The sequence below is a fragment of the Roseateles sp. P5_E8 genome (assembly GCF_054177665.1).
Window position 1 is genome coordinate 1 of sequence record NZ_JBGCUM010000037.1, and the last position, 54967, is coordinate 54967.

General features: G+C 68.6%; 45 protein-coding genes and 1 pseudogene. 17 read left to right on the forward strand and 29 right to left on the reverse strand.

The genetic code is table 11. The annotated features are described in order from the left end of the window. The 4 genes and pseudogenes from ACXRVZ_RS19120 to ACXRVZ_RS19135 form a co-directional block, all read right to left on the reverse strand. Nucleotides 1-215, reverse strand: a pseudogene (locus ACXRVZ_RS19120) (hypothetical protein); the annotation flags it as partial. Next, nucleotides 208-429 (reverse strand): DUF350 domain-containing protein, encoded by a 222-nt coding sequence (locus ACXRVZ_RS19125; RefSeq protein ID WP_457421948.1) that lies wholly within the window; start codon nucleotides 427-429, stop codon nucleotides 208-210. The gene ACXRVZ_RS19125 and the pseudogene ACXRVZ_RS19120, both read right to left, overlap by 8 nt. 22 nt (nucleotides 430-451) lie before the next feature. Further along, a complete protein-coding gene (locus tag ACXRVZ_RS19130; RefSeq protein ID WP_457421950.1) occupies nucleotides 452-2041 on the reverse strand; it encodes a DUF4178 domain-containing protein in 1590 nt (529 codons plus the stop codon). Next, nucleotides 2034-3062, reverse strand: coding sequence for an SPFH domain-containing protein (locus ACXRVZ_RS19135; protein WP_457421952.1), 1029 nt, complete (start codon nucleotides 3060-3062; stop codon nucleotides 2034-2036). The genes ACXRVZ_RS19130 and ACXRVZ_RS19135 overlap by 8 nt, the downstream gene beginning before the upstream one ends. Nucleotides 3063-3175: 113 nt before the next feature. Here ACXRVZ_RS19135 and ACXRVZ_RS19140 point away from each other — a divergent pair, with 113 nt between their 5' ends. The 3 genes from ACXRVZ_RS19140 (at nucleotide 3176) to clpB (ending at nucleotide 6670) form a co-directional block, all read left to right on the forward strand. Beyond that, nucleotides 3176-3649, forward strand: coding sequence for a molybdenum cofactor biosynthesis protein MoaE (locus ACXRVZ_RS19140; RefSeq protein WP_457421954.1), 474 nt, complete (start codon nucleotides 3176-3178; stop codon nucleotides 3647-3649). 5 nt (nucleotides 3650-3654) lie between these two features. Next, nucleotides 3655-4011 carry a fluoride efflux transporter CrcB gene (gene crcB / locus ACXRVZ_RS19145; RefSeq protein ID WP_458232697.1) on the forward strand — a complete coding sequence of 119 codons (357 nt, stop codon included), beginning with the start codon at nucleotides 3655-3657 and terminating at the stop codon, nucleotides 4009-4011. A 61-nt stretch (nucleotides 4012-4072) separates the two neighbouring features. After that, nucleotides 4073-6670 (forward strand): ATP-dependent chaperone ClpB, encoded by a 2598-nt coding sequence (gene clpB, locus ACXRVZ_RS19150; protein WP_458232698.1) that lies wholly within the window; start codon nucleotides 4073-4075, stop codon nucleotides 6668-6670. Here clpB and ACXRVZ_RS19155 read toward each other — a convergent pair. The 3 genes from ACXRVZ_RS19155 to ACXRVZ_RS19165 form a co-directional block, all read right to left on the reverse strand. Continuing rightward, nucleotides 6667-7995 carry a GGDEF domain-containing protein gene (locus ACXRVZ_RS19155; RefSeq protein ID WP_457421960.1) on the reverse strand — a complete coding sequence of 443 codons (1329 nt, stop codon included), beginning with the start codon at nucleotides 7993-7995 and terminating at the stop codon, nucleotides 6667-6669. The two genes, clpB and ACXRVZ_RS19155, sit on opposite strands and share 4 nt — an antisense overlap. Nucleotides 7996-8006: 11 nt before the next feature. Continuing rightward, nucleotides 8007-9299, reverse strand: a complete 1293-nt coding sequence (locus ACXRVZ_RS19160; RefSeq protein ID WP_457421963.1) for a GGDEF domain-containing protein — start codon at nucleotides 9297-9299, stop codon at nucleotides 8007-8009. A gap of 121 nt (nucleotides 9300-9420) precedes the next feature. Then, nucleotides 9421-10398, reverse strand: coding sequence for a DUF2804 domain-containing protein (locus tag ACXRVZ_RS19165; RefSeq protein WP_457421965.1), 978 nt, complete (start codon nucleotides 10396-10398; stop codon nucleotides 9421-9423). A gap of 50 nt (nucleotides 10399-10448) precedes the next feature. Here ACXRVZ_RS19165 and ACXRVZ_RS19170 point away from each other — a divergent pair, with 50 nt between their 5' ends. Further along, a complete protein-coding gene (locus ACXRVZ_RS19170; RefSeq protein ID WP_458232699.1) occupies nucleotides 10449-11336 on the forward strand; it encodes a sterol desaturase family protein in 888 nt (295 codons plus the stop codon). Between the two features lie 12 nt (nucleotides 11337-11348). On the opposite strand, the gene ACXRVZ_RS19175 is transcribed toward ACXRVZ_RS19170, so the two are convergent. The 7 genes from ACXRVZ_RS19175 to ACXRVZ_RS19205 all read right to left on the reverse strand — a co-directional run bounded on the left by ACXRVZ_RS19175 (nucleotide 11349) and on the right by ACXRVZ_RS19205 (nucleotide 23680). Beyond that, nucleotides 11349-13367 carry a prolyl oligopeptidase family serine peptidase gene (locus ACXRVZ_RS19175; protein ID WP_457421969.1) on the reverse strand — a complete coding sequence of 673 codons (2019 nt, stop codon included), beginning with the start codon at nucleotides 13365-13367 and terminating at the stop codon, nucleotides 11349-11351. Between the two features lie 66 nt (nucleotides 13368-13433). After that, nucleotides 13434-15347: a prolyl oligopeptidase family serine peptidase gene (locus ACXRVZ_RS19180; RefSeq protein WP_458232700.1), complete on the reverse strand. Its 1914-nt coding sequence runs from the start codon at nucleotides 15345-15347 to the stop codon at nucleotides 13434-13436. 107 nt (nucleotides 15348-15454) lie between these two features. After that, on the reverse strand, nucleotides 15455-17464 hold the full coding sequence (locus tag ACXRVZ_RS19185) for a S9 family peptidase (RefSeq protein WP_457421974.1): 2010 nt from the start codon (nucleotides 17462-17464) through the stop codon (nucleotides 15455-15457). An 81-nt stretch (nucleotides 17465-17545) separates the two neighbouring features. Continuing rightward, nucleotides 17546-19579 carry a prolyl oligopeptidase family serine peptidase gene (locus ACXRVZ_RS19190; protein WP_458232701.1) on the reverse strand — a complete coding sequence of 678 codons (2034 nt, stop codon included), beginning with the start codon at nucleotides 19577-19579 and terminating at the stop codon, nucleotides 17546-17548. Between the two features lie 74 nt (nucleotides 19580-19653). Further along, complete coding sequence (locus ACXRVZ_RS19195) at nucleotides 19654-21375, reverse strand: alpha/beta hydrolase family protein (RefSeq protein ID WP_458232702.1); 1722 nt, start codon at nucleotides 21373-21375, stop codon at nucleotides 19654-19656. Beyond that, nucleotides 21372-21659, reverse strand: a complete 288-nt coding sequence (locus ACXRVZ_RS19200) for a hypothetical protein (protein WP_457421980.1) — start codon at nucleotides 21657-21659, stop codon at nucleotides 21372-21374. Before ACXRVZ_RS19200 ends, ACXRVZ_RS19195 begins: the two co-directional genes overlap by 4 nt. 8 nt (nucleotides 21660-21667) lie before the next feature. Then, the gene (locus ACXRVZ_RS19205; RefSeq protein ID WP_457421982.1) at nucleotides 21668-23680 is read right to left on the reverse strand and encodes a prolyl oligopeptidase family serine peptidase; all 2013 of its coding nucleotides are present in this window, start codon (nucleotides 23678-23680) and stop codon (nucleotides 21668-21670) included. 136 nt (nucleotides 23681-23816) lie between these two features. Between ACXRVZ_RS19205 and nadB the strand changes: the two genes are divergently transcribed. Beyond that, entirely contained in the window at nucleotides 23817-25421 is a 1605-nt protein-coding gene (nadB, locus tag ACXRVZ_RS19210; protein ID WP_458232703.1) for an L-aspartate oxidase, read from the forward strand. A gap of 4 nt (nucleotides 25422-25425) precedes the next feature. Here the strand turns inward: nadB and ACXRVZ_RS19215 are convergent, their stop codons facing one another. From ACXRVZ_RS19215 to ACXRVZ_RS19250, 8 genes are all read right to left on the reverse strand, one after another. Then, nucleotides 25426-25839 carry a hypothetical protein gene (locus ACXRVZ_RS19215; RefSeq protein ID WP_457421986.1) on the reverse strand — a complete coding sequence of 138 codons (414 nt, stop codon included), beginning with the start codon at nucleotides 25837-25839 and terminating at the stop codon, nucleotides 25426-25428. A 21-nt stretch (nucleotides 25840-25860) separates the two neighbouring features. Further along, entirely contained in the window at nucleotides 25861-26151 is a 291-nt protein-coding gene (locus ACXRVZ_RS19220; protein ID WP_457421988.1) for a late competence development ComFB family protein, read from the reverse strand. Nucleotides 26152-26345: 194 nt separating this feature from the next. Further along, the gene (nadA, locus tag ACXRVZ_RS19225) at nucleotides 26346-27446 is read right to left on the reverse strand and encodes a quinolinate synthase NadA (protein ID WP_458232704.1); all 1101 of its coding nucleotides are present in this window, start codon (nucleotides 27444-27446) and stop codon (nucleotides 26346-26348) included. A gap of 91 nt (nucleotides 27447-27537) precedes the next feature. Next, on the reverse strand, nucleotides 27538-28509 hold the full coding sequence (locus ACXRVZ_RS19230; protein ID WP_457421992.1) for a hypothetical protein: 972 nt from the start codon (nucleotides 28507-28509) through the stop codon (nucleotides 27538-27540). A gap of 97 nt (nucleotides 28510-28606) precedes the next feature. Further along, nucleotides 28607-29314, reverse strand: a complete 708-nt coding sequence (locus ACXRVZ_RS19235) for a hypothetical protein (protein WP_457421994.1) — start codon at nucleotides 29312-29314, stop codon at nucleotides 28607-28609. Nucleotides 29315-29395: 81 nt separating this feature from the next. After that, nucleotides 29396-29932, reverse strand: coding sequence for an RNA polymerase sigma factor (locus tag ACXRVZ_RS19240; RefSeq protein ID WP_457421996.1), 537 nt, complete (start codon nucleotides 29930-29932; stop codon nucleotides 29396-29398). Nucleotides 29933-29934: 2 nt separating this feature from the next. Continuing rightward, nucleotides 29935-30132 (reverse strand): YgaP family membrane protein, encoded by a 198-nt coding sequence (locus ACXRVZ_RS19245; protein WP_457421998.1) that lies wholly within the window; start codon nucleotides 30130-30132, stop codon nucleotides 29935-29937. Between the two features lie 86 nt (nucleotides 30133-30218). Continuing rightward, a complete protein-coding gene (locus tag ACXRVZ_RS19250) occupies nucleotides 30219-31028 on the reverse strand; it encodes an AraC family transcriptional regulator (RefSeq protein ID WP_457422000.1) in 810 nt (269 codons plus the stop codon). Nucleotides 31029-31098: 70 nt separating this feature from the next. Between ACXRVZ_RS19250 and ACXRVZ_RS19255 the strand changes: the two genes are divergently transcribed. The 10 genes from ACXRVZ_RS19255 (at nucleotide 31099) to ACXRVZ_RS19300 (ending at nucleotide 41594) form a co-directional block, all read left to right on the forward strand. Continuing rightward, nucleotides 31099-32352 (forward strand): MFS transporter, encoded by a 1254-nt coding sequence (locus tag ACXRVZ_RS19255; RefSeq protein WP_458232705.1) that lies wholly within the window; start codon nucleotides 31099-31101, stop codon nucleotides 32350-32352. 96 nt (nucleotides 32353-32448) lie between these two features. Next, nucleotides 32449-32904: a group II truncated hemoglobin gene (locus ACXRVZ_RS19260; protein ID WP_457422005.1), complete on the forward strand. Its 456-nt coding sequence runs from the start codon at nucleotides 32449-32451 to the stop codon at nucleotides 32902-32904. A 207-nt stretch (nucleotides 32905-33111) separates the two neighbouring features. Further along, complete coding sequence (locus tag ACXRVZ_RS19265) at nucleotides 33112-34200, forward strand: AI-2E family transporter (RefSeq protein WP_458232711.1); 1089 nt, start codon at nucleotides 33112-33114, stop codon at nucleotides 34198-34200. An 8-nt stretch (nucleotides 34201-34208) separates the two neighbouring features. After that, the gene (locus ACXRVZ_RS19270) at nucleotides 34209-34571 is read left to right on the forward strand and encodes a hypothetical protein (RefSeq protein ID WP_458232706.1); all 363 of its coding nucleotides are present in this window, start codon (nucleotides 34209-34211) and stop codon (nucleotides 34569-34571) included. Between the two features lie 32 nt (nucleotides 34572-34603). Next, nucleotides 34604-35212 carry a DUF4304 domain-containing protein gene (locus tag ACXRVZ_RS19275; RefSeq protein WP_457422009.1) on the forward strand — a complete coding sequence of 203 codons (609 nt, stop codon included), beginning with the start codon at nucleotides 34604-34606 and terminating at the stop codon, nucleotides 35210-35212. Nucleotides 35213-35257: 45 nt separating this feature from the next. Then, nucleotides 35258-36970, forward strand: a complete 1713-nt coding sequence (locus ACXRVZ_RS19280) for a thiamine pyrophosphate-binding protein (RefSeq protein ID WP_458232707.1) — start codon at nucleotides 35258-35260, stop codon at nucleotides 36968-36970. Beyond that, a complete protein-coding gene (locus ACXRVZ_RS19285) occupies nucleotides 36963-37181 on the forward strand; it encodes an RNA-binding S4 domain-containing protein (RefSeq protein WP_457422013.1) in 219 nt (72 codons plus the stop codon). The genes ACXRVZ_RS19280 and ACXRVZ_RS19285 overlap by 8 nt, the downstream gene beginning before the upstream one ends. A 405-nt stretch (nucleotides 37182-37586) precedes the next feature. Further along, the gene (locus ACXRVZ_RS19290) at nucleotides 37587-39974 is read left to right on the forward strand and encodes a pectate lyase family protein (RefSeq protein WP_457422015.1); all 2388 of its coding nucleotides are present in this window, start codon (nucleotides 37587-37589) and stop codon (nucleotides 39972-39974) included. A 14-nt stretch (nucleotides 39975-39988) separates the two neighbouring features. Beyond that, a complete protein-coding gene (locus tag ACXRVZ_RS19295) occupies nucleotides 39989-40747 on the forward strand; it encodes a PEP-CTERM sorting domain-containing protein (protein WP_457422017.1) in 759 nt (252 codons plus the stop codon). Between the two features lie 28 nt (nucleotides 40748-40775). Beyond that, nucleotides 40776-41594, forward strand: a complete 819-nt coding sequence (locus ACXRVZ_RS19300) for a PEP-CTERM sorting domain-containing protein (protein ID WP_457422019.1) — start codon at nucleotides 40776-40778, stop codon at nucleotides 41592-41594. Between the two features lie 68 nt (nucleotides 41595-41662). On the opposite strand, the gene ACXRVZ_RS19305 is transcribed toward ACXRVZ_RS19300, so the two are convergent. From ACXRVZ_RS19305 to mfd, 4 genes are all read right to left on the reverse strand, one after another. Next, nucleotides 41663-42379, reverse strand: coding sequence for a substrate-binding periplasmic protein (locus ACXRVZ_RS19305; RefSeq protein ID WP_457422021.1), 717 nt, complete (start codon nucleotides 42377-42379; stop codon nucleotides 41663-41665). Between the two features lie 2 nt (nucleotides 42380-42381). Continuing rightward, complete coding sequence (serB, locus tag ACXRVZ_RS19310; protein ID WP_457422023.1) at nucleotides 42382-43086, reverse strand: phosphoserine phosphatase SerB; 705 nt, start codon at nucleotides 43084-43086, stop codon at nucleotides 42382-42384. A 49-nt stretch (nucleotides 43087-43135) separates the two neighbouring features. Further along, nucleotides 43136-43687, reverse strand: coding sequence for a PEP-CTERM sorting domain-containing protein (locus tag ACXRVZ_RS19315; RefSeq protein ID WP_457422025.1), 552 nt, complete (start codon nucleotides 43685-43687; stop codon nucleotides 43136-43138). A gap of 65 nt (nucleotides 43688-43752) precedes the next feature. Next, entirely contained in the window at nucleotides 43753-47211 is a 3459-nt protein-coding gene (gene mfd / locus ACXRVZ_RS19320; RefSeq protein WP_458232708.1) for a transcription-repair coupling factor, read from the reverse strand. Between the two features lie 118 nt (nucleotides 47212-47329). On the opposite strand from mfd, the gene ACXRVZ_RS19325 reads away from it, so the two are divergent. Continuing rightward, on the forward strand, nucleotides 47330-49117 hold the full coding sequence (locus tag ACXRVZ_RS19325) for a DUF885 domain-containing protein (RefSeq protein WP_457422029.1): 1788 nt from the start codon (nucleotides 47330-47332) through the stop codon (nucleotides 49115-49117). 103 nt (nucleotides 49118-49220) lie between these two features. Continuing rightward, entirely contained in the window at nucleotides 49221-49742 is a 522-nt protein-coding gene (locus ACXRVZ_RS19330) for a hypothetical protein (RefSeq protein ID WP_457422031.1), read from the forward strand. Between the two features lie 4 nt (nucleotides 49743-49746). Here ACXRVZ_RS19330 and ACXRVZ_RS19335 read toward each other — a convergent pair whose 3' ends face one another. The 3 genes from ACXRVZ_RS19335 to ACXRVZ_RS19345 form a co-directional block, all read right to left on the reverse strand. Further along, nucleotides 49747-52842, reverse strand: coding sequence for an efflux RND transporter permease subunit (locus ACXRVZ_RS19335; protein ID WP_457422033.1), 3096 nt, complete (start codon nucleotides 52840-52842; stop codon nucleotides 49747-49749). A 2-nt stretch (nucleotides 52843-52844) separates the two neighbouring features. Continuing rightward, complete coding sequence (locus ACXRVZ_RS19340; protein WP_458232709.1) at nucleotides 52845-54341, reverse strand: efflux RND transporter periplasmic adaptor subunit; 1497 nt, start codon at nucleotides 54339-54341, stop codon at nucleotides 52845-52847. Between the two features lie 3 nt (nucleotides 54342-54344). Then, on the reverse strand, nucleotides 54345-54967 hold a 623-nt coding region (locus ACXRVZ_RS19345; protein WP_458232710.1), incomplete at its 5' end, for a TolC family protein.

Sequence of the window (54967 nt, forward strand, 5' to 3'; positions counted from 1 at the left end):
ACCCACAGCCCACCCGCCGGTGTCGCCTCGGGCGACTCGCGCAGCGAGCCGGCGGCACGGAGCGTGTCGGCCTGCGCCGCCACCCATTCGAGATGGGCCTGTAGCAGCTCTCGGCGCAGCTCACCGGCATCGGGCTTGTCGTGAAACCGCACGGCGAACAGCGTCCAGTCTTCGTGGGCGTTGCTCGTCAGCGCGGCGAAGTCATGTTCAGCCATGGATCGCCGCAGCGACGATGTTGCCGATGGAGATGCACATCGCGCCGACGACGATGGCCAGCGCGAGGTTCTTGCGCTCGACCAGTTCCTCCCACAGCTTGTAGGGCGTGATGAGGTCGACGATGACGAAGGCGACCCAGAAGATGACGACGCCGATGACGGCGTACATCGTCGAGCCGAGGATGACTTCGGGTTTGAGCCAGTCAAGGGTCATGGGGTTCTCCTGAGGTATCGGTTCACTTGTGGCCACCGCCACCGCTGCTGTAGCCGCCGTAGCTGCCACCGGAACTGCCGCCGTAGTAGCCACCGCCACTGCGCGCGCTGGTGCGGCATTGCTGATATTCGTTGCTGGTAGCGCCGAAGCTGTCCTTGTAGCGCTGGCAGCTGTCGCTGGAGCAGGCGCGCAGCAGGGCGAACAGCAGCACGATCAGCACAAGGCCGATGACGATGTTGCGCAGCAGCGTACCGCCGCTCTTGAAGGCCGAAGCGTCGCGCGCGAACTGGGCGGCTGGGGCCGACAGGCCGAAGGCCTTCTGAACTGTGTCGGCGGGCAGCGTCTGGCCGGCGCTCCAGGTGACTTCCGGGCCCTGCTGCTCGCGGCTCAGCAGGTACTGGCCGTCCTTGCTGGCGTAGTCGGTGACCTTGACGCGGTCGTCCAGGCGCACGGGCCAGTAGAACTCGCCCAGCACATGGGTGGTTTTGGCCTGGTAGGTCCAGCGTTCGTCGTAGGCGCGGCTCTGCCATTGGGCGCCGCCGCGTTGGGCGGTGGGCGCGCCGGTGAGCGTGCGCACCAGGCTCCAGCCTTCGCGCGTGTCGACGAGGAAGGCGAAGCCGGCCAGGCGGTTGTAGAGCAGGTACTCGTGCCAGAAGCTTTGTTCGTCCTCGGCGTCATCGGGCAGGTCACAGCGCTCCTGGTAGCCGACGACGGTCCAGCCTTGCGGCTTCTCGCCGGCCAGTGCCAGCGTGCCGGTGCGGCCCAGCGGGATCAGCGGGGGCAGGCTTGGCGACTGAGGCGTGAAGCCCAACGCCTTGGCGTCACCTTCAGGCAAGTCGACGACGGCCTGGCATTGGCCGCAGGCCATGCTCTTGGTCTGCGCAAGCTTCGGAAGCAGCGGCGCGCCGCAGCTGGGACAGGCGATGCTGCGGCCGGCGAAACGGCTTTCAGCGACGGACTCGCCTTCGGCCGTCGTGCGCAGGCCTTGCAGGGCCAGGTCGGCCAGCTGCACGCCGCGGCCGACGGACCAGACCGGCGGGCCGTCCTCGCGGAATTCCAGCGTGCCGACCTCGTCCTGTGCGTTGCGCAGCTCGACGATGCGGCCGGTGCGCGGCACGCGCGGCAGCTCGCCCTCGGCGGCGCGCACGGCGGCCTGCACGACGGCGGCGACCTGCCAGCGCTGGCCGGCCAGCGTCAGCGGCGCACCGACCTGAGGATCTGTGGGCGGCGACTCCGTGAGCGGCGCTTCCAGGCTGAGGACGAACTGGCCGTTGTCCTCGCTGAGCCAAGCCACGCGGGGGGTGTCACCGCTGGCGTCGAACAGCAGATGCCATTCGTTCCAGTTGCCCAGCTCAGAGCCACGCTGCACGCGGCCGACGGCGGTGAAGCCGCTGCCCATCCAACTGCCGCTGGCACCGAGCTGCAGCGGCGAATAGTCTTCAAAGATCTCGGCGCTCTTGCCGATCTGGCTCAGCGTCTCGCCATCGCGCAGCAGCGTGCTGCGGCAGAAGCCGCAGACGGCGCTGGCGGAGGCCGCGCTCGCGAACTCGACCGGCGCGCCGCAGTTCGGGCAGGCCGCGCGCCAGCGGCGCTGGGCCGCCTGCTCAGCCAAGCTTCTTCAGGAGGTCCGCTTTTTTGGCGGCGAATTCCTCGTCGGTCAGGATGCCCTTGGCCTTGAGGTCGCCGAGCTTTTCCAGCAGCGAGACGATGTCCTCGGGCTTGCTGGCGGCCGGGGCGGGTGCTGCGGCGCCGACGCCCGCCAGGCCCTGGCCCAGCGTCTGCGCCAGCGTCTGGCCCAACGCCACGCCGGCGCCCAGGCCGATGGCCTCGCCGGCAATGCCGCTGCCGCCGGAGCCACCTTTGGCCAGCTCAGGCAGCGCCTGGGCGGTCTGGTACTGGATGAACTGGCCCATGTTCTGGCCAATGATGCCCATGCCGATGCGCTGGTCGAGGATCTTCTGCAGCTCCTCGGGCAGGGAGACGTTCTGCATCGTCACCGACAGCAGCTCCAGGCCGATGGCATCGAAGGACGGCGAGGTGGCGTTCTTGAGCGCGGCGGCGAACTCGATCTGGTTGGCCGCCAGGTCCAGGAAGGCCGTGCCGCTGCTGGCGACGGCATCGCTGATGTGCTGCAGCATCAGGCCGCGCAGCTGCCCGTCGAGCTCGGCCGTCGTGTAGCGCTCGCGCGTGCCGGAGATCTGGCTGTGGAAGACCTTGGCGTCCTTGACGCGATAGGCGTAGTTGCCGAAGGCGCGCAGGCGCACGGCGCCGAAGTCCTTGTCGCGGATGGTGACCGGCTGGCTGGTGCCCCAGCGCTGGTCGATCTGCTGGCGGGTGCTGAAAAAGTAGACATCGCTCTTGAAGGGCGACTCGAAGAGCTTGTCCCAGTTCTTGAGATAGGTCAGCACGGGCAGCGTCTGTGTCGTCAGGCGGTGCGTGCCGGGGCCGAAGACATCGGCGACCTGGCCCTCGTTGACGAAGACGGCGACCTGGGATTCGCGCACGACGAGCTGGCCGCCGTTCTGGATTTCCATGCCGGACATCGGGAAGCGCCAGGCCAGTGTGCCGTCGCTGTCCTCGGTCCACTGGATGACGTCTATGAACTGTTTCTTGATGAAATCCATCAGGGCCATGTCGGTTCCCGCATGCGGTGAAGAGAAATTTGGAGGCGAGTATCGGCCGGAGGTAGAGGCCCTCGTGACCCAAACAGGTGAATCTCACCCAGTCGGCGACGAGAATCTACGCCATGCCCCGAGTTTGCATCCAGACCGACGACTTCGACCTTAGCGCCGAAACGGCCGCCCTGCGCCTTGAGGATGGCGGCGTCGGCGCCGTGGTCACCTTCGTCGGCACCGTGCGTGAGCACAGCAGCGGCCAGGCGGTCAGCGCCATGGAGCTGGAGCACTACCCCGGCATGACCGAGGCGGCCATCGAAGGCATGGTGGACGAGGCCTTGGCCCGCTTCGATATCCGTGCCGCCAAGGTCATCCACCGTGTCGGCATGCTTCAGGCACGCGACCAGATCGTGCTGGTGCTGGTCACCAGCGCCCACCGAGGGCAGGCCTTCCAGGCTTGCGAATTCCTGATGGATTACCTGAAGACCCAGGCGCCGTTCTGGAAGAAGGAGCACACGCCGGACGGCGCGCACTGGGTGGACGCCCGGGTGGCGGACGACCAGGCGCTGGCGCGCTGGGGCATTGCCGGAGGGAATGCGGTTTGAATGCCTTGGCGGTTTCACTCGGCGCGGCTTTGGGCGCGCTGGCGCGCTGGCAGGCGGGGGTGCTGTTCAACACGCGCTGGGTCGGCTTCCCGCTCGGCACGCTGCTGGTCAATCTTGTTGGCGGCTTTCTGATCGGCATGGCGCTGGAGTGGTTTGGCCGGCAGCCGAATGATTTGCTGAAACTTTTTCTGGTCACCGGCTTCCTGGGCGGGCTGACAACCTTCTCGGCGTTCTCGGGCGAGTCGCTGGCGCTGCTGAAGCACGGCGAGCTGGGCATGGCGCTTGCGCACACGCTCGCCCACGTCGTGGGATCGCTGTTTGCCGCCTGGGTGGGCATGAAGCTTGTGCAGGCCTTGATTTAGCGCAACTTGAAAAGCGCCGATGGGCGCCCACTTGGCTTCGCAACCGGAGGATTGACTCACCATGCGTGCCGACAAGTTCACCACCCGCTTCCAGGAGGCGCTCAGCGACGCCCAGAGCCTGGCCCTGTCTCGCGACAACCCCTACATCGAGCCCAGCCATGTCCTGGCCGCCATGCTGGCCCAGGACGACGGCCCGCGCGCCTTGCTGCAGCGCGGCGGCGTCAACGTCCAGGGGCTGAAGACGGCGCTGGAGGGCCTGATGGCCGGCCTGCCGCAGGTCAGCGGCTCGGGCCAGACGGTGCAGGCCGGGCGCGACCTCGTCAGCCTGCTGCAGGCGGCCGAGAAGGAGGCCGGCAAGCGCGGCGACCAGTTCATCGCCAGCGAGATGTTCCTGCTGGCGCTGGCCGACGCCAAGACCGACCTGGCCGGCGTCGTGCGCGGCCACGGCCTGACGCGCAAGGCGCTGGACACCGCCATCGAGGCCGTGCGCGGCGGGCAGAACGTCGATTCGGCCGAGGCCGAGGGCCAGCGCGAGGCGCTGAAGAAGTACACGCTGGACCTGACCGAGCGCGCCCGCCTGGGCAAGCTGGACCCGGTCATCGGCCGCGACGAGGAGATCCGCCGAACCATCCAGGTGCTGCAGCGCCGCAGCAAGAACAACCCGGTGCTGATCGGCGAGCCGGGCGTGGGCAAGACGGCCATCGTCGAGGGCCTGGCCCAGCGCATCATCAACGGCGAGGTGCCGGAGAGCCTCAAGGGCAAGCGCGTGCTGGTGCTGGACATGGCCCTGCTGCTGGCCGGCGCCAAGTACCGCGGCGACTTCGAGGAGAGGCTCAAGGGCGTGCTGAAGGAGGTGAGCCAGGACGCCGGCCAGACCATCCTCTTCATCGACGAGATCCACACCATGGTGGGCGCCGGCAAGTCCGAGGGCTCCATCGATGCCGGCAACATGCTCAAGCCGGCGCTGGCGCGCGGCGAGCTGCACTGCATCGGCGCGACGACGCTCAACGAGTACCGCAAGTACGTCGAGAAGGATGCGGCACTGGAGCGGCGTTTCCAGAAGGTGCTGGTCGACGAGCCCAGCGTGGAGGCGACCATCGCCATCCTGCGTGGCCTGCAGGAGAAGTACGAGGTGCACCATGGCGTGGAGATCACCGACCCGGCCATCATTGCCGCGGCCGAGCTGAGCCACCGCTACATCACCGACCGCTTCCTGCCCGACAAGGCCATCGACCTCATCGACGAGGCGGCGGCCAAGATCAAGATCGAGATCGACTCCAAGCCCGAGGCCATGGACCGGCTGGACCGCCGCATGATCCAGCTCAAGATCGAGCGCGAGGCGGTGCGCAAGGAGAAGGACGAGGGCTCGGTGAAGCGCTTCGGCCTCATCGAGGACGAGCTGCTCAAGCTGCAGCGCGAGTACGAGGATCTGGAAGAGATCTGGACGGCCGAGAAGGCTCAGGCTCAGGGCTCGGCCCATGTCAAGGAAGAGATCGACCGCATCAAGCAGCAGATCGAGGAACTCAAGCGCAAGGGCGACTTCAACAAGCTGGCCGAGCTGCAATACGACCGTCTGCCCAAGCTGGAAAAGCAGCTGAACGAGGCGCAGGACAAGGAAGCCGGCGCCAAGGGCAAGGGCGCCACCCGGCCGCGCCTGCTGCGCACGCTGGTGGGTGCGGAGGAGATCGCCGAGGTCGTGGCGCGCTCCACCGGCATCCCGGTCGCCAAGCTGATGCAGGGCGAGCGCGAGAAGCTGCTGCAGATGGAAGGCAAGTTGCACGAGCGCGTGGTGGGCCAGGCCGAAGCCATCCAGGCCGTGTCCGACGCCATCCGCCGCTCGCGCGCCGGGTTGTCAGACCCGAATCGGCCGCTGGGCAGCTTCCTCTTCCTGGGCCCCACGGGCGTGGGAAAGACCGAGCTGTGCAAGGCGCTGGCCGGCTTCCTGTTCGACAGCGACGACCACATGGTGCGCATCGACATGAGCGAGTTCATGGAGAAGCATTCGGTGAGCCGCCTGATCGGCGCGCCGCCCGGCTATGTGGGCTACGAGGAAGGCGGCACGCTGACCGAAGCGGTGCGCCGCAAGCCCTACTCGGTGCTGCTGCTCGACGAGGTCGAGAAGGCCCACCCGGACGTGTTCAACGTGCTGCTGCAGGTGCTGGACGACGGCCGCCTGACCGACGGCCAGGGCCGCACGGTGGACTTCAAGAACACCGTCATCGTCATGACGTCCAACCTCGGGTCGCAGCACATCATGGCGCTGTCGGGAGAGAGCGACGAGGTCATCCGCGAGGCCGTGTGGGGCGAGGTCAAGGCCCACTTCCGGCCCGAGTTCCTGAACCGCATCGACGAGACCGTCATCTTCCACGCGCTGGGCGCCGACCACATCAAGTCCATCGCCCGCATCCAGCTGCGCCTGCTCGAAAGGCGGCTGGAGAAGCTGGAGATGAAGCTGGACATCAGCGAGGCGGCGCTGGACGAACTGGCCAAGGTCGGCTTCGACCCGGTGTTCGGCGCCCGGCCGCTGAAGCGTGCCATCCAGCAGCGGGTGGAGAACCCGCTGTCACGGCTCATCCTGGAGGGCAAGTTCGGGCCCAAGGACGTGATCCCGGTGGACGTGGACGGCGGTGAGTTCAGCTTCGCGCGGGTTGTGCACTAAACCGTGGTTGGCGCGTCGCTCTGTAGAGCCTTGTCGATCTCGACGCGGTTGCGACCGGCTTCCTTGGCGCGGTAGAGGGCCTCGTCGGCGCGTTTGAGTGCGCCGGCCGCCGGAGCGCCCGGTGGCGCCAGGGCCACGCCGAAGCTGGCGGTGACCGTGATGCGGCCAGCGCCGGCGCTGATTTCGGATTGCTCGACACGTTCGCGCAACTTCTCGGCCAGGCGGGCGGCGTCACGCACGCGCGTGCCCTGGCAGGCGATGAGGAACTCCTCGCCGCCCCAGCGGCCGAAGACGTCGCTGGCGCGCAGGTTGGCCGCGACGACGGCGGCCACGCGCTTCAGCACTTCGTCGCCGCAGTCGTGGCCGTGGCGGTCGTTGACCCGTTTGAAGTGGTCGATGTCGAACATCACCAGCGTCATGCCCTGTGCGGCCTCTTCGTAGTCGTCCAGCGACTGCTCCAGGCCGCGGCGGTTCAGCACGCCGGTGAGGTCGTCGATGGTGGCCAGGCGTCGCAGCTTCTCCTGCTCGATGCGCAGCAGCCGGGTACGCGCCGTCAGCGCGTCGATCTCGCGTTGCTGTTGGCTGTAGCCCTGGCGCAGCCGCGTCCAGCCGCGCAGGGCCAGCAGGCTGGCGGCCAGCAGCCAGCTGACCACGATGCCCAGGTAGACCTGATCCCGGCTGACCCATTGGCCCTTCAGCACCAGGCGGCGCACCTGCAGCTCGTGGGTCTGGCCCGGCTTGACCATCGGCACGTCAAGCGACACGCCCACCGCGTTCTCCAACCCGGGGCGGTTGTATTCGCGGGCCAGGTCGAACTGGAGAATCCACCACTCGGGCACGGTCAACTCGTTGAGATCCACGCGTGCGGGCTTGCCGATGTCGCGCAGCCTCAGGTTGACCGAATGAAAGCGTGCGGTGTTGAGGTCCTCCACCTTGGAGAAGCGTGAGTCGAAGTTGCGGATGGCCAGGCGCACGAAGGGCGACGGGCCTTGGTAGGCGACGTCGATCTCGACGGTGTCGAAGAGGCTGAGATCTCGACCGCTTTTGGGATCTTCGCCGCTGAGCACGTAGGTGAGGCCGCAACCCATGTAGCTCTTGGGCTCGGCGTACTGGCAGCGCAGGTGACGTTGCTTGTCGGCGTCCAGCCATCGCACCGAGGATTCGTCCTGGGTGCCATCCGCGTTGATCAGGTAGGGGCCGCCAGCGACGCCCGGCACCATCAGGTCAAGCGTGCGCGCGGGCAGCAGTTCGATGCCGGCCAGGACCGCCAGCGTCAGCGCGACACCAGCCGTCAGGAGTTTGGGGTTGCTGAGGTCGTATTGCATTCAGCCCGGCTTCAGACGGTGGTCGGTGCGTCGCTCTGCAGCGCCTGGTCGACCTCGACGCGGTTGCGGCCGGCAGCCTTGGCGCGGTAGAGGGCTTCGTCGGCGCGCTTGAGGGCGCCTGCCGCCGGTGCGCCTGGCGGCGCGAGCGCCACGCCGAAGCTCGACGTCACGGCGATGCGGCCACCCGAGCTGTTGATCTCGCTCTGCGCCACACGCTCGCGCAGCTTCTCGGCCAGGCGGGCGGCGTCGCGCACGCGGGTGCCCTGGCAGGCGATCAGGAACTCCTCGCCGCCCCAGCGGCCGAAGACGTCGCTGGCGCGCAAGTTGGCGGCGACGACGGCGGCCACGCGCTTGAGCACCTCGTCGCCGCAGTCATGGCCGAGTCGGTCGTTGACGCGCTTGAAGTGGTCAATGTCCAGCATGACCAGCGTCATGCCCTGGGAGGCCTCCTCGAAGTCGTCCAGCGACTGCTCCAGGCCGCGGCGGTTGAGCACGCCGGTGAGCTCGTCGATGGTGGCCAGGCGGCGCAGCTTCTCCTGCTCGATGCGCAGCTGGCGTGTGCGCACGGTCAGCGCGTCGATCTCGCGCTGTTGTAGGCGGTGGCTCTGGCGCAACTGCGTCCAGCCGCGCAGCACCATCAGGCTGGCGCCCAGCAGCCAGGCGCAGACGATGCCGAAGTAGACACGGTCGCGGCTGACCCACTCGCCTTTGAACGTCAGGCGGCGCAGCTGCATCTCATGCTCCTGGCCGGCCAGGTCGCCGGGCAGGTCGATGGCCAGGGCGATGGCGTTCTCCAGACCGGGGCGGTTGTATTCGCGGGCCAGGTCGAACTGGTGGATCCACCATTCCGGCACCGTCAGCTCGCTCAGCTCGATGTGCACGGGCTTGGCGATGTCGCGCGGCCGCAGATTGACGTTGTGCATGCGCGCGCTGTTGCCGTCGTCCAGCTTGGAGAAGCGTGGGTCAAAGTTGCGGATGGCCACGCGCACGAAGGGCGCCGGGCCCTTGTAGGCCAGGTCCATCTCCACGGTGTCGAAACGGCTGAGGTCCCGGCCGCGCGCGGGGTCGTCCCCGGCGAGGCTGAAGGTCAGGCCGCAGGGCTGGTATTTTTCGAAGGCGGTGTAGTGGCAGCGCCAGCGCAGGTGCTCGGCGTCCAGCCATTGCACGGGCGGCTCGCCTTGTGTCTCACCGGGCGTCATCAGGTAGAGGTTGTTGACCGCGCCGGGCGCGGTCAGCTCCAGCGTGCGCGCGGGCAGCAGCTCCAGGCCGACGAGCGCGGCCAGTGTCAGGACGATGCCGCTCACTAGGAGATTGGGTTTGCTCAGGTCGTATCGCACGCAGGTCGGGTCACCGGTCGCAGAGCGGTCACTGTAGGGCCTGAAGGCCCTGGCGTCAGCTCCTCGCTGCCCCGGCCTGTGGCATAGGTCACCACAGTGAGCGATGGTCCTCGGTCACGCCGGTCAGGGCGGTGACGGCCCTGCCTTTGGCGGTGCCGTCGAAGCGGCCGATGGGCTGCACGTAGCGGCTGGCGGCAAAGCCGAGGTGCTTGTCCGCCTCGCGGGCGCCCTCGGGCGTGAAGACAAGGTCCAGCAGGCCGTCGTCGGTGCGTATGCGCCAGGGCGACAGTGGCCGCGCAGCGTCTAAGTCGAACTGCGCGGCACCCAGTGCCGTGGGCTGGCCGTCCAGCCACAGCACGTTCTCCTGGCCGCCGAAATAGCCCTGCTGCAGGTTGAAGCCGATGTCGGGCCGGTGCGCGCTGGCCCAGCGCCAGGCGGTGTCGCGGGCGAGCAGACCGTTGGAGGCGTCGACGGCGGCCCAGGCCGTGTCCAGCTCGAAACGCCGGCCACCCGCCTCGGCCCAGCCGCGCACGGGCAGGGCGGTGGTCTTCTGCGTCGCGTGGGCCAGGCCACCGTCGACGGGGCCGATGGCCAGCAGCGGCGGGGCCATGTCGGCCAGGTCCAGTTCGGCCTCAATGTGCAGGGAGCGGGTGGTGACATCCAGGCGCAGGCGGTCGCCGGCTTCATGGCGCAGCGACAGCCTCGCGCCCGGGCCGCGAAACCAGGCGCTGGCGCCAGCCAGCGGCGAGTCGCCCACGCTGGCCTGCAAGCCCGGCAGCCCGTCCTGGCTCCAGTCGGCCAGCAGCGTGCGGCTCTGCCGGTCAAAGAGATAGGCGAAGGCGCTGCTCGCCCAGCCGAGGTCGACGATGGCGACGCCGATGAAGACGGCCTCGTCGCCCAGGCCGACGTAGTGCCAGCGCTTGTGATGCAGGCGCCGCCACAGCCAGCCCGGGCTTGGGTTCAGTGCCGCCCAGTCGAGGCGCGCGATGCGCCCGGCGTAGCGGCCGTGGGCGGGCTGGCCGGCGAGCACGACGGCAGCAGGAGCGGTTTTCAGGGCGATGACCATGCGGGTTTTGCCGTCGGCAGGCGGCGCTGGTTTGGCGGCAATATCTCACCATGGACTGGTTGCCTGCCCCTTTGCTTGACTTGTACCAACGCCACTTCGACTGGCGCGACCTGACCCTCGTGCTGTTGTCGCCGGTCTTCGGCGTCTTCATCGCGATGGAGGCCTGGCGCTTTCGCAAGACCGGCGTGTTCGACTTCCGCGACACCTTCGACAGCATGAACAGCGGCGGCAGCTATCTGGTGGCCGATCTCTTCCTGCTCGCCGTGTTGGTGCTGCCGGCCATGGGCTGGGTCTACGACCATCGCCTCTTCACCATCGACGTGACCGTCTGGCGTTTCGTCGGCCTCTTCCTGCTCGTCGAGTTCCTGTATTACTGGTTTCACCGCGGCAGCCACCGCATCCGCTGGTTCTGGTGCGCCCACGTCGTGCACCATGGCTCGGAGAAGATGAACTTCGGCACCGCATTGCGGCAGAGCTGGTTCTACCCTATCGCCGGCAACTGGTTGTTCTACCTGCCGGCCGTGTGGCTGGGCTTCGAGCCGCGCTGGGTGCTGTTCGCGCTGTCGCTGAACCTCGGCTACCAGTTCTTCGTGCACACGTCGTGGGTGGGCAGGATGCCGGCCTGGTTCGAGTACATCTTCAACACGCCTTCGCACCACCGCGCCCACCACGGCCGCAACCCGCAGTACATCGACAAGAACTTCGGCGGCACGCTGATCGTCTTCGACCGCCTGTTCGGCAGCTTCGTGCCCGAGGAGGCGCCGGTGGACTACGGCCTGGAGCACCCGTTCCCGACGCACAACCTGTTCTGGCTGAACGCCCACGAGTGGCGGGCGATGTTCCATGACATGGCCCGGGAGAAAACCTGGGGCATGCGCCTGGCCCACCTATGGAAGCCGCCCGAGTGGCGGCGGCATTACAACGGCTTCAAGGACTGACGGCAGCCGCTGTCACTGCTTGAGGTGCTTGGCCAGGAAGGCTTCCATGCGCCCGGCGAAGTCCACGCGGTTCTTCACGACGGCGAAGCCGTGACCCTCGCCGGGGTAGGTCACCCACTCGGGCTCGTTGCCGGCGGCGCGCATCGCCTTGCGCAGCCGCTCGCCGTGGGCCAGCGGCACGCGCCGGTCCTCCTCGCCGAAGGCCAGCAGCAGCGGCGCCTTGATGCGCGCGGCCTGCTGCACCGGTGAGTTGGCGGCGATCATGTCGGCGTCGGCCTTGCCGTCGGCCACCAGTTCGGCCATGCGGTACTTGCGCATGATCTCGCTGATGTCGTCATCGACCCAGATCGAGCCGTTGACCAGCAGCTCCAGGTCGGTCACGGCCACCCAGGCCACGCCGCAGCGGTAGAGGCCGGGGTCCTTGATCAGGCCCATCAGCGTGCTGTAGCCGCCATAGCTGCCGCCGGCGATGCAGGCCTTGTCGCTGGCGATGCCTTCCTTCTGCGCCCAGCGCAGCGCATCGGCCACGTCGTCCTGCATGGCCTGGCCCCATTGCCGAAAGCCCGCCTTCAGGTGGGCTTCGCCATAGCCGGTGCTGCCGCGGAACTCCGGCTTGATGACCACATAGCCGCGAGACGCCAGGAACTGTGAATTGGCGTCCCACTGCCATTGAGCGCCGCGCGACCAGGGGCCGCCGTGCACCAGCACGACGGCGGGCAGCGGGCCCTTGGCGGCCGGGTTCTTCGTGACCCACACGGGCAGGTCGCGGCCATCGCGGGCGCTGATGCGGTGCAGGGCCATCGTCGCCATGTCATCGGCCTTGACCTCCACCTTGACGCGCCCGACCTGCTGCCAGGCCTTGCCGTCGCTGGCGGCGCCGCGGTGCAGCCACCATTCGCCCGGCTCGCGGTCGCTGTAGGAGCGCACCAGCAGCACCATGTCGGGCTTGCCGCAGTGGCGGCAGCTGATGCGGTTGACGCGGCCCGGCAATGCGCCGTCCACGTCGGCCTGGATGGCCGTCATGCCGTCGGTCAGCCAGGCGGTGGATTCGACGTCGGTCAGCACGCGCACGCCGCGCAGCTTGCCGTCGTTCTCCACCCGCAGCGCGCCGCTGAAGTCGAAGCCGGGCGTGACGACCAGCGCCTGCTCGTCGGGCGCGCGGCGGGCGAAGTCGTAACGTGCGAGCACCGCGTAGCCCTGCGCGCCGCGGGGTTGCGTGATGTACAGGTTGCCGTCGCTGTCCACCGTGTGCGGGCGGAACGGCGCGTGGCCCAGCGCGCTGTCGTACAGCGGCTGCCAGTCTTCGCTGCCCGGCGCGCGCCAGAAGGCGGCTTCGCGGTCCTCGCGCAGCGTGAGCGCCACGCGGGCCTCGCCGTGCGGGTCGGTCAGCAGGTGCACCGTGTCGGTGGGCAGCTTGAAGTCGGTGCCGCGGGTGCGGCCGGTCAGCGTGTCCAGCCACAGCGGCGTCAACGTGCGACGCTCGTTGATGGTGAAGCGCCCGACCAGTACCTCGTCGCTGGTCGAGCCTTCGCGCCGCAGTGGCGTGCTGAGCAGCACATGGTTCCACTCCAGCAGCCCGCCCGAGGCGGGGTCCCTGACCGTCCTTGTGCCGAGGCGGCGCACGAGCTGGATGCGCTTGCTGCCGTCCGCATTGACGGCGAACAGCCCCTTGGCGCCACGGCCGCGGCCGCTGCCTTCGGCGAAGTCCAGCGCGCTGAACACCAGGCGGTCGTCGTTGACCCACTGCACATTGGTGACGTCACCGTCCGCGAACTGCACGATGCGGCGCGGCTGGCCGCCGTTCTTCACGTCGAAGATCACCAGGCCCGCGCGCTCCGCACCCATCGCGCCGGTGATGGCCAGCCAGCGGCCGGACGGCGACAGGTGGGCTTCCGCGAGATCGGTATCGCGGTAGAACACTTCGGGCGGCAGCGGCGCTGCCGGCGCCGCGTGCGCGCCCAGGCCGGTGACGAAGGCGGCCGTGCAGGCCAGCAGGCGGAAGACGTCCAGAGCGCGGTGCAATGGTTTCAACGGAGCCTCTCCAGTTTTTTGAAGCCGCGCAGCATAGGGCCGCAACGCTGCCGCAAGATGTCTGGCTCAGGGGTTGGCCGGGCCGAGGTGCTTGGCCAGGAAGGCCTCGACCCGGTGGGCCAAGTCCAACCGGTTCTCGAGCACGCCATGGTCTTCGTCGTAGCTCAGCCATTGCGGCGGGTGGCCGGCGGCTGTCAGCGCATCGCGCATGCGCTCGCCTTCCTTGCCATAGGCCAGCAGCACAGGTGCCTTGATGCGCGCAGCCAGGTTGATGGGTGAGTTGGCGGCGAGCATGGCAGTGTCACGCCTGGCGTCGCCAACCATCTCGGGAAAGGTGAGCCGCCGGGCCAGGTTGAGGCCGTCCGGCCAAAACAAGGCGCCTCCCGCCACTCGTTCCAGGTCAGCCACGGCCTCCCTGGCAACGCCGCAGCGGTAGACCTCAGGGTCCTTGGCCAGCCCCATGAGCGCGCTATAGCCGCCGTAGTCATCGACGCCCATGATGCAGGCCTTGTCGCTGGCCAGGCCCTGCTTCTGCGCCCAGCGCAGAGCGTCGGTCACGTCGTTCTGCATGGACTGGCCCCACTGCTTGAAGCCGGCGCGGAAATGGTCATCCCCGTACCCCGTGCTGCCGCGGAACTCCGGCTCGATGACGACGTAGCCCCGCGAGGCCAGGAACTGGGGCCACGCGTTCCACTGCCAGTGGACGCCGCGCATCCAGGGGCCGCCGTGCACCAGCACGACAGCAGGCAGCGGTCCCTGTGTGTTGTCAGGCCGCGAGACCCAGACGGGCAGCGCTCGGCCGTCACGGGCGGTGATGGTCTGCAGATCCAGCCCAGCCATCCGCTCGGGGTCGACGGTTTCGTCGACGCGGCCGACGGCCCGCCACTTCGACTCGCCCGCCGGCGGCTGCGCCTGATAGAGCCAGTACTTGCCGGGGTCGTGGTCGTTGTGGGAGTGCACGAGAGCCACCATGTCAGGCTTGCCACATTGGCGACAGCTGATGTGGTTGAGATGCCCGGCGATCAGTTGGTCGACCTGGGCCTGGAACTTCTTCATGCGCTCGTCCAGCCAGACGGTGACCTCGCTGTCGGCCGTGGCGCGCACGCCGAGCACGGCGCCGGCCTCCTGGATGAAATTGCCGTTGAAGTCGAAGCCTGGCGTGCGCACTAGGGGAGGCTCCGCCGGGGCCTTGGTGGCGGTGTCGTAGCGGGCCAGCACACGCAGTTGGCTACCCTTGGGCACGTGGCTCACGTAGAGCGTGCCTTTGTCGTCAACGCTTTCGAGCCGGAAGGGTTGGTCGATCACCGACGTGTCGAAAAGCTGCTGCCACTCGGATTGGCCTGGCGGCAGCCAGTAGGCCTGCACGCGGTCGCGGCCAAGCGTCAGCGTGGCGCGCGCGACGCCTTGTGCGTCGGTCAGCCACTGCACGTTGTGGGTTGGAGCCAATGATGAAAAATCTCGCCGCTGGCCTGTGCGCGTGTTGACCCACTGCGGAACCTCCACCCACAGGTCGTGGGCCAGGGTGCTTTGGTCGTAGCTGAGCAGCACCTCTTCATTGGCCTGGCCCGCGCGCGGCTCCGGCACTCTCAACAAACGGCGGCCGCCACCCGAGACAATGCGCAGCTTGTTGCCGTCCGCGTTGACGGCGTACATCGGCGACGCACCCAGGCGTCCCTCGGTCGTGTCCGCCATGCCGACCAGCAGTTGCTCCTCGCTGATCCAGCGGGCCCAGGCCACGTCGAGCTTGGCCGACTGCATCACCCGCATCAGTTTGCCGTCCGCCAGGTTCATGACGACGAGGCCGACGCGGCTGGCGCCCTTGGCGGACGTGAAGGCCAATTGCTTCCCGGACGGCGACAGCAGCGCCTGGGCGATGTCGGGGTCCCTGAAGAACACCTCGGCGGGCGGCGGTGCGGCCTGAACGAACTGGACGCCCAGGCAGGCGAGCGCGAGCGCGGCGGCGCGAAGACATGAGGCCATCGGATCCCCCTGATTGCGGTTGTTCTTTTCGGCGCAAAGGATATTGGCTAGCCTCTTGGCAGGTGCCTGGGAGATGCCCTGCAGACTCGTGAGCCGCCAACCGCTGTTCAGGGTGGCGCTGGCTTCAGATGCTTGGCCAGGAAGGCCTCCATGCGCTCCGCGAAATCGATGCGGTTCTTGAGGATGCTGAAACCGTGGCCTTCGCCGGGGTAGCTGATCCACACCGGCTCGTTGCCCGCCTCCTTCAGCGCGTCACGCATGCGCTTGCCGTGGGCCAGCGGCACGCGCAGGTCGTCCTCGCCGAAGGCCAGCAGCACCGGCGCCTTGATGCGGGCGGCCTGCTTGACGGGCGAGTTGGCGGCGATCAGGGCGGCGTCCTTCACCGCGTCGCCCACCATGTCGGGCAGGCGGTATTGGCGGCCGGCGTCGGGGATGTCGTCGCGCACCCACCAGGAGCCGCTGACGTAGAGGTCCAGGTCGGTCACGGCCACCCAGGCGACGCCGCAGCGGTAGAGGTCGGGGTCCTTGATGAGGCCCATCAGCGTGCTGTAGCCGCCATAGCTGCCGCCGACGATGCAGGCCTTGTCGCTGGCCAGCCCCGTGGCCTGCGCCCATTTCAGCGCGTCGGCCACGTCGTCCTGCATGGCCAGCCCCCATTGCTTGAAGCCGGCCTTGTAGTGCGCGTGGCCGTAGCCGGTGCTGCCGCGGAACTCGGGCTCGATGACGACATAGCCGCGCGACGCCAGGAACTGGGCACGCGCGTTCCAGCCCCAGACATTGCCGCGCACCCACGGGCCGCCATGCACCATGACGACGGCCGGCAGCGGCCCTTTGGCGTCGGCGCTGCGGGTGACCCACACCGGCAGGTCGCGGCCGTCGCGGGCGGTGATGCGGTGGAAGTCCATCTGCGCCATCTCGGCGGGCTTGACGTCGTTGCGCACGCGGCCGACCGGGCGCCAGTTCTTTTCGCCCTCGGGGGGCTGGGCCTGGTAGACCCAGACCTGGCCGGGGTCGCGGTCGCTGAAGGAGCGCACCAGGGCCGCCATGTCCGCCTCGCCGCAGCGCCGGCAGCTGATGCTGTTGATGCGGCCGGGCAGGCGGGCGTCGGCCTGCTCCTGCAAGGCCTTCAGCGCGGGATGGAACCAGACCGTGGTCTCGCCGTCGGTGACCAGGCGCACGCCCAGGGCCGGGCCACCGCCTTCGTTGAGCAACTGGCCCCGGAAGTCGAAGCCCGGCGCGGTCACGAGAGGCTTGGTGTCGGGTGCACCGCGCTCGAAGTCGTAACGGCTCAGCACGACCTGCTGGTCCCGGCCCGGCGTGCGCAGCACGTAGAGCTGGCCGGCATCGTCGACCGAATGGGGCGTGAACGGCGCCTTGAGCAAGCCGGCCTCGAACAGCTGTCGCCAGTCCTGCTGGCCCGGCCCTCGCCAGTAGGCGCCCTGGCGGCCTTCGTGCTCCGTCATGGCGACGCGCAGCTCGCCGCGGCTGTCGGTCAGCCAGCCGACGGTATGGGGCGGCGCCTTGGTTTCCACGGCGCGGGTGCGGCCGTTGCGGGTGTTCAGCCACAGCGGCGTCTGGATGCGCTGCTCGTCCGGCGTGATCTCGGCCACCAGCACCTCGTCGCCGACCTCGTCGCCGCGCGGCGTGGGCACGCGCAGCAGCTGGTGGTTCCAGTCCAGCAGGCGGTCGTTGCGGTTGCTGCCATCGCTGACGATGGGCCGGCCCTGGCGGCGCACGAGCTGGCGCATCTGGCCGCCGTCCGGGTTGACGGCGAACAGGCCGGCCAGGCCATTGGGCCGGCCGCTGCCGTCGGACAGATCGACGACGCCGAAGACCAGCCGCTGGTCGTTGACCCAGCGCACGTCGGAGACATCGCCGTCGATGAACTGGGCTGTCCGCACGGCCTTGCCGGTGCCGAGGTCGACAACCGCCAGGCTAATGCGCTTGGCGCCGCGTGCCGACGTGAGGGCCAGTTGGCGGCCGGACGGCGACAGCACCGCCTCGACGATGTCGGGGTCCTTGAAGAAGACCTCGGCGGGCGGCGGCGCGGCCTGGGCGCAGGCGGCGGACAACAGAAAGCCGGCGATGACGCCGGCCCGGCGTATGACAGTCTTCACGGGCTTCCTCCACGGCTGCTTCTCTGGCAGCGGCGCGGAGCATAAGACAGCGTTTCTGCGCACAGGCGCGCAAAAGTGTGCCTATTTGCCTGAGGCGGCCGGCTCCAGATAGGTTGCCAGGAAGTCCGCCATGCGTTGGGCGTAGTCCACTCTGTTCTTCGGCAGGCCCAGGCCGTGGGCCTCGTCCGGATAGCTGATCCAGACAGGTTCGTTGCCCGCCTTGCGCAGCGCTTCACGCATGCGCGTGCCGTGCGTGATCGGCACGCGGATGTCTTCCTCGCCGTACACCAGCATGACCGGAGCCTTGATCTTCGCTGCCAGCTTCACCGGGGAATGAGCTGCAATCATCGCGGCGTCTTTTTTCGGGTCACCGACCAGTTCGTGCAGCGAGAACTTGCGACCGTCGTCGCCGATGTCGTCTCGCACCCACCATGAGCCGTCCACGAAGAGTTCCAGGTCGGCGACCGCGAAGCCGGMAATGCCGCAGCGGAACAGATCCGGATCGTTGATCAGCCCCATCAGCGCGCTGTAGCCGCCGTAACTGTCGCCGGCGATGCAGGCCTTGCTGCTCGCGATCCCTTTTGCCTGCGCCCAGCGCAGCGCGTCGGCGACGTCGTCCTGCATCGACCGGCCCCACTGCTTGATGCCGGCGTTGAAGTGCGCCAGTCCATAGCCGTCGCTGCCACGCATCTCGGGTTCGATGACGACATAGCCGCGTGAGGCGAGGAACTGTGACGCGGCGTCCCAACCCCAGGTCCGACCGCGTATCCAGGGGCCGCCATGCACCAGCACGACCGCGGGCCGCGGGCCGGTCGCGTCGTTCGGGCGCGTGATCCATACCGGCAGGTCGTGACCGTCACGCGCCTTGATTCGTTCAAGTGTCAAGCCGGCCATCTGTTCGGCCCGCATACCCTCCCTGGCCGGGCCGATGGCCTGCCAGGCTTTCTCGCCCTCGAGCGGCTGGGCCCTATAGACGTAGAGGTAACCGGGGTCATGGTCGCTGGACGAATGCACGGTCGCCACCATGTCTGACTGGCCGCAACGGCGGCAGTCGATGCGGTTGACGCGGCCGGGCAAGAGCTCGTCGGCCTGGGCTTGCAGCGTTTTCATCTGCGGATCCAGCCAGACGGTGGTCTGGCGATCCACCATGGCTCGCACGCCCATGGCCTTGCCGGTGGTCGATTCGCTCAGTAGCGTGCCGTCGAAGTCGAAGCCTGGCGTTTCAACAACGAAGCCGTCTTCCGGCTTGCCGGCCTTGAAGTCGTAGCGCGTGAGCCATCGATAGCCCTCAGGGCCATGGCGGTGCGTGATGTACAGGTTGTCGGCATCGTCCACGCCCAGGACGTCGAAGGGCGCCGTGAACAACCCGCTTTCATAGATCCGGGTCCAGTCGGTGCTGCCGGGGCCGCGCCACCAGGCGGCCTGCTTGCCCTTGTGCAGCGTGATGACGGCGCGCGGCTCGCCACGACGGTTGGTCACCCATCGGACCACATGTGCCGGGGTCTTGAGTTCCACGTCGCGTGTGCGGCCCGTGTTGACGTTGATCCACAGCAGCTTCTCCGGATCGCGCTCCTCGTCGTCTCCTTCGTCGTCGAAGGAATACTTCTTCAGCAGGACTTCCTCGTTGAGTTTGCCCGGGACCGGCGCCGGAACGCGGTGCAGGATGTGTGCCCAATTCAGCACGAACCCGCCCGAGCCGTTGCCTATCGAGGGGCCGCCCACGCGCTGCACGAGCTGACGGAAATTGCTGCCGTCGCTGTTGACGGCAAACAGACCCGGCGCGCTGTGGGCCTTGCCGCTTTCCCGGGCGAGATTGACGATGCTGTAGACGAGCCGGTCTTCGTTGACCCAGTGCACGTTGTAGACGTCGCCCTTGGAAAACTGGGCGATGCGGGTGAGCTTGCCACCCTTCGCCAGATCGACGGTCACCAAGCTCACGCGGCTCACGCCCTTGGCAGAGGTGATGGCGAGCTTGCTGCCCGAAGGAGACAGCACCGCCTCGAGGATGTCAGGGTTGTTGAAGAACGCCTCGGCGGGCGGCGGCGCAGCCTGGGCGCAGGCGGCGGACAACAGAAAGCCGGCGATGACGCCTGCCCAGCATTTGACAGTCTTCAAGAGAGCCTCCACGGCTGCTTCTCTGGCAGCGCGCGGAGCATAGCTAACGCTTTCGTCGCCCGACCCGCCGGACCTCACTTGCTGGCGACCGGCTCGACCGGCCCCAGATGCCGGGCCAGGAAGGTCTCCACGCGGCGCGCGAAGTCCAGCCGGTTCTCGGGCTTGTTGAAGCCATGGCCTTCGCCGGCGTAGGTGACCCATTCCGGCGGGCGCCCCACGGCGGCCAGCGCGTCGCGCATGCGCTTGCCGTGGGCCAGTGGCACGCGCAGGTCCTCCTCGCCATGGGCCAGCAGCAGCGGCGCCTTCATGCGCGCGGCCAGTTTGACGGGCGAGTTGGCGGCGATCATGGCGGCGTCCTTGGTGGCGTCGCCAACGACCTCGGGCAAGGTCAGCCGACGGGCCAGGCGCGAATCGTCGGGCACCCACCAGGCGCCTTGCACCATCAGCTCCAGGTCCGCCACGGCGACCCAGGCCACGCCGCAGCGGTAGAGGTCGGGGTCCTTGGCCAGGCCCATCAGCGTGGCGTAGCCGCCGTAGCTGGCGCCCATGATGCAGGCCTTGTCGCTGGCCAGGCCCCGCTTCTGCGCCCAGCGCAGTGCGTCGGTCACGTCGTCCTGCATGGCCTGGCCCCACTGCTTGAAACCGGCGCGAAAGTGGTCGTCGCCATAGCCGGTGCTGCCGCGCATCTCGGGTTCGATGACGACATAGCCGCGCGAGGCGAGGAATTGCGCCCAGCCGTTCCATTGCCACACGACGCCGCGCATCCAGGGGCCGCCATGCACCAGCACGACGGCGGGCAGCGGGCCCTTGGCGTTGTCCGGCCGCGTGACCCAGACAGGCAACTCGCGGCCATCGCGGGCAGGGATGGTCTGCAAGTCCAGGCCGGCCATCTGCTCGGGATCCACGGTCTCGCGGATGCGGCCGATGGCGCGCCATTTCGGCTCGCCTGCGGGCGGTTGAGCCTGATAGAGCCAGATCTTGCCGGGGTCGTGGTCGTTGTACGCGTGCACCAGGGCCACCATGTCCGGCTGGCCGCAGCGGCGACAGTCGATGCGATTGAGGCGGCCGGGCATCAGTTGGTCGACCTGGGCCTGGAACTTCTTCATGCGCTCGTCCAGCCAGACGGTGACCTGGCTGTCGGCATGGGCCTCCACAGCCAGCACGGTGCCGCCGTCCTTGAGGAAGTGCCCGGCAAAGTCGAAGCCGGGTATGCGCACCAACGGCGGGTCGACCGGCGCCTTGGCTACGGCGTCGTAGCTCGTCAGCACGCTGTGGCGGCCGCCCTTGGGTACATGGCTCACGAACAGGGTGCCGTTGCCGTCCACGCTCTCAAGCCGGAACGGCTGCTGCAGGACCGGCGTGTCGAAGAGCTGTTGCCACTGCGTCTGCCCGGGTGGCAGCCAGTGGGCCTGGACGCGGTCATTGGCCAGCGTCAAGGCGGCGCGGGCTTCGCCACGGCTGTTGACGATCCATTGCACGGCGCCGCCCGGTGCCGCAGACGAGAAGTTGCGCGTGATGCCGGTGCGTGTGTTGACCCACACGGGTGTCAGCTGCCCGCGCCCGTCCAGGCTGAACTCGGCCAGCAGCGCGTCCTCGTTGGTCTCGCYTGGCTTGGGCTCGGGCACGGCCAGCAGGGTGTGGTTCCACTCCAGCAGCCGGTCATCAGCTTCGCCGTTGGAGATGAAGGCGCGGCCGGTTCGTTTCACCAGCATGCGCATCTTGCTGCCGTCCGCGTTCACCGCGAACAGGCCGGGCGCTCGCGAGGGCCGGCCGCTCGCTTCGGTCAGGTCGATCATGCTGAAGAGAGGCGATCCTCGTTGACCCATTGCACTTCGGACACGTCCGCCGAGGCCGATTGCGTCACCCGGGTCAGTTTGCCTCCCGGCGCAAGGTCAAGCACGACGAGACCGACCCGCCCAGCGCCCTTGGCCGTGGTGATGGCGAGGCGCTTGCCCGACGGCGACAGCATGGTGCGGCCGATGTCGGCATCACCGAAGAACACCTCGGCCGGTGGCGGTGCCGCGCTGGCGGCGAACGAGGCGGCAAATGAGGCGGCGGTGAGAAATTTGGCGAGGCTCATGTCGTCTCTCAGGGGCGGCCCGGGTTCAGATGCTTGGCCAGGAAGGCCTCCATGCGGCGGGCGAAATCCAACCGGTTCTCGGGCTTGGCGAAGCCATGGCCCTCGTTGGCGTAGGTCACCCAGACCGGGGTGTTGCCGGCCGCCTGCAACGCATCGCGCATGCGCTTGCCGTGGGCGAGCGGTACGCGCACGTCTTCGTCGCCAAAGGCCAGCAACACCGGCGCCTTGATGCGGGCGGCCAGCCTGACGGGTGAGTTGGCGGCGATCATGGCCGCGTCTTTGGCCGGGTCGCCAACCAGTTCGGGCAGGGTGAAGGCGCGGCTGCCGGCGTCGATGTCGTCCAGCACGTGCCAGGCCCCGCTCACGAACAGGTCCAGGTCGGTCACGGCCACCCAGGCGATGCCGCAGCGATACAGATCGGGGTCCTTGGCCAGGCCCATCAACGTGCTGTAGCCGCCGTAGCTGGCGCCGGCGATGCAGGCCTTGTCGCTGGCGATGCCTTGCTTCTGCGCCCAGCGCAGCGCATCCGCCACGTCGTCCTGCATGGCCTGGCCCCATTGCTTGAAGCCGGCGCGGAAGTGGGCGTCCCCATAGCCGGTGCTGCCGCGCATCTCGGGCTCGATGACGACGTAGCCGCGCGAGGCGAGGAACTGGGCTTGGGCATGCCAGCGCCACTGAACGCCCCGCACCCAGGGCCCGCCGTGCACGAGGACGACGGCCGGCAGCGGGCCTTTGGCGTCGGGCGGGCGGGTGACCCACACCGGCAGGTCCCGGCCATCACGGGCCTTGATGCGCTGCAACTCCAGCGTCGCCATCTGCTCGGGCTTGATGTCTTCCCGCACGGCCTTGATCAGCCGCCAGCTCTTCTCGCCCTCGGGCGGCTTGGCCTGAAAGAGATAGAACCGTCCGGGGTCCTGGTCGCTGTAGGAGTACACCAGGGCGACCATGTCGGGCGCACCGCAGCGGCGGCAGTCGATGCGGTTGACGTGGCCGGGGAAGAGGTTGTCGGCGCGCTCCTGGAAGGCCTTCATGGCGGTGTCGAACCAGAAGGTGGTCTCGCCGTCGACGACGAGCCGCACACCCAGCGTCTTGCCGGCTTCGTCGGTGACCAGGTCGCCCCTGAAGTCGAAGCCCGGCGTGGCGACCAGCGGCTTGGCTGCCGGCGCGCGGCGTTCGAAGTCGTAGCGGCTCAGCGCGTTGTAGCCCTGCGGCCCCTCGGGGCGCGTGACGAAGAGGCTGCCGTTGCTGTCGACCGCCTCGACGGCGAAAGGTGTATCGAGCAGACCGCTCTCGAAGAGCGGGGTCCAGGTCTTGCTGCCCGGGGCAAGCCAATAGGCGGTGAGGCGACCCTTGTCGAGCGAGTAGGCAACGCGGGGTTCGCCAAGGCTGTCGGCTGTCCAGCTGATGGCATGTGGCACCTGCCTGTCATCGAAGTTGCGCCAGTTGCCCGTGGCGGCGTTCAGCCACTTCGGCGACTCGTAGCTCTGTTCGCCATAGGAAAACTCGACGAGCAGCACCTCTTCGTTCACCTTGCCTGGGGACGATGGGGGAACGGCCAGCAGGCGGTGGTTCCAGTCGAGGGCCGTCTCTTCACGCAGATGCCCTTCGGAGGACGCCGGCTTCCATCGCCGCCGCACGAGCTGCTTGAACTTCGTGCCATCGGCCTTCACGGTGAAAAGGCCGCGCGCCTCGATGGACCGGCCGCTGCCTTCGGTCCGGTCCGTCTGGCTGTAGACCAGGCGCTCGTCGTTGACCCAATGGACATCTGTCACGTCCGCGTCGTCGAACTGGGCCACGCGCAGGATGCGGCCTCCAGGCGCAAGGTCATACACGACCAAGCCGACCCGTGGCATGCCCTTGGCCGTGGTGACGGCCAGGCGGCGACCCGAGGGCGACAGCACGGCGTCGTTGATGTCGGCGTCCTTGTAGAACACCTCGGTCGGTGGCGGCGCGGCGTGCGCAGAGGTGGCAGCCAGCAGAAGGCCGACGATCACGCCGGCCCAGCGTTTGCATGTCTTCATGGGTCTCCTCCAACTGCTCTATGGCAGCGTTGTCAACGGCGCGCAGCATAGTGCGGCCGGCGAGGAGCCTGGGTGCTTGAAACGGCAATCCTCACATCGCCGCGCCGGGAGTGGCGCTGCTGGACAATGCCCAGCCATGACTGCTGCTCCCCAAGACGACGCGCCCGTCGTCATCATCGGCGCCGGCCTCGCCGGCCTCACCGTGGCCCTGCACCTGGCTGACAGCGTGCCCGTCGTCGTGCTCGCCAAGCGCGAGCTGACCGAAGCCGCCACGGCCTGGGCCCAGGGCGGCATCGTCGGCGTGCTGGGCAGCGACGATTCCATCGAGAGCCATGTGCGCGACACGCAGGACGCCGGCGCCGGCCTCGTCGACGAAGAGGCGGCCCGCTTCATCGCCGAGCGCAGCGCCGCTGCCGTGGGCTGGTTGGTGGACCAGGGCGTGCCCTTCACGACCGACGACACCGGCCCCATGGGTCTGCACCTGACGCGCGAGGGCGGCCACGCCGTGCGCCGCATCGCCCACGCGGCCGACGCCACCGGCAAGGCCATCCACGACCAGCTGCTGGCCGTGGCCCGCAGGCACCCCAACATCAAGCTGTGCGAGCGCTGGATGGCGCTGGACCTCATCACCTCCCGCCACGCCCAGCGCGACGAGCCCACGCGCGTCTACGGTGTCTATGCACTGGACATCGACACGCAGCGCGTCGAGACGCTGGCTGCGCGCGCCGTGGTGCTGGCCACTGGCGGCGCCGGCAAGGTCTATCGCTACACGACCAACCCCGACACGTCGACCGGCGACGGCATTGCCATGGCCTGGCGCGCCGGCTGCCGGGTCGCAAACATGGAGTTCATCCAGTTCCACCCGACCTGCCTCTACCACCCGCAGGAGCGCAGCTTCCTCATCACCGAGGCGCTGCGAGGCGAGGGCGGCTACCTGAAGTTGCCGGACGGCACGCGCTTCATGGCCGCGCACGACGAGCGCATGGAGCTGGCGCCGCGCGACATCGTCGCCCGCGCCATCGACTTCGAGATGAAGAAGCACGGCCTGGACCACGTGTGGCTGGACGCCACGCACCTSGGCGAGGMCTTCCTSAWSGMGCACTTCCCSACCATCCACGCGCGCTGCCTSMAGCTCGGCATCGACATCGCGCGCCAGCCCATCCCCGTCGTGCCGGCCGTGCACTTCACCTGCGGCGGCGCGGTGACCGACCTCAGCGGCCGCTGCGACCTGCCGGGCCTGTATGCCGTGGGCGAGACCGGCTACACCGGCCTGCACGGCGCTAACCGCCTGGCCAGCAACTCGCTGCTGGAGTGCGTGGTGCTCGGCCAGACCTGTGCGGCCGACATCCTCCAGCAGCCCATCCAGGAGGCCGCGCCGCTGCCGGCCTGGGACGAGAGCCAGGTCGAGAACGCTGACGAGCAGGTCGTTATCGCCCACAACTGGGACGAGCTGCGCCTGCTGATGTGGAACTACGTCGGCATCGTGCGCACCACCAAGCGGCTGGAGCGGGCGCTGCATCGCATCACGCTGCTGCGCGGCGAGATCGACGACTACTACGGGAGCTTTCGCGTCACTCGCGACCTGCTGGAACTGCGCAACCTGGTCGACTGCGCGGAGCTGATCGTCAGGTCGGCGCTGATGCGGCATGAGAGCCGCGGGCTGCACTTCAGCCGCGACTACCCGCGCACGCTGCCGGTGAGTTTTCCGACGGTGTTGATCAGCGAGCGGCGCAGGCGCTGAGGCTTCATTGGGCCGGCGATGCCGGTGGCCGTGATTTGGCGCAATGCCGGACGCGGCAGATGCTCTCGAAGCTCAGGTATTCGCCCGACACAATGTCCATCCACAGGAGCCGTCCTGTGTCCAGATGGATGCGGAAATGATCCAGCGCGGGCGCCGTCTGCGGGTCGCCACCGCACAGGCTGTCGTGCTTTTCGTGCACGCCGATCTCCAGCCATCCGGCTTCCGATGACGCGGTCGGAAAGAAGAGGGCGCAGCCTTGGCGAAGCCTGTCGCCGTAGAGGCCTTCATCACTCAGCCGCGTGAACAGCAGCGTGATGGCGCGCGATTCGGCTGGGTGGGGCTCCGGCGCGGCCCACGCAACCAGTGGGGCCAGCACCAGGGAAGCGATGAAGGCCGCTTGAATCGGGCGGTTGAGCAAAACCAGCGATCTCGGTCCGGCTTATTTCCGCGCCCGCAACGCCGTCCGCGCCTGCACGAAGTTGTAGGCATAGCTCACGGCTTCGGCGATGCCGTTGTCGATCTCGAGGCGTTCGTGCTCGGTCAGGTAGAAGCTGAAGTCGACCTCGTGGCGGATGTAGCGCGGCGGCAGGCGGTTCAGCGCCACGCAGCAGACGTCGCAGAGCAGGTCGTTGCTGGCGGCGATGTCGGGGAAGTCCTTGGACGCATCGATCACCGCGCCGAAGACTTCGCGCTCGTGGTGGTTGTACAGGGAGCTGAAGTCGGCGTTCATGGTTGGCCTTTCGAGAATGCCGATTTATAGCGCGGGAAACGCCGGGCAAGCCCCTGCGATGCAGCGCGCCCTGGTTTGGGATGTGCTGCAAGGCGCAAAGCGGAGCCGGGTTGAACACCCGGCGAGCATTTGCAACGCAGTAGAACGCCCAAAGCTGGGATGCGCTGCGCGCGAGGGGCTTGCTCGGCGTTTCCTTAGGCGGCGCCGATACCCGGTGTCATGCCCGCAGCGGCAGTCTTTCTCGCCGCGACGAAATCCAGCATGCGGTTGATGCAGCCCTGAGCCTTCACGCGGATGGGCTCAATGACGTGGATCTGCGGCTCGCCACTCTCCAGGCAGTCGACCAGGTTGGCCAGGCCGTTCATCGCCATCCACGGGCAGTGGGCGCAGCTCTTGCACGTCGCGCTGTTGCCGGCGGTGGGTGCTTCGATCAGCGTCTTGCCCGGTGCCAGCTGGCGCATGCGGTGCAGGATGCCGTTGTCGGTGGCGACGATGTATTCCTGCGCCTTGCCTTCGACGACCGCCTTGATCAGCGCCGACGTGGAGCCGACGACATCCGCCTGCTCGACGACGCTCTTGGGCGACTCCGGGTGGACGAGGATGAGCGCGCCGGGATGCTGCTCGCGCAGCAGCTCCAGCTCCAGCCCGCGGAACTCGTCGTGCACGATGCAGGCGCCGTTCCACATCAGCATGTCGGCGCCGGTCTSYTSCTGGATGTAGCGGCCCAGGTGGCGGTCGGGTGCCCACAGCACCTTCTGGCCCTTTGCATGCAGGTCGGCCACGATCTCCAGCGCGCAGGAGCTGGTGACCATCCAGTCGGCACGCGCCTTCACGGCGGCGCTTGTGTTGGCGTAGACGACGACCTGCCGGTCCGGGTGGGCATCGCAGAAGGCCGCGAAGTCGTCGGCCGGACAGCCCAGGTCCAGCGAGCAGGTGGCGTCCAGGTCGGGCATCAGCACGCGCTTCTCGGGGCTGAGGATCTTGGCCGTCTCGCCCATGAAGCGCACGCCAGCCACCACCAGCGTCTGCGCAGCGTGGTCGCGGCCGAAGCGGGCCATCTCCAGCGAGTCCGAGACGATGCCGCCGGTCGCCAGCGCCAGGTCTTGCAGCGCGCCGTCCACGTAGTAGTGGGCGACGAGCACGGCGTTGTGCTTCTTCAGCAATGCGGCGGCACGCTCGGCCAGCGCGTTGCGCTCGGTGGGCGTCAAAGGCGCCGGCACCTTGGCCCAGGCGAAGGCGGTGGAGCAGGCGCCGGCGGCGTCCTGCTTGGTGTAGTCGAAAAGGGTTTGGGACATCTTGGGCATCGGCCGGGCGTGGCCGCAGTTCGTCCTGCAAGTGTCGCGCAGAGCCGGCCGGGCTTCCCAGCCGGCGCCGCCAAGCCCCCTCTCAGGGCAGGCGCAGCCGGTCGCCTTCGTTGACGCGCACCGTCATTGCCCGCTCGTTGCCGCGGCGGTAGGTCACGGTCAGTACCTTGTCCTTGCCCGGTGCCGGATCGGTGCGGAAGAGCTCGTTGCGCACGTCCGCCTCCAGCCGGTCGCCGCGCACCTGGGCGCGCACGGCCTCGGTCACGTCCGCCCCGCGGTTGCCGCTGCCGTAGCTGGCGCTCTCGATGACCAGGCGGCCGTTGCCCGGTCGCATCGGGCCGGTGTTGCCGCGTCCCCAGTCACCGCGGCCCCAGCCGATGAACTGGCTGCCGTCCACGACCATGTACTCGCGGTACTCGAACGTGCGCTCCTGGCCGCCGCGGTCACGCGCGACGATGCGCAGCTGCTTGGTCTCGCCGGGGTCGGGGTCGACGCCGAAGTTGTCGTTGCCGAGGCGGAAGCGCTGGTCGGCCCGCGCCAGTTCGCGCAGCCGGTCGGTCACGTCCACCTCGCGGCGGCGCGTGCCGTAGGTGGCGTAGAGGATGGTGAAGTCGCCACTATCACGGCGTTCTTCACGGCGTTCTTCGCGACGGTCGTTGCCGCCATGCCAGCCGCGTGCGCCGCCTTCCTCGCCCCAGTTGCCGCCGCCCCAGCCGATGAACTGCGCGCCGTCGATCCAGTCGTACTCGCGGTATTCGAACGTGCGTTCACGACCCTGGCGGTCGCGGGCAAAGATGCGCAGCGTCTTCGTGCGACCGGGGTCGGGGTCGACGCCGAAGAGCTCGTTCTCGAGCTTGAAGCGCCGGTCGCGCCGCGCCAGGTCGCGCAGGCGGCCGGTCACGTCCGCGTGATTGCGTTCCGTGCCGTAGCGGGCGTGCAGGATAGTGAATTCGCCGTCGTCAGCGTCGCGGGCCAGTGTCGGCAGGGCCAGCCCACCCAGCGCTGCGGCAAGCAGGGCATTGCCGGCTCCCAGCGTCCATTGGCGTCGTTGCATGGCGGTTTCCTTGTCGTTGATGCGCTCATCCTCGCATGCACACATCAACGTTCAGGCCCGCCCGGCGGTGGACAGCCCGCCTCGCGGCGGGCGATGTTCAACGACCCCAGTCGCCGCGGCGCCAGCCGCGGAACTGGGCGCCGTCCACCCAGCTGCCTTCCGTGTACTCGAAGCTGCGCTCCTGCCCGCCGGCCTCGCGCGTGATGATGCGCAGCCGCTTGGTGCGGCCCGGGTCGGGGTCCACGCCGAAGGTGTCGTTGCCCATGCGGAACTTCTCGTCCTGGCGAGCCAACTCGCGCAGGCGGCGTGTCACGTCCACTTCGTGTCCGGGGGTGCCGTAGTTGGCGTAGAGGATGGTGAATTGGCCGCTGTCCCGGCCCTGGCCCTGGCCGTTGCCGTCGCGGTAAGGGTTGCCGGCCCAGCCGCCGTTCCAGCCCTTGTCGCCCCAGCGGCCGGCACTCCAGCCGCTGAACTGCGAGCCGTCGACCCAGGCGTATTCGGGGTACTCGAAGGTGCGCTCGCGGCCCTGGCGGTCGCGGGCGTAGATGCGCAGGATCTTGTCGCGGCCGGGGTCGGGGTCCACACCGAACAGCTCGTTCGTCAAGCGCACACGCCTGTCGCGGCGGGCGATATCGCGCAGCCGGTCGGTCACGTCGGCGTGCTTGTTCTCGGTACCGTAGTGCGCCCGCAGGATAGCGAACTCGCCATCGTCCGCGTTTTGCGCGAAGGCGGGGGCGGCCAGGCCGGTGAGCGCTGCTGCGGCGAGGCCGAGGCCTGCGCCCAGGAGGTGGTGACGTCGATTCATGGTGTTGTCTCCAAAGTATTGGCGACAACATGCTCGCGCCGGCGCCGGGCTGGCCGCGTCGGATAACAAGAGATTGAGCCGTCAGCGGGCGGGTGGCCGGCCGCCCAGCAGATACTCACGCGCCAGTGCCCGCGCCCGATGCAGCCGGCTCTTCACGTTGGGCCGGGTCAGGCCGGTGCGGTCGGCGATCTCCTCGATGGTCAGCTCCTCCACATCGCGCAACAGCATGACCTCGCGGTAGTGCGCCGGCAGGGATTCCAGTGCCGCGACAAGTTCCAGCCGCAGGCCGATCTCGTCGTGTGTGACGAGCCATTGCTCCAGCCTCTCCTCGTCATACGGGTCATAGCGCAGTGCGACACGACCCAGGCGCCGGCATTCACGCTGCACCAGCCGGAAAGCCCAGCCCGAGAAGGCCGCCAGCACATGCAGCGAGGGCAGCTTGCGCGAGACGATGAGCAGCGCCTCCTGCACCGCGTCGTCGACATCGCTGATCAGGCAATGCCGCTGGGCATAACGCCGGATGTCGGGGCGGGTGATCTTCAGCAAGGCGTCCAGCGCGTGCGGGTCGCCGCCGTGGGCGGCGGCGAGCAGGGGCTGGTGCTGGGCGGCCAGGGCCATGGCTATTTCAGCCGGCGCCCGACCATGGCGCAGGCCGGGCAGTAGCCGAACAGGCCCGACAACACCAGGCCGCCCGAGCTCGCGGCAATCAGCCAACCGGCCATGCCGCCCACCATCGCAATCCCTGCGCCCGCCACCGCAGCGCCAAGCACGACACGCAGCACGCGCTCGGCGTTCGGCACGTTCTTCACATAGACCATGATGCAACTCCCAGTGTTCGAGGACGACCCTCGGCCACTAAGAGGCGCTGGTGGGCTGATTGGATTCGCGGACGGCAAAATAAATTTCAGGCTTCGGCGAAAAAGCGGCTGGGCGGCATACCGACGGTGCGCGTCACCATGGCCGTGAAGGCGCTGGCGCTGGCATAGCCCAGCTCGCTGGCAATCAGGCTCATGGGCCGGCCGCGCGCGGCCAGCGTCAGTGCGTGGGCCAGCAGCAGCTGCGAGCGCCATTGCGCAAAGCTGGTGCCCAGTTGCTCGCGGAACAATCGGCTCAGCGTACGCGGGCTGTAGCCGGCCTCCTCAGCCCATTCGTCCAGCCCGGCGTGGCGGCCGGGCTCGCGCAGCATGGCCTCGCAGAGCTTGCGCAGGCGAGCGTCCTGCGGCAGGGCCACACCCAGCGCGAGCGGCCGGGCGCGCCTGAGTTCGGCAAGCACCAGGCCTTCGATGCCGCGGCGCCGCTCGGCGTCGTCCGGCGTCTCGGGCGGCTGCGGGTCGGGCTCGCCGGGCAGGGCGGCCACCAGTTCGCGCAGCAGCGGCGATACCTCCAGCACGCGGCCGACGCGCCAGGCTTCGCCCGGCAGCAGCCCGGCGCCGAGGTAGACGGTGCGCAGATCGCACTGCTCGATGGCCGTCACCGCGTGGATGAGGCCGGGCGGGATCCACACCGCGCGCGACGGCGGCACGATGTAGGTCGAGGCTTCCGTGTTCACCCGCACGGCGCCTGTCATCGAGAACACCAGCTGCGCCCAGTCATGCCGGTGCGGCTGGATGTCCGTCAGATGCTCCAGCAGGCGGGCCTTGGCGCGCAGTGGCCGCTCAGCCGTCGGTGCGAAGCGCTCGGGCGACAGGGCAGGGATGCTGGTGCGACTGGCCATGGCTGGATTTCGATAGAACTTGACGAACCATCGTAACCGGGCCGGCCGGCCAGTTCCTAAAGTGGTGCACATGGATACCGCTCTCCCCTTCGACGCCGGCCAGCAGCGCCGCCGCGACGTCACGACCATCTCCACCATCGGCGTCGCCCACGGCACCTCGCATTTCTTCCACATGCTGCTGCCGCCGCTGTTCCCGGCCTTCATCCAGGCCTTCGGCCTGAGCTATTCGGAGCTGGGCCTGCTGGTGACGACCTTCTTCGTCATCTCCGGTGCCGGCCAGGCAGCCTCGGGCTTCATCGTCGACCGCATCGGCGCGCGGCCGGTGCTGTTCGCGGCGATGGCGAGCTTCTTCTTCGCCTCCATCGCAGCCGGCCTGGCGCAGGGCTTTGGCGGGCTGATGCTGGCGGCGGCACTCGCCGGCTTCGGCAACGCGCCCTTCCACCCGGCCGACTTCACCATCCTGAACAAGCGCGTGTCGCAGCCGCGCCTGGGCCATGCGTTCTCGGTGCACGGCATCAGCGGCAACCTCGGCTGGGCCTTCGCGCCGGTGTTTTCCATCGGCATCGCCGAGGCGACGGGCAACTGGCGCTTCGCCTACCTGGGCACCGCGCTGATCGCGCTGGCCGTCATGGCCTTGCTGTTCTGGCAACGCTCGGCCATCGACGACCGGCAGGGGTCCTGGGGCCATGCCAAGCCGGCGGCCGGTGCCAAGGTCGAGCACCCCATGGCCTTCCTGAAATTGCCCTCGGTCTGGCTATGCTTTTCCTTCTTCTTCTGGACGACCGCAGCGCTGTCGGCCATCCAGAGCTTCGCCAGCCCGGCCTTGCACCAGATCTACGGCCTGCCGCTGGCGTTGACAGCCTATGTCGTCACCGGCTACATGCTGGCGGGCGCGGCGGGCATGGTGGTGGGTGGCTTCCTGGTCGCCAGGGCCCAGCGGCTGGAGCGCACGATTGCCATCGCGATGGCCTTTGCTGCGGCGCTGCTGCTGCTGGTGGCGAGCGGCTGGCTGCCGGGCGGGCTGGCGGCCACGGTCGCCGCGCTGGCGGGTTTCGGCACCGGCCTGGCCGGCCCGTCGCGAGACATGCTCATCAAGCGCGCCTCGCCGCCGGGGGCGACAGGGCGGGTCTACGGCACCGTGTATTCGGGCCTGGACATCGGCTTTGCGCTGGCCGCGCCGGTGTTCGGCGCCATCCTGGACCACGGCATGCCCCGCGGCGTGTTCGCGGGGTCGGCGGCGGCGTTGATGCTGGGCATCACGTCGGCGGGGCTGGTGGGCATTGGCCTGGCTCGGCGGCGGTCGGTGGCCGTGGCGGCGGCCTGAGCCCTGCCCATGGGTGCGCTGGCCGTCAAGCTGCTGGGCCAGCAGCGCGGGTCCGCCTGAGTTGACGCGCCAGCTGCCGGCGGTCATCGTCGGCGCATGCGACAAGACTCCCTCTTCGAAGCCCTCGGCGGCCAGGACACCGTGCTGCGCCTGGCCCGGGCCTGGCATGCGCGGGTGCTGGCGGACGAGGTCGTGGCCCACGCCTTCAGCCACGGCTTTCATCCACAGCACACGGAGCGGCTGGCGGCTTACTGGGCGCAGGCCTGGGGCGGCCCGGCGCTGTATTCGCGGGACTGCGGCAGCCACGCGTCGGTGGTGCGCAGCCACAGCGGCAACGGCCCGCACGAGGAGATGGACCGCCGTGCCATCGCCTGCTTCGACGAAGCGCTGCAAGACATCGGCGTGACTGACGCCGAACTGCGCCGCGTGCTGCACGACTACTTCGCCTGGGCGACGACCGTGGCCATGGCGGGCTACCCGGACCGAGGGCAGGCGGTGCCCGATGACCTGGGGTTTCCGCGCTGGTCATGGGCGGGGTTGGTGGCGCCTTAGGGGCCACATTGACCAAGTCCCTCGCGCGCAGCGCATCCCGCTGCATCGCGGGGACTTATTCAGCGTCGCACTGGCGAAGCACCGGCCGCTAAAGTCCCGGCTCCCTTCCGGCTCTGACCTTCCGCGTGACGGCCTGAAGCGCAAGCCGGCCCGGCCGGCCCTACCATGCGCGGCACCGCCCGCTCCCGGGCCGACCTGCAGCGCCGCATGGACTTCAAGCACTTCGTCACTTCTCCCCGCCTCGAGCACAACGCCTTCCTGGCGCTGCTGATCGCGGTCTGCCTGGCCTTCGCGTGGATCCTGTTGCCCTTCAGCGCCGCAGTGTTCTGGGGGGCGGTGATCGCCATCGTCTTCATGCCCATCCATGTCGCGCTGCTGCGCCGATGGAAGCAGCGGCGCACGCTGGCGGCGCTGGCAACGCTGCTGCTGGTCGTGCTGATGGTCGTGCTGCCGCTGACGCTGTTGACCGGCATGCTGGTCAAGGAGGGTGCTGCGCTGTACCAGCGCGTGCAGTCGGGCGAGACCAACTTCGTCCTCTACTTCGAGAAGGTCGTCGCGGTGCTGCCGGGCTGGTTGCATGACCTGCTGGAGCATTTCGGGCTGACGGATGTCAACGAGTTGCAGACCCGCATCAGCGATGCCATCGGCCGCGGCAGCCAGGCGATTGCGACCTACGTCTACAGCATGGGCCAGAACGCGCTGGACTTCGTTGTCGGCTTCTTCGTCATGCTCTACCTGGCGTTCTTCCTGCTGCGCGACGGCGTCTCCCTGAGCCGGCGCATCCGCAATGYCGTGCCGCTGGCGCCCGAGCACCGGCGGCAGCTGGCGACCAAGTTCATCACCGTGATCCGCGCCACCGTCAAGGGCAACATCCTGGTCGCCGCGGTGCAGGGCGCGCTGGGCGGGCTGGCGTTCTGGTTCTTCGGCATCAAGGGCGCGCTGCTGTGGGCGGTGCTGATGGGTTTCCTGTCGCTGCTGCCGGCCATCGGCGCGGCGCTGATCTGGTTGCCGGTGGCGCTCTACTTCCTGGTCACCGGCGCCATCTGGCAGGGTTTGACGCTGATCGCCTACGGCGTGGTCGTGATCGGCCTCGTGGACAACGTGCTGCGCCCCATCCTCGTCGGCAAGGACATCCAGATGCCCGACTACCTGGTGCTGATCTCCACCATCGGCGGCATGGCCGTCTTCGGCATCAGCGGCTTCGTCATCGGCCCGGTGATCGCGGCGATGTTCATGGCGGTGTGGGACCTGTTCGCCACCGCGCGAGACGAGGATGAGGCGGCATCCGAAGGTTGAGGTCAGTCATGGCGCTTCGCGGTCTTGTCATTGCAGCGGCCTGTCTGGCAGCGCTTGTCTTCGCCTGGCAGAAGCGCGAGCCTTTGCAGGCCTGGGTCGGATCGATGCAAACGGCGGCCGCACCGGCCGCGGGCCCCTTGCGCAAATGCGTCAACGGCCAGCAGGTGTCCTATACGAACACCCAGTGCCCGCCCGGCCACAAGGAACAGGCCGTGACTGCGGCGCCGGTCAACGTGCTGCCCGCCACGCCAGTGCCCAAGGCGGTGCCGGCCAGCAGCGCGCCCTTGCTCCACCAGGCACTGGACGTGAAGCAGGAAGCGACGCTCAAGGACAAGATGATGGAGCGGGCGATTGACGGCGCGACACGTTGATGACGGCGTCGCGCTGACCAGAAGCACTCGATATGCATCGGCAACTCTTCCTGAAGCTGCTCGCCAAAGAGTTCTATCCAGTTCTTCGTGATGAAGGATTCAAGGGCTCAGGGTCGACGCTCAGGCGCATGGATGGGCATTTGATTCATGTCTTCAATGTGCAAGGCAGCAAATCGGGAGAGCAGTGCTATCTCAACCTCGGCGCGCATCTGTCCTTCCTGCCAGCGGAAGGCGGACTGACTGTCGAGCCAGAGTCGTTGGAGGAATCGCATTGTGTGTTTCGATGTCGCATCCATCCGCCGTCGGCAGCGGCTGCTTCAGGCTGGACGTACGGCAACTCGGTCGACGAAGCGGCGCGCTCCATCGAGCAGGTGGCGCGTGAATGGGCGGTGCAGGGGCAAGCGTTCTTTGACCGCTATGCCAGCTATCCAGGCAGCTTCGTGCGCTTGTTGAAAAGCGTCGAGCCGTCCCGCGTTCATGCCAGAGAGGCGCTTCATCTCGCACGCATTGCGACGCATCTTGGTCAGCAGGAGGAAGCCGTTTCCTTTGCGCGGGCAGGCCTCGCATCGGCAAGCGAGCGTGCAACTTTGCTTCGACAAGATCTGATCGAGATTTTGACGGGGCATGGCGGATTGACTTAGCGGCGAATGGCCCGCGTTGCGTCCGACGCCGGCTAAAGTTCCAACATGACTAGACAAGCTAACCCCCCACGCCTCGCCGGCCACAAGCTGGTCGAGGCGCTGATTGCCCAGGGCGTCGACACCGCATTCGGCGTGCCTGGCGAATCCTTTCTTGCCGTCCTCGACGGCTTCCACGAGTACGCGGACAAGATCCGCTTCATCGCCTGTCGCCAGGAAGGCGGCGCCGCCTTCATGGCCGAGGCGCAAGGCAAGCTGACCGGCCGGCCGGGCATCTGCTTCGTGACGCGCGGCCCGGGTGCTACGAACGCCAGTATCGGCCTGCACACGGCCTTCCAGGACAGCACGCCGATGATCCTCTTCATCGGCCAGGTCGCCAGCGACCAGCGTGACCGCGAGGCCTTCCAGGAAGTTGACTACCGCCAGATGTTCGGCCCCGGCACGCTGGGCATGGCGAAGTGGGTGGGCGAGGTGCATGACGCCGAGCGCCTACCGGAGTACGTCGCCCGCGCCTTCCACACCGCGATGCAGGGCCGGCCCGGCCCGGTCGTGCTGGTGCTGCCCGAGGACATGCTGACGAAGGCCATCACGGCGCCTGTTGTCGCGCCCGCGCGCCCGGCAGAAGCCGCACCCCCGCCGGCCGCGCTGGCCGAGCTGCGCGAGCGGCTGGCGGCGGCGAAGAAGCCGCTGGTCATCGCTGGCGGTGGCGGCTGGACGCCCGAGGCCACGACGGCGCTGCAGGCCTTTGCCGAAGCCTGGCAGCTGCCCGTCGGCTGCGCCTTCCGCTTCCAGGACCTGTTCGACAACGCCCACCCCAACTACGCCGGCGACGTCGGCATCGGCATCAATCCGAAGCTGGCCGCCCGGGTCAAGGACGCCGACCTCATCCTCGCCATCGGCCCACGCCTGGGCGAGATGACGACCGGCGGCTACACCTTGCTGCAGGCGCCGCGCCCCGCTCAAGCGCTCATCCACATCCACGCCGGGGCCGAGGAACTGGGCCGGGTCTACACGGCCGAGCTGCTGATCAACGCGAGCATGAGTCAGGCCGCGCCGGCCCTGGCCGCACTGGCACCGCCCGCCGACATCGCCTGGCGCGACTGGACCACCGCCGCCCACGCCGACTACGAGGCCAACCTCCAGCCCACGCCGGTCGCGCCGCTGGACATGGCCGAGGTCATCCACCTCATCGACGCCAAGCTGCCCGAAGGCACCATCTTCACCAACGGCGCCGGCAACTACAGCGGCTGGCTGCACCGCTTCCACCGCTACACGGCGCTGCATCGCTTCGGCAAGACGCAGCTGGCGCCTACCTCCGGCGCGATGGGTTATGGCGTGCCGGCGGCCGTCGCGGCGGCGCTGTTGCAGGACCGCTGGGTCGTCAACATCGCTGGCGATGGCGACTTCCTGATGACCGGCCAGGAGTTGGCCACGGCCACCGGCTATGGCGCGAAGAAGCTGCTCGTCGTCGTCGTCGACAACGGCACCTACGGCACCATCCGCATGCACCAGGAGCGCGAATACCCGGGCCGCGTGTCGGGTAGCGACCTCTTCAACCCCGATTTCGCCCAGCTCGCCGAGGCTTACGGCTTTGCTGCGTTCAAAGCCGAGAGCACCGAGCAGGTCGGCCCCGCGCTGGACGCGGCAATCGCTGCGGGCAAACCCGCACTGATCCACCTGCGCCTGTCCAGCGACGTCTCCACCTCCCGCTCAACGCTGACCGCCATCCGCGAATCAGCCCAGAAGAATCACCATGCTTGAACTCCAACTCCGCGGCGACTACATCGAGCTCGACAAGCTGCTCAAGGCCACGGGCCTGGTCGAGAGTGGCGGCCGTGCGCGGGTGCTGATCGCGGCCGGTGAGGTCAAGGTGGACGGCCAGGTCGAGCTGCGCAAGACGGCCAAGATGCGTGCCGGCCAGGTCGTGTTTTTCGACGGTCAAGAGATCCGCGTGCTGGCCGCGGCTGATTGACAACGCTGCCCAAGGGTTGCCCCGGCCCCTTAGATCAATGCTTTCAGGGATAGCCCGGCGTTGACCTAGGGATACGAAAACGAAACACTGTTCCAACTGTTTTGCTGAACCGAGTTCATTTCTGGAAGCCGCCGGGCTTCCGGGGTCTCGACAGCCAATGCAGTGCGGTGCGCCTGCTGTGCCCGCTCCCCTGATTGACGCCTTCGCGAGCCGGTGCCGCGCGGGCGACAAGCCCCCCTCGGCCTGCTGCCGATTCCCCGCTTCCTGACCGCTGTGCGCTTGCGCGCCTGACCCCTGACGGGCCGGGTGCCGGGTGGGCCTGTGCCTGCCTGTCGCGCCACGCGGCCGGGCGCGGTCATGCACAACGATTTGCGCGCCGCACGAGCGCGCTCAGGAGACGTACCCATGATTTCAAGCATGCCCAAGCGGGGCCTGCTGGCTTCGTCCATCTCGCTCGGCCTGTTGGCCTGCGGCGGCGGCCAGGAGACCCCGGCGACCTTCGCGTCCCCCCAGTCCAGCGCACAGCCGTCGGCTGGCCGCCTGGACACCACCACGGCCACGACGGAAGCCGCCACCGCCAAGGCGCTGGCCGTGCGCGACCCGCGCCCGGTGACGCCGCCGCCCGCGCCAGTCATCGACGCCAAGAGCCTGACCGATACGACCGCGCCGCTGCTGTTTGACATCGGCACCCGCACCTACGCCGCGCCGGCCACGATCAGCGGCCTGCACAACCCGAGCAACTTCCGCGCAGCGCCGCGACTGCCGGCCTGGCAGTTCGCCACCGTCGACCCGACCAACGGCGTGCTGGGCTTCGAGCGCGAGACCGCGCCCGACATCGGCTGGCACGGCCAGTCGCGCAAGGGCAAGGTGCTGGTCACCGGCGGCTCGTCGGCCGCCGCCAACCGCGTCTACACGGTCTTCAACAAGGAGCAGCTGCTGGCCGCTCTGCGCGAGGCCAAGAACGAGCCCAAGATCATCCGCATCGTCGGTCACATCGACTTCCGCTGGCGCGATGGCAACACCGTGTTCGAGGAGTACACGGGCTTCCTGGACCAGAAGAACGGCGGCAGCTTCTCCATCCCGTCCAACACGACGCTGGTGGGCATCAACGACAGCAACGGCCGCCCGGCGCGCATCACCGGCACGCAGATCCTGATCGGCATCGAGGCTGCCACGACCGCCGCCGGTTCGGAGGCCGACTTCAAGGCCTGGGTCGCCGCCGGCAAGGACCCGGAACTGTTCCCGACCTGGACGCGCAACATCATCCTGCGCAACCTCGCGCTGGACACGCCCTGGGACGTGAACCCCGAGGACAGCGGCAATGCCTACATGGACGGCATCGCCATCACGCGCGCCCAGCAGATCTGGGTCGACCACGTGACCATCAGCGACGGCGACACGCCCGACTCGCTGGCCAGCGACACGCGCCATGACGGCGCCCTCGACATCATCCGCGGCAGCGACTACGTGACGGTGTCCAACAGCATCTTCACCAAGCACCACAAGACGACGCTGGTGGGCAATGGCGACTCCGGCCGCGCCTGGAGCGACGCCGGCCGCCTGCACGTGACCATGACCGGCAACTGGTGGGACCACCCCTACAGCCGCCTGCCGCTGGTGCGCTTCGGCCTGCTGCACATGTACAACAACCTCATCAGCGGCAGCACGACGACCAACGACGTCGACCTGAAGTTCGCCTCCGGCCTGGACGCGCGCTACCAGTCCGACGTCATCAATGAGAACAATTTCTACGAGTTCACCGGCCTCAAGCCCAAGGAGGTCTGCGGCAAGCTGGCCGGTGGCAACGACGCGATCTCGATGCGCAGCAGCGGCCATCGCTTCATCAGCGACAAGGACGACCTGGGCAAGCCGATGACGGGCGTCATCGACATCGAGCTGCAGGGTTGCGAGGGCGTGCCGGTCGCGCAGAACTGGGTGCCGCCCTATGCCTACACGCTGCGCACGGCGGATGCCACGCGCGGCGCCGTGCAGGCCTCGGCCGGTGCCGGCCGCGTCGGCCTGTTTGCCGTGAGCGGCCCGCTGCCGGCGCCGTTGCCCAGTGCACCTGCACCCAGCCCGGCGCCGACACCGGCACCGACTCCTACGCCCGCGCCCAGCCCGACTCCCACACCCCCTCCGCCCAGCCCCGCCCCGGGTCCGAATCCGGCCCCGGTGATTCCGGGCACGGCCTGCACGCCGACGCTGCCTTGCGCTGCAAACGGCGGCAACGAGCTGGTGTTGAGCCCTGCGGTGACCGTGGCGGCTCCGGCGGCCACTTATGTGCAGGCTACCGGCACCTACACGCTGTCGGGTGCCGGCGTCATCAACACCGGGGCCCCCTACGCCTTCAACTTCAAGTACAGGGCGCTGACCGGCGACTTCACGTTCACGGCCCGCATCGTCAGCCAGGGCGGCAATGCCGACTCGGGACGTGCCGGCATCGTCGCGATCGAAGGGTTGAGTGGCACCCCGGCCTATGCCTGGACCGCGCGCTACTCGACGAACGCCGGCGCGAACATGGGCGCGATCAAGGCGGCGATCAACGGCAACAACAAGTCCAGCATCGACGGCTTCGGTACTTCGAGCGTGCCGGTCTGGGTGCGCGTGCGACGGGTGGGCACTTCGGTCTATCAGGCGGCGTCGACTGACGGCCTCACATGGTCCGAGAAGACGCCCGCCAACCTGATCACCAGCGTCCCGACGCTCTACGTCGGCCTTGCCCTGTCGTCGGGCAGCAATAGCGCGGTGGTCACAGCCGACTTTGACAACGTCACCGTCGTCGGCGGCCAGTAAACAAGGAGAAAACCATGAAGTACAACTACCGTCCCCTGGCCGCGCTGATGTTCGGCCTGATCGCCGGCCAAGCCCAGGCCGCAGCCACCCACGAGGTCGGCTACGCCACGCTGAGTGGCCCGGCCATCACCTTCACCGCGCTGACGGCGGGCCCTTTCGACGCCGTCTACATCGACGGCCTGCTGAGCAGCGGCGGCGTGCAGTTTGGCGAGCGCTTTGCCGGCCAGGAACTGGCCGTGGCCAAGGCGCCTCGGCCGGGCGAAGTGGCCCAGGACTGGTTCGACGACCTGAGCTTCGGCACGCCCACGGCGGGCCTCACGCTGCTGGCTGGCGCTGCCGGTGCCAACCTCGGTGCCTATCAGTACAACGACGCCGACGGCGCGGCCTTGTTCGGCGTCGGCCCGCTGGTGGGAGACGCCGATGGCTTCGGCGCCATCTCGGCCCGCTTCGCCTCGCCGGTGTCCGCACTCGGCTTCCAGCTGCGCGACGTCGACGGCGGCGCGGTCACGCTCAGCCTCTACCGCACCGACGGCAGCCTCATCGAGGCCGTCGACCTGAGCGGACGCAGCGATGGTCGCTTCGCCTTCGCCCGCGACGGCGGCGCGATGGACATCGCCGGCTTCACGCTGACCAACCGCGACAGCTACTACGGCGTGTCGCTCGACAACCTGGTGCTCGCCACCGCGCCCGTGCCCGAGCCCGCCTCAGCCCTGCTGATGCTGCCCGGCCTGCTGGCCCTGGGCGTCGTCGCGCGCCGCCGCCGTGCCCGCTGATCCCATCACAACCCAACGGAGACAAACCATGAAGCGCATCCTGACCCTTTCCGCCCTGGCCGCAGCCACCTTCGCCGCCCAGGCCACCTCGCTGACCAACACCGACTTCGCCTTCACCGGCGTGAACGGCAACACCACCGTCGGCGGCTGGTCCTTCGTCAGCTTCGTCGACATCGCCGCAGGCACGACGATCTACTTCACCGACACCAATGTGCTGGCGACGCCGACGTCCAACGGCGTGTTCTCGACGACGGCCGAGACCTTCTGGTCCTGGACGGCCAGCACCGCCGTGACGGCCGGCACCTCTGTCGCGCTGCTGGGCACGGGCACCAACGGCCAGTACGCGGCCAAGTCCGGCGCGGCCGGCGGCACCGCCAATGGCACGGTCACCAACCTGAACGGCGGCGCGTCCAACATCTCCAGCGGCGGCGACATCCTCTACGCCTTCCAGGCCGCGTCGTACACCACCAACTACCAGCCCGCCGCCATCAAGTTCCTCGGTGCCATCTCCAACCGCGGCACCTACGCCAACTCCGACAACCCGACGGCCGCCACCGGCCTGTCGGGCATCCAGCTGCGTGAGTACAAGGAGGGCGCGAACGCCACGCGCTACACGCAGTTCACGGCCCAGGTGACGACCAGCGACACGCCCTACGCGTCCGTCGCCCAGCTGAAGGCAGCGCTGGCCGTGGGCACGAACTGGACGACGGTGCAGGCCTCGAACACGACGCCCATCGTGTCCGACGTGCTGGCCGTAACGGCCGTGCCGGAGCCTGAAAGCTACGCGTTGATGCTGGCCGGCCTGGCAGTCGTGGCTGGTATCGCAAGTCGCCGCATGCGCGTCTGATGCGGCAGAGAGTCGACTCGCCACACTGACGCATCCAGCTCAGTGACGGCGGGTCGACCGCGCAATGGTCAGCGGTAGCGCGCCAGGATGCGCTCCACGCTGCCGTCACGCACCATGTCACTGACCGCCTGGTCCAGCCGCTCCAGCGGCAGCGGGTGCGCCAGCGTGAACACGCAGTGCGTGCGGTAGCGGATGGTCGCGAAGGCGGCCTTCAAACCGTCTTGCGGCCGCAGCTTGTTGTGGAACTCCAGCGTGATCTGCTCGGTCAGCGCGTAGTTGGTGCGGTTGGCGGCCAGCTTGCGCAGGTTGATCAACATGGTGGGCGCGTCGTCGCGCACGAACTTCTTGCCCAGCGCCTTCTCGAACTGAGGGTAGCGGTAGGCGTGCACCGTGCCCAGCGGCTGCCCGGCCAGGTCCTGCAGGCTGGTCACCGGCGGCGCCTGCGGCCGGGCGGCCACCACGCCCTGGTGCTCCAGCACCGGCGGGCTCCAGTGGAAGCGGCCGTCTATCCAGTCCCGGGCCACATAGCAGACACCGTCCGCCTCACCGGCGGCCAGCACCTGCGCCACCCGACGGGGCGGCACGGAGATGTACTCGGCGCGCCGGCCCAGCCGTTCGGCGATGGCGTCGCTGAGGTCCTTGACGATGCCGGTGGTCAGCTTGTCCTTCTCGAACCCGCCGAACGGCATCGCATGGTTGAGCGGCGCGATGAAGCGCAGCGGCGGCTCTGCCGACCACGCCTGCCAGGGCAGGGCGCAGGCCAGTAGCAGCGCCGCGACTTTCATGGTCAGAGCAGGTCGAGCAAGCGCTCCAGCCCACCCGCGTTGATCGCCACGCGCGCCTGCTCGCGCACCTTGGGCTTGGCGCGGTAGGCCACCGACAGGCCGGCCGCGCCCATCATGGGCAGGTCGTTGGCGCCGTCGCCGACGGCAATCGCCTGATCGGGGCGGCAGCCGATGGCTTCGCAGCAGCTCAGCAGCATCAGCCGCTTCTGCTCGCCGTCGCAGATGTCGCCCCAGTCCTGCATGACGACGCGGCCGGTGAGGGCGCCGCCCTCGATCTCCAGCTCGTTGCTGCGCACGAAGTCCATGCCCAGCTCAGCCGCCACGTAGCGTGTGAAGAAGGTGAAGCCGCCTGACACGAGCACGAGCTTGAGGCCCGCCGCCTTCAACGCCGCACACAGCTCGCGCGCGCCGGGGTTGAAGGTCAGGCGCTCGGCCAGCACGCGGTCCAGCACGCTGGCGGGCACGCCCGCGAGGATGGCGAGACGCCGGCGCAGGCTGTCCCTGAAGTCCGTGATCTCGCCGCGCATGGCCGCCTCGGTGATGGCCGCCACCTCGTCGCCTTTGCCGGCCAGTGCGGCGATCTCGTCGATGCACTCGATGCTGATCAGCGTCGAGTCCATGTCGAAGGCGGCGAGCTTGAAGTGGGAGAGCGGCGGCAGGGCCGGGCCGTCGCGCAGGACGAGGCCTTCAGGGGCGGAGGTGGTCACGGGGTCGGGAGATCAGGGCCAGCGAAGGCCCGGATTATCCCGGGTGCGTTCAACGGCGACGCCGTGTCATCAGCAGCGCGAGGCCGCCCAGCAGCAATGCGGCGCTGGCTGGCTCGGGTACGGGCGCGGTCTGCAGGTTGAGCTGGAAGAAGGACTGGCTGCCCAGCGGCAGGTTGCGCACGTCCAGCGTCAGGCCGTGCGCCGTGAAACTGAGGCGGGAGCTGTCGAGGCCGGCGATATCGGTGCTGAGCTGCACGCCGGTGATGACCGTGCCGCTGCCGAACAGCGAGCTGAACGCGAAGCGGTTGACGGGCACGTCGCTGAAGCTGGCGGTGTTGCCGTTCAGGCCGACGTAGTCGTAGCGGATGCTGCTGTCGCCGAAGTCCAGAGTCTGCGTGGGCACCGACAGGATCTGGCAGACGTTGGCGCTGCCCGGGCAGCTCAGCTCGGTGCCGGCCGCGACGACGACGCTGTCCTGCGTCTGGAAGACTTGCGTGCCGCTGTCGTAGGTGTAGTCCAGCACCACGGTCGTGCCGGTGAGGCCGGCGGCGCTGGCCAGGGCGGGCAGCAGGGCAGCGGCAGCAAGGGCAAGCTTCTTCATCGCGGTTCTCCGGGCGGCACAGGGAAGGGGCGCAGTCTAGGCACGGCGCCCGCCGCGCGCAGCCCCTAGCTCGTCTTGAGCGGTTGCCCCAGCAGCCTCAGCACCTCCCGCACCGCCTGCGCCCGGTCCTGCGGGCTGCTGAGCTGCTTTTCCACGCGCAGCTTCTCGTTGCCCACCAGCTTGATGTTGCGATTCTTCTGCACCAGCTCGATGACGCGCATCGGGTCGATGGGCGGGTTGGGACGGAAGTTGATGTTGATCAGCGTCGGCGCCGCGTCGATCTTGCTGACGCCGTAGGGCTTGGCCAGCACGCGCAGGCGGTGGGTGTCGAACAGCGTCTGGCCCTGTGTGGGCAGCTTGCCGAAGCGGTCGGTGATCTCTTCGAGCATGGAGTCGATCTGCTCGTTCTTCTCGGCCGTGGCCAGGCGCTTGTAGAGGCTCAGGCGCACCTGCACGTCGCCGCAATAGGCGTCGGGCAGCAGCGCGGGGGCGTGCAGGTTGATCTCGGTGGTGGCCGCGAACGGCGACAACAGGTCGGGCTCCTTGCCGGCCTTCAGCGAGCGCACGGCCTCGTTGAGCATGTCGTTGTAGAGCTGGAAGCCCACCTCCATCATGTTGCCGCTCTGGTTGTCGCCCAGCACCTCGCCGGCGCCGCGGATCTCCAGGTCGTGCATCGCCAGGTAGAAGCCCGAGCCGAGTTCCTCCATGGCCTGGATGGCATCCAGCCGCTGCATGGCCTGCTTGGTGAGGCCTTGGAGGTCCGGCACCATCAGGTAGGCATAGGCCTGGTGGTGAGACCGGCCGACGCGGCCGCGCAGCTGGTGCAGCTGGGCCAGGCCGAACTTGTCGGCGCGGGCAATGATGATGGTGTTGGCGGCCGGCACGTCGATGCCGGTCTCGATGATGGTGGAGCACAGCAGCAGGTTGTGCTTGCCGGCAACGAACTCGCGCATGACGCGCTCCAGCTCGCGCTCGGGCATCTGGCCGTGGGCGATGACGATGCGCGCCTCGGGCACCAGCTCTTCGAGCTTCTGGCGCCGGTTCTCGATGGTCTCGACCTCGTTGTGCAGGAAGTAGACCTGGCCGCCACGCTTCAGCTCGCGCAGCACGGCCTCGCGGATGGTGCCGCTGCTTTCGGCGCGCACGAAGGTCTTGATGGCCAGGCGGCGCTGCGGCGCGGTGGCGATGACCGACAGGTCGCGCAGGCCTTCCAGCGCCATGCCCAGCGTTCTTGGAATCGGTGTCGCGGTGAGCGTCAGTACGTCGACCTCGGCACGCATGGCCTTCATCGCCTCCTTGTGGCGCACGCCGAAGCGATGTTCCTCGTCGATGACGAGCAGGCCCAGGCGGTTGAACTTGACCTCGGGCGACAGCAGCTTGTGCGTGCCGATGACGATGTCGATGGTGCCGTCGGCCAGGCCTTCCATCGCCGCCTTGATCTCCTTGGCCGAGCGGAAGCGGCTCATCTCCGCCACCTTCACCGGCCAGGCGCCGAAGCGGTCGGCGATGTTCTGGTAATGCTGCTCGGCCAGCAGCGTCGTCGGCGCCAGGATGGCGACCTGCTTGCCGCCCATGACAGCGACGAAGGCCGCGCGCAGCGCCACCTCGGTCTTGCCGAAGCCCACGTCGCCGCAGACCAGGCGGTCCATGGGTTTTGGCGAAATCATGTCCTGGATGACCGCGTGGATGGCGGCGCGCTGGTCGGGCGTTTCCTCGAAGCCGAAGCTCGCGGCGAAGGCTTCGTAGTCATGGCCCGAGTAGCGGAAGGCATGGCCCTCGCGGGCAGCGCGGCGGGCGTAGAGGTTGAGCAGTTCGGCGGCCGTGTCGCGCACCTGCTCGGCGGCCTTGCGCTTGGCCTTTTCCCACTGGCCGGAGCCCAGGCGGTGCAGCGGCGCTTCCTCGGCGCTGACGCCGGTGTAGCGGCCGATCAGATGCAGCTGCGCGACCGGCACGTAGAGCGTCGCCTTGTCGGCGTATTCCAGGTGCAGGAACTCGCTCTTCTGCCCGTCGCCCAGGTCGATGTTGACGAGCCCCTGGTAGCGGCCAATGCCATGGTTGATGTGCACCACCGGGTCGCCCACCTTCAGCTCGGACAGGTCCTTGATCAGCGCATTGACGTCGCTGACCTGCTCCTGCTTTCTGCGGCGGCGTGTCGTTGGCGTCGTCGCGAAGAGTTCGGTCTCGGTGAAGAGCTGGACCGGCCGTTCACCGTCCACCCAGAAGAAGCCCGACGCCAGCGGCGCGGCGGTGATGGCGTATTTCTCGTCGCTGGCGAGGAACTCGGCCAGGTCCTTCACCGAGGGCGGCTCGATCTTGTGGTCGCGCAACTGCTCCAACAGGCTTTCGCGCCGGCCTTCGCTCTCGGCCAGCAGCAGCACACGGTGGGGCGTGGCCTTGAGGTGGGCTTCCAGCCGCGCCAGCGGCTCCTGCACGCCGCGCTCGACGCTGATGTCCGGCAGCGGCCGGGCAAAGTCCACCGGCTCCGTGCCGCGCACCGACAGCACCGCATGCGGCTTGGTCAGGCCGAAGAAGTCCTCGATCGTCAGGAAGAGCTCGGCCGGGGCGAGGATGGGCCGCTCGGGGTCGTGCTGCAAAAAGCGGTGGCGTTCCTTGGTGTCGACCCAGAAGCGCTGGATGGCCTCATCGACCTCGCCGTGCAGGGCCAGGCCGGCCGTGTCGCCGAGGTAGTCGAAGACGGAGGCCGTCTGCTCGAAGAAGATCGGCAGGTAGTACTCGATGCCGCCCGAGGCGACGCCTTCGCCGATGTCGCGGTAGATGCGCGCCTTGGTCGGGTCGCCGTCCATCTTCTCGCGCCAGCGCTCGCGGAACTTCTTGCGCGCCGCGTCGTCCATCGGGAACTCGCGGCCGGGCAACAGGCGCACGCTGGGGACCGGGTAGAGGCTGCGCTGGCTGTCGGGGTCGAAGGTGCGGATGGAGTCCACCTCGTCGCCGAACAGGTCGACGCGGTAGGGCACGGCCGAGCCCATGGGGAAGAGGTCGATGAGGCCGCCGCGCACGGCGTACTCGCCCGGCTGCACGACCTGGCTGACGTTGGTGTAGCCGGCCAGCGTCAGCTGCGAGCGCAGCGAGGCTTCGTCCAGCCGCTGCTTCTGCTTGAAGTTGAAGGTCGTGCCGGCCAGGAAGCTGGGCGGGGCCAGGCGCGTCAGCGCGGTGGACGCCGGCATCAGCACGACGTCGATGCTCTTGGTCTTGCGCGACTGCAGCAGCTCCCACAGCGTGGCCAGCCGCTCGGAGATCAGGTCCTGGTGSGGSSWGAAGSTGTCGTAGGGCAGSGTCTCCCAGTCSGGGAACACGGCCACCTTGAGCTCAGGCGCGAACAMCKYCAGCTCGTCCTCSAGSCGCTGCGTGTCGSCCGGCTCGGCGGTGAAGATGGCGGCCATGCGGCCGGCATCGCGCTGCTGCTGCACGAAACGCGCGAGCAGCAGGGCGTCGGCCGAGCCGACGGGGCGGGGGTGGGTGAACTTCTTGCCGGGCTGAATGGCCGGCAGCGAGGGCAACGTCATGGGGGCCTACAAACGACAGCAGCCCCGAAGCGGGGCTTGGCGAGATTTTAGGGACCCCTGCCTTTTGGACGGGTGACAGGGGCATGGCAGCATGACAACACTTCCCACCGGAGATTCCATGCGCCGCCGCCACGCCATCAGCCTGCTTGCGACCTCACTGTCCCTTGCCTTTTCGACACTACCCGCCTTCGGCGCCCCCACCGAGAGCGAACGCTTCCACGAGTGGCTGGCCGCCCAGTGGGAGCTGACGCTGCAGCGCCAGCCCGTGCTGGCCACGTCCCTGGGTGACCCGCGCTACAACGACCGCCTCGTCGACGAGACGACCGCCTCCTACCGTGCCGAGGCCCGGCGCGAGCTGCGCCAGCGGCTGAAAGGCCTTGCCGGCTTCAACAAGGCCAAGCTGGATGCCAAGGACCGCGTCTCCTACAGCATCCTCAAGCTCGACCTGGAGCAGGATCTTGCGGCTGAGCGCTTCCCGGAGTGGATGCAGCCCATCAGCCAGATTGGCGGCCTGCCCAACTTCCTGGCGCAGATGGGCACCGGCCAGTCCATCCAGCCGTTCAAGACGACCAAGGACTTCGACGACTGGCTCAAGCGCCTGGCCCTGGCCGTGCCCACCTTCGACGGCGCCATCGCCAACATGCGCCAGGGCCTGAAGGCGGGCGTGACCCAACCCCGCGCCGTCATGGAGAAGGTGCTGCCGCAGCTGACGGCGCTGGCCGTGGCCGACCCCGAGAAGAGCCTGTTCTGGGGCCCGATCAACAGCTTCCCCGACACCGTGCCGGCCGCCGACCGCGAGCGCATCACGGCCGCAATGCGCCAACTGCTGTCCACCCAGGTGCTGCCCGCCTACGCCCGGCTGCTGGCCTTCGTGCGCGACGAGTACGCACCCAAGGCACGCGCCAGCACGGCCTGGTCGGCCCTGCCCAACGGCAAGGCCTGGTATGCCTACCGCGTGCGCCAGTCGACGACGCTGGCGCTGTCGCCCGACGAGATCCATGCCATCGGCCTGAAGGAAGTGGCCCGCATCCTCGGCGAGATGGACGGCGTACGCCGCCAGGTCGGCTTCCAGGGCGACCTGAAGGCCTTTTTCAAGCACCTCAACGACGACCCGAAGTACTACTTCAGCAAGCCCGAAGACCTGCTGGCCGGCTACCGCGACCTTCAGAAGAAGATCAACGGCCTGACACCCAAGCTCTTCGACATCGCGCCCAAGGCCGACTACGAAGTCCGCGAGGTCGAGGCCTTCCGCGCCGAGAGCGCCGCCGGCGCCTCCTACCAGGAGCCCGCAGCCGACGGCTCGCGCCCCGGCGTCTTTTACGTCAACACCTTCAACCTGAAGGCCCAGCCCGCGTTCGGCATGGAGACGTTGTCCCTGCACGAGGCCTCGCCCGGCCACCATTTCCAGATCGCCATCGCGCAGGAAGACCAGGCGCTGCCGGCCTTCCGCCGCTTCGGCAGCCACTACACGGCCTATGTCGAGGGCTGGGCGCTGTACGCCGAGAGCCTGGGCAAGGAGCTGGGCCTCTTCACCGACCCCTACCAGTGGTATGGCCGCCTCTCGGACGAGCAGTTGCGTGCCATGCGCCTGGTGGTAGACACCGGCCTGCACCACAAGGGTTGGAGCCGTGAACGCGCGATCCAGTACATGCTGGACAACTCGTCCATGGCCGAGAGCGACGTGGTGTCGGAGGTGGAGCGCTACATCGTCTGGCCCGGCCAGGCGCTGGGCTACAAGATCGGCCAGCTGGAGATCACCCGGCTGCGCGCCGAGGCTGAAAAGGCACTGGGCGCCAAGTTCGACATCAAGGGCTTCCACCGCGTCTTGCTGACGGCGGGGCAGGTGCCGCTGCCGGTGCTGCGCGAGCTGGTGCTGGAGTGGACAAAGGCTCAGTCCGCCCGCTGATCTGCAGTTCAGCCCCCCGGGGCTGCATTGCGTCGCACCGGCGGCGCGGGCGGGGTGGGGTGGCGGCTAGTCTGCGGCCCGACGCCAACCATGAGGAGCCGAGATGACCCGCCGCACCCACGCCCTGCTGACTTTGCTGATGACCGCCGCCGCCGCGAGCACCGCGACCGCGCAGTCCGACAAGGGCTTCAGTCTCGAAGCACATGCGCGGACGCGCGTGCAGGACGTCGGCCTGCCGGCCTACCCGGGCGCGACGCTGGCCGTGGAGCGGGGCGCCAACGGCGAGGAAGACCAATCGGGCGGCAGCTTCGGTGCCTGGATGGGCAGCATCGGCATGCGTGTCGACGCGCTCAAGTTCAAGAGCAGCGACAAGCCCGAGCAAGTCGCCGCCTTCTACGCCAGGGCCATGGCCCGCCAGGGCGAGGTGCTGGACTGCCGGCTGCCGTCGTCTCGCATCAAGCAGGTCAAGGATGAACCCGAGCGGCTGAGCTGCGATGAGAAGGCCATCCAGCCCGGCCACTTCGAGTACCGCGTGGGCCAACCCAGGCACATGCGCATCGTCCACGTGCACCCGGAGGGCGACGGCACACGCTTCGAGATGGTCCGCTTGCAGCTCGGTCGGTGAACACCTAGGCCCGCCGGCCGTGCGCCCAGCGGTACAGCAGCGGCAGCACCAGCAGTGTCAGCGCGGTGGACGACAGGATGCCGCCGATGACCACGGTGGCCAGCGGCCGCTGCACCTCGGCGCCGGTGCCGGTGGCCAGGGCCATGGGCACGAAGCCCAGCGACGCGACCAGGGCGGTCATCAGCACCGGCCGCAGCCGGGCCAGCGCGCCCTCGCGAACGGCCTGATCGAGCGCCAGGCCGTCGTCGCGCAGCCCGCGGATGAAGCTCAGCATCACCAGCCCGTTCAGCACCGCCACGCCCGACAGCGCGATGAAGCCCACGCCGGCCGAGATGGACAGCGGGATGTCGCGCAGCCACAGCGCCGCGATGCCGCCCGTCAGCGCAAAGGGCACGCCGGTGAACACCAGCAGGCCGTCGCGCACATTGCCGAACATCGCGAACAGCAGCGCGAAGACCAAGCCGAGCGCCACCGGCACGACGACCTTGAGCCGCGCCGTGGCCGATTGCAGCTGCTCGAAGCTGCCGCCCCAGCTTGTCCAGTAGCCGCTCGGGATCTTCACCTTGGCTTGCAGGCTGGCCTGCGCCTCGGTCACGAAGGAGCCGATATCTCGGCCACGCACATTGGCCGTGACGACGACACGGCGCTTGCCGTTCTCGCGGCTGACCTGGTTAGGCCCCGGCGCCTCGTCGAAACTGGCCACCTCGCCGAGCTGCACATGCGCACCGTTCGGCAACTTGAGCGGTAGGCGCTTCAGCGCGTCGACGTCGCTGCGCACGTTGTCCGGCAGCCGCACCTGGATGTCAAAGCGCCGGTCGCCCTGGAACAGCACGCCGGCCTCCTGGCCGCCGATGGCCGCTGCCGCCGTCTGCTGCACGTCGGCCACGGTCAGGCCCAGGCGCGCGAGTTTGGCGCGGTCGATCTGCAGCGTCAGCATGGGCAGGCCGGTGGTCTGCTCGACCTTCACATCGGCCGCGCCCGGCACGCCCTGCAGCAGCTTCGCAATCTCCTCGGCCGTACCCTCCATGACGACCATGTCGTCGCCGAACACCTTCACCGCCACGTCGCTGCGCACGCCCGAGATCAGCTCGTTGAAGCGCATCTGTATGGGCTGCGTGAACTCGTAGTTGTTGCCGGGCAGGCGGGCGGCCAGCTTCTGCAGGTCTTCGACCAGGGCCGCCGTGCTACGCCTGGGGTCGGGCCACTCACTGCGCGGCTTCAGCATGACGAAGGTGTCGGCCACGCTGGGGGGCATCGGATCGCTGGCGATCTCGGCCGTGCCGAGCTTGGAGAACACGCGCGCCACCTCGGGCGCCTGCAGCAGCGTGCGCTCCAGCTCGCGCTGCATCTCCACGGCCTGGGTCAGGCTGGTGCCGGGGATGCGCAGCGCATGCACGGCAAGGTCGCCTTCGTCCAGGCTGGGGATGAACTCGCTGCCCATGCGCGTGGCCAGCAGCGCGCTCAAGGCCACGGCCACGCCGGCAATCGTCAGCACCAGCGGCGGGTGGGCCAGCGTCCAGCCCAGCAGCGGCGCATAGCCGCGCCGGGCCCAGGCCATCAGGCGGTTGTCCTTCTCGCCCACCTTGTCGCCTATCCACAGCGCCACGGCGGCGGGGATGAAGCTCACCGACAGCAGCATCGCCCCCAGCAGCGCCGCCACGACGGTGAAGGCCATCGGGTGGAACATCTTTCCCTCCACGCCGCTGAGCGCAAAGATGGGCAGATAGACCACCATGATGATGAGCTGGCCGAACAGCAGCGGCCGGCGCGCCTCGCGGGCGGCGGCGAAGACTTCGGCGAAGCGTTCATCACGGCTCAGCGCCCGGCCCGCTGCGGCCTGGGCATGCGACAGCCGCCGCACGCAGTTCTCGACGATGACGACGGCGCCGTCGATGATGATGCCGAAGTCCAGCGCCCCCAGGCTCATCAGGTTGGCGCTGACCTTGTTGGCCACCATGCCGCTGAAGGTGAACAGCATGGCCAGCGGGATCACCGCCGCCGTGATGACGGCCGCGCGCAGATTGCCCAGGAAGGCGAACAGCACGGCGACGACGAGCAGGGCACCTTCCAGCAGATTGGTCCGCACGGTGGCGATGGCCTTGTCGATCAGCGTCGTGCGGTCGTAGACCGTCTGCGCAATGACGCCGGCCGGCAGGCTGCGGTTGATCTCCTCCAGGCGCTCGTCCACTGCGAGCGACACCTGCCGGCTGTTCTCGCCCATCAACATGAAGACCGTGCCCAGCACGACCTCGTGGCCGTTGTCGGTCGCGGCGCCGCTGCGCAATTCGTGCCCTATGCCGACGTCCGCCACATCGCGCACACGCACCGATCCACGGATGACGATGTTGGCAATGTCCTCCACACCCGCCACCTGGCCGGGCGCGCGGATCAGCACCTGCTCGCCGCGCCGTTCGATATAGCCCGCGCCGACATTGGCGTTGTTGCGCTCCAGCGCCTGCACCAGCTCAGGCAGGGTGATGCCGTGCGCCACCAGCTTGTCGGGCCACGGCGCCACCTGGTATTCCTTGGCATAGCCGCCGATGCTGTTGATCTCGGTCACCCCGGGAACCGTGCGCAGCTGCGGCTTGACGACCCAGTCCTGGATCTCGCGCAGGTCCATCGGCGTGTAGGGCGTGCCGTCGGCCTTCAGCGCGCCGGGCCTGGTCTCCACGGTCCACATATAGATCTCGCCCAGCCCCGTCGCGATGGGCCCGAGCGCGGGCGACAGGCCGGCCGGCAGGCTGGCACGTGCCTGCTGCATGCGCTCATTGACGAGCTGGCGCGCGAAGTAGATGTCGGTGCCCTCCTTGAACACGACGGTGACCTGGGATAGGCCGTAGCGCGACAGCGAACGCGTCTGCTCCAGGCGGGGCAGGCCGGCCATGGCCGTCTCGATGGCGAAGCTGACGCGCTGCTCGGCTTCCAGCGGCGAATAGCCCGGCGCCTCGGTGTTGATCTGCACCTGCACATTGGTGATGTCGGGCACGGCGTCTATGGGCAGGCGCTGGTAGCTGAACACGCCCAGCGCCGCCATGCCCGCCACGGCCAGCAGCACCAGCCAGCGCTGGGCGATGGCGAATCGGATGAGTGTTTCAAACATGGTCAGTGCTCGTGTTCCGCGCCGGCCTTGCCGATGTCGGCTTTCACCAGGAAGCTGTTCTTCGCCGCATAGCGCTCACCGGCGTCCAGCCCCTTGAGCACTTCGACGTTGCGRCCGTCGCTGCGCCCCAGCGTCAGCGGCCGGGCTTCGAACTGCTGGCCATAACGGCCGAAAACGACGGTGGCACCGCGCAGTGTCTGCACCGCCTCGGCCTCGACGGCCACGGCCACGTCGGCCGCGTTGGCGCTCAAGTCCACGGTGACCGGCAGCCCCGGCCGCCACAGGCCCTTGGGGTTGGCCAGCACCAGGCGCGCCGTCGCGCTGCGGCTCTGCTCGCCGACCAGCGCGCCCACATAGCTCAGCCGGGCCTCGCCCTGCGCCTCGAAGGCCGTCGCCTTGACCTGCGCCGCCATGCCTTCCTGCAGCTGGTTCAGGTCCTTGGCTGGCACGGTCAGCTCTACCCAGACGCTGGACAGGTCGGCGAGCTGGAAGATGGGCGCGTCCTCCTTCAGCGCCTCGCCGACGCTGATCTTCTTGTCGACGATGACGCCGGCTATCGGCGCGCGGATCTCGTGTCGTGTGAGCCCCTGCGAGTCACCGGCCGAGGCGCCCAGTGCCGCCAGCTTCTGCCGCGCGGCCTCGACGGCGATCTCGGCCTCATGCATGGCCTGGCGCGCGGCCAGGTAGTCCTGTTCAGCGGAGATCTTGTCTTCCCACAGCTTCTTCTCGCGCTCGTGCGTCGTGCGCGCCAGCGCCAGGCGCTTGGCTGCCGCCAGCAGCTCGCTGCGCTGGTCGGCCAGCGCCGGGCTTGAGATGACGGCCAGCACCTGGCCGCGTTGCACGCGGTCGCCGGCATTCACGCGCACGGCCTCGACGAGCCCGGCCAGGCGCGGCGTGACGACGACGGCGCGGTCCTGGTTCAGCTTCACCTCGCCCAGCAGCTGCAGTGTGGCGGCGATGCGCGCCGGCCCTGCCGTGGCCAGAGCYATGCCGTTGTGGCGCAACTGCTCGTCGGTGACTGTCACGCGGTCCTCGACCTGCTCGAAGCGGAACTCGTGGGCTTTGCCGCCCAGCTTGGCGGTGATGGTGGCGGCGAAGGAGTGCGGCTCCTCGACGACGCCCGCGCCCTTCAGGTAGGCCCCTTCAGCCTGGAAGCGGAAGGTCTCAGGCGCGCGGCCCAGGCGCTGCAGCGTCACGGTCGCCTCTGCCTGCGTCGGCGCCAGTGGTTTGCCGTCGCGGTAAAGGTAGATGCGGAACTCCGGCTCGACGCCGGTCTCGAAGATCGTCAGCTCCAGGACTAAGCCCTCCTCGCTGAAGAGGCGGCCACCATGCGGGCCTTTGCTCGCCGCGGCAGCCGGCTCGGCGGCGTGGGTTTTCTCGCCGGCGTGGCCGTGTTCGTCGTCGTGGGCATGGGGCTTGTCGTGGCGCAGGATGGCCACGCCCAGCAGCAGGCCCACGGCCAGCACGGCGGCGATGGCCAGGGTGTTTTTCTTGTTCATCGCTCAGTCCTCGATTTGTGTGATGCGGCCAAGCAGGCGGTCCAGCTCGGCGGCGGCGCGGTGGGTCTCGGCGCTGGCCTGCAGTTGCTGGCGGCGCAGTGCAAAAAGCGTTCGCTGGGCGTCCAGCACGTCCAGGAAGGCGAACTTGCCCAGCTGGTAGCCCTTGAGCGCCGCGTCATAGGCGGTCTGCGCCGTCGGCAGCACCTCGTCGCGCAGCAACTGCGCCTGCTCGCGGCCCAGGCGCAGGCGTGCGGCGGCCTGGGCCACGTCGGTCTGCAGCTTCAGCGTGGCGGCGGTCAGTGCCTCGCGTGCCTGGTCCTCGCGGCGCAGGGCTTCCAGCAGTCCGCCCTGGTTGCGGTCGTGGATGGGCAGCGGCAGCGAGAAGCCGACGACGGCCTGCGTGCGGCCCAGCTCGGCGTCGCGTTTGGCGCCCAGCGTCACGGTCACGTCGGGCACGCGGCGGGCGCGTTCGATGTCGAGCAGGGCTTGGCGGCGCGTGATGTCCAGCCGCGCCAGGCGCAGTGCGGGTGCGTCGGCCATCGCTTCGGCCAAGCGCTGTTCATCGGGCRGGCCGGGCAGGGCGGCGGTGTCGCCATCGGCCTGCGCCGCGGCCTGCGGGCCCTGGC

What these genes read in the sequence shown, in the direction of transcription:
- ACXRVZ_RS19125 (WP_457421948.1), bottom strand. Translation starts at nt 429, where the DNA reads ATGACCCTTGACTGGCTCAAACCCGAAGTCATCCTCGGCTCGACGATG.
- ACXRVZ_RS19135 (WP_457421952.1), bottom strand. Translation starts at nt 3,062, where the DNA reads ATGGCCCTGATGGATTTCATCAAGAAACAGTTCATAGACGTCATCCAG.
- ACXRVZ_RS19140 (WP_457421954.1), top strand. Translation starts at nt 3,176, where the DNA reads ATGCCCCGAGTTTGCATCCAGACCGACGACTTCGACCTTAGCGCCGAA.
- clpB (WP_458232698.1), top strand. Translation starts at nt 4,073, where the DNA reads ATGCGTGCCGACAAGTTCACCACCCGCTTCCAGGAGGCGCTCAGCGAC.
- ACXRVZ_RS19155 (WP_457421960.1), bottom strand. Translation starts at nt 7,995, where the DNA reads ATGCAATACGACCTCAGCAACCCCAAACTCCTGACGGCTGGTGTCGCG.
- ACXRVZ_RS19165 (WP_457421965.1), bottom strand. Translation starts at nt 10,398, where the DNA reads ATGGTCATCGCCCTGAAAACCGCTCCTGCTGCCGTCGTGCTCGCCGGC.
- ACXRVZ_RS19170 (WP_458232699.1), top strand. Translation starts at nt 10,449, where the DNA reads ATGGACTGGTTGCCTGCCCCTTTGCTTGACTTGTACCAACGCCACTTC.
- ACXRVZ_RS19180 (WP_458232700.1), bottom strand. Translation starts at nt 15,347, where the DNA reads ATGGCCTCATGTCTTCGCGCCGCCGCGCTCGCGCTCGCCTGCCTGGGC.
- ACXRVZ_RS19200 (WP_457421980.1), bottom strand. Translation starts at nt 21,659, where the DNA reads ATGAGCCTCGCCAAATTTCTCACCGCCGCCTCATTTGCCGCCTCGTTC.
- ACXRVZ_RS19205 (WP_457421982.1), bottom strand. Translation starts at nt 23,680, where the DNA reads ATGAAGACATGCAAACGCTGGGCCGGCGTGATCGTCGGCCTTCTGCTG.
- ACXRVZ_RS19220 (WP_457421988.1), bottom strand. Translation starts at nt 26,151, where the DNA reads ATGAACGCCGACTTCAGCTCCCTGTACAACCACCACGAGCGCGAAGTC.
- ACXRVZ_RS19230 (WP_457421992.1), bottom strand. Translation starts at nt 28,509, where the DNA reads ATGCAACGACGCCAATGGACGCTGGGAGCCGGCAATGCCCTGCTTGCC.
- ACXRVZ_RS19235 (WP_457421994.1), bottom strand. Translation starts at nt 29,314, where the DNA reads ATGAATCGACGTCACCACCTCCTGGGCGCAGGCCTCGGCCTCGCCGCA.
- ACXRVZ_RS19240 (WP_457421996.1), bottom strand. Translation starts at nt 29,932, where the DNA reads ATGGCCCTGGCCGCCCAGCACCAGCCCCTGCTCGCCGCCGCCCACGGC.
- ACXRVZ_RS19245 (WP_457421998.1), bottom strand. Translation starts at nt 30,132, where the DNA reads ATGGTCTATGTGAAGAACGTGCCGAACGCCGAGCGCGTGCTGCGTGTC.
- ACXRVZ_RS19250 (WP_457422000.1), bottom strand. Translation starts at nt 31,028, where the DNA reads ATGGCCAGTCGCACCAGCATCCCTGCCCTGTCGCCCGAGCGCTTCGCA.
- ACXRVZ_RS19255 (WP_458232705.1), top strand. Translation starts at nt 31,099, where the DNA reads ATGGATACCGCTCTCCCCTTCGACGCCGGCCAGCAGCGCCGCCGCGAC.
- ACXRVZ_RS19260 (WP_457422005.1), top strand. Translation starts at nt 32,449, where the DNA reads ATGCGACAAGACTCCCTCTTCGAAGCCCTCGGCGGCCAGGACACCGTG.
- ACXRVZ_RS19270 (WP_458232706.1), top strand. Translation starts at nt 34,209, where the DNA reads ATGGCGCTTCGCGGTCTTGTCATTGCAGCGGCCTGTCTGGCAGCGCTT.
- ACXRVZ_RS19275 (WP_457422009.1), top strand. Translation starts at nt 34,604, where the DNA reads ATGCATCGGCAACTCTTCCTGAAGCTGCTCGCCAAAGAGTTCTATCCA.
- ACXRVZ_RS19280 (WP_458232707.1), top strand. Translation starts at nt 35,258, where the DNA reads ATGACTAGACAAGCTAACCCCCCACGCCTCGCCGGCCACAAGCTGGTC.
- ACXRVZ_RS19285 (WP_457422013.1), top strand. Translation starts at nt 36,963, where the DNA reads ATGCTTGAACTCCAACTCCGCGGCGACTACATCGAGCTCGACAAGCTG.
- ACXRVZ_RS19290 (WP_457422015.1), top strand. Translation starts at nt 37,587, where the DNA reads ATGATTTCAAGCATGCCCAAGCGGGGCCTGCTGGCTTCGTCCATCTCG.
- ACXRVZ_RS19295 (WP_457422017.1), top strand. Translation starts at nt 39,989, where the DNA reads ATGAAGTACAACTACCGTCCCCTGGCCGCGCTGATGTTCGGCCTGATC.
- ACXRVZ_RS19300 (WP_457422019.1), top strand. Translation starts at nt 40,776, where the DNA reads ATGAAGCGCATCCTGACCCTTTCCGCCCTGGCCGCAGCCACCTTCGCC.
- ACXRVZ_RS19305 (WP_457422021.1), bottom strand. Translation starts at nt 42,379, where the DNA reads ATGAAAGTCGCGGCGCTGCTACTGGCCTGCGCCCTGCCCTGGCAGGCG.
- ACXRVZ_RS19315 (WP_457422025.1), bottom strand. Translation starts at nt 43,687, where the DNA reads ATGAAGAAGCTTGCCCTTGCTGCCGCTGCCCTGCTGCCCGCCCTGGCC.
- ACXRVZ_RS19325 (WP_457422029.1), top strand. Translation starts at nt 47,330, where the DNA reads ATGCGCCGCCGCCACGCCATCAGCCTGCTTGCGACCTCACTGTCCCTT.
- ACXRVZ_RS19330 (WP_457422031.1), top strand. Translation starts at nt 49,221, where the DNA reads ATGACCCGCCGCACCCACGCCCTGCTGACTTTGCTGATGACCGCCGCC.
- ACXRVZ_RS19335 (WP_457422033.1), bottom strand. Translation starts at nt 52,842, where the DNA reads ATGTTTGAAACACTCATCCGATTCGCCATCGCCCAGCGCTGGCTGGTG.